Raw genomic sequence first — 56583 nt, forward strand, 5'->3', positions numbered from 1 at the left:
CGGCTGATGAGATCGGCAAATTCGTTCATGAATGCTTGTCCAGCTCGTTCTCGGGCTCGGCCGCCTCGTCCGGCCGCCGACGCGGACGGCTCGCCCAGACGATGACGAACAGCAACACCAGAGCGAGCGCGGCTTCGAGGAAGATCACCCACATGGCAGACTCCGGGCAGGGGATGGGCCGGTATACTGGCAGGCCGCGAATCCCGAGTCTAACCGATCTCCACCATGTCCCCGGACCTCCGCCGAAGCCTCCGACGCATCGTACCCGCGATCGCGCTCGCCCTGCTTGCCGCCTGCGCGCAAAAACCCGTTGCCCCACCCGCTGCCGAGCCCAGCCCGCCCCCCGCACCCAGCCCCGCAGCTGCTGCGCCCACGGCCTCGCCGGTGGGCTGGGCGGCGCTCGACGGCTGGCAGCGCGACGATCCCGCAGCGGCATGGCCGGCGCTGCGTGAGTCCTGCGAGCGCCTCGGTCGTCGTACGGAGTGGAAGCCGACATGCGACGCAGCTGGCGCACTGCCCGCGCGCCCCGACGCCGCCACCGCCCGCGCGTTTTTCGAGCAGAATTTCCAGCCCTGGCGCCTGGCGAACCCGGACGGCAGCGAGGAAGGCATGGTCACCGGCTACTACGAGCCGCTGATCCACGGCAGCCTCGAGCCCTCGGCACGCTATCGCTGGCCGATCCGCGGGGTGCCGAAGGACATGCTGACGATCGAGCTCGGCGAGGTCTATCCCGACCTGAAGTCGCTCCGCCTGCGCGGACGCGTCGTCGGCAACAAGGTCGTGCCCTACTGGTCGCGCGCCGAGATCGACCAGCTCGACGCGAAGCTGCCGGCCCCGACCCTGATGTGGGCGGCGGACCCGATCGATCTGTTCTTCCTGCAGGTGCAGGGTTCGGGCAGGGTGCAGCTGCCCGACGGCCAGCTGCTGCGCATCGGCTACGCCGACCAGAACGGCCACCCCTACCAGTCCATCGGACGCTGGCTGGTGGCGCAAGGCGAGCTCAGGCTCGATCAGGCCTCGATGCAGGGCATCCGCGCCTGGGCCGAACGGAATCCGAAGCGCCTGCGCGAACTGCTCAACGCCAATCCGAGCTACGTCTTCTTCCGCCAGCTGCCGAGCTCGGACGCCGGTCCGATCGGCGCGCTCGGCGTGCCGCTCAGCGCCGGCCGCAGCATCGCGGTCGACCCGCGCTACGTGCCGCTTGGCGCCCCGGTGTTCCTCGCCACCACCGAACCATTGAGCAGCCGGCCGCTCGAACGCCTGGTCCTCGCGCAGGACACCGGCGGCGCAATCAAGGGGGCGGTCCGGGCCGACTTCTTCTGGGGCTTCGGCCACGAGGCCGGGCAGCAGGCAGGGCGGATGAAGCAGAAGGGAAGGATGTGGGTGCTGCTGCCGAAAGGCATGTCGCCACCCACCGCGCGCCCCTGAAAACGAAGACGGGGGCGGGCCGATGATGGCCCGCCCCCGTCATTTCCTGCAGCGAGCGGCTTACTTGCCGACCGCGGAGAGCGCCTGCTCGAGCCGTGCAGCCGGGACGTAACCGCCGATCCGGGTTCCGTCAGCAAGAAACATCGTCGGCGTCCCGTTGATCCGGAGTTCGCGACCGAGCTCGACGTTGGCATCCACCGCAGAAGAGTCGCAGCTCGCCTTGGCCGGCGCCTTGCCCCCGACGATCCAGTCGTTCCACGACTGCGCACGATCCTTCGCGCACCAGATATCCGCCGACTTGGCCACCGAGTCCGGGCCGAGCAGCGGATAGAGGAAGGTGTAGATGGTGACGTCGTCCATCTTCTCGAACTCTTTCGCCAGGCGCTTGCAGAAGGCGCAATTCGGATCCTCGAAACTCGCGATCACACGCTTGCCGTTACCCTTCACCTGCTTGATCGCGCGCTCGAGCGGCAGCGCGGAGAAATCGATCGCCGACAACTTGTTCAGGCGGGCCTCGGTCACGTCGGTGCGCGTCTTGGTGTCAATGATCCGGCCGTCGATGATGAAGCTCGCCTTCGCGTCGGTGTAGACGAGTTCGCCGCTCTTCAGCACCACTTCATACAACTCTCCGTAGGTGGTGCGCTCGACGGATTCGACCGCAGGCGCGCCGATGAAAGCCTCGATGCCCTTTTTCACTGCCTCCTCACTGGCCTGCGCGGGCGTGGCACCGAGGGTCAGCGAGGCGAGGATCGCGGCCGAAATGGCACGCTTCGGGGAAAGAATCATTGGGTTCTCCAGAAAGTCAGAATCTGCCGTTGACGGCGTAGCGCACAAGCGCGTTGGTTACGACCGGCAAGCGATCGGTGAGGTTCAGCCCGAGATTGCGCACCGTCGAGGCAACGGGCAGCTGGCTGCCGAACAGGCGATTGAGCGCATGGGTCGCATACTGCAGGACGAAGGCCTCCTCGGTGCGCGCACGCGCATACGCACGCAGCACGGAGAACTCGCCCGGATCCTGCCATGCTGCGAGCGCGCCCAGTTTGTCCGCAAGCACCATCGCATCCTGGAAACCGAGGTTGATGCCGTGGCCGGAGAGCGGATGGATCGCATGCGCGGCATCGCCGAGCAGGGCGACCCGCGGCCCCACCATGGTGCCGACCCGCAGCAACTTGAGCGGGAAGGCGGCGCGCTCCGTCGCCAGCGACAGGCTGCCGAGCGCATACGCACCCGCGGCTGCGACGCGCTCGGAAAATTCGGCCTCCTCGAGCTGGAGCAGTTCGTCGGCGAAGGCATCCGGTGCCGACCACACCATCGACATCATCCCCCCCGGCAGCGGCAGCCAGGCGAGGATCCCGTCGTCGCGGAACCACTGGAAGGCAGTGCCCTCGTGCGGCTTCTCACATTGGAAATTCGCCACCACCCCCTTTTCCTCGTAGGGGGTCACCTTGGTCGCGATCCCGGCGAGCCTCCGCACCCAGGAATCACGTCCGTCCGCGCCTACCACGAGTCGCGAGTGCAGCACCCGGCCGTCCTCCAAATCGAGGCGCACCTCGTCCTCCGACAGATCGAGGCTCGCGGGCGTGGCGGGGCACAGCAGCGTGACGTTGTGCTGCCGCTTCAGGCTCTCCCAAAGCTCGCGATGCACCAGGTTCGCCTCGCCGATCCAGGCCAGCTCCGACAGTCCTGAATCGTAGGCCGAGAAGCGCAAAGCGCCGGTGCGATCGCCGAACACCTTCATCTCGTGCACCGGACAGAGCCGCGAATGGTCGAGATGCTCCCACACCCCGAGCCGCTCCAGGAAACGCACGTTCGCCGGACTGTAGGCGTAGATGCGCCGGTCCCAGCCGGACGGACGAACCGGCGGCGCCTGGTCGATGACCGCGATGCGCAGCCGGCTCGTTCGCAATGCAACCGCGAGCGCAGCGCCAGCCAGCCCGCCACCTACGACAATCAGATCGAAATTCATGGGAGGACCCGCAATCCGGAAGAGATCGCATTCTGCCCGAGCGAGCCGTCCGCGTCATCGCAGTCTGCTGTCCGAGCGGTGAACGTACCGACGCCCGATCCATTGATGAGATGGATCGGGCGCGGGAGGGATGGGGTTAGTCTGACGATGACCTACTTTCGCGAGGGCAATCCTGACTATCATCGGCGCGCACCTGTTTCACGGTCCTGTTCGGGATGGGAAGGCGTGGTACCGGGTGGCTATGGTCGTCAGACTTTGACTTGTCCGCCAGGGGGGGGGTTTTCCCCGTGGCGCAAATTGGGAAGGAGGTGTTGTTGCGTTGTTGTGTGATTGTTCAGGCGAGTGTTGCCTGTATAAGGTTATAGGATCAAGCCTCACGGGCAATTAGTATGGGTTAGCTTAACGTGTTGCCACGCTTCCACACCCCACCTATCAACGTGGTGGTCTTCCACGACCCTTCAGGGGGCTCGAGGCCCCGGGGAAGTCTCATCTTGAGGCGAGTTTCCCGCTTAGATGCTTTCAGCGGTTATCTCTTCCGCACATAGCTACCCGGCGATGCGACTGGCGTCACAACCGGTACACCAGCGGTGCGTCCACTCCGGTCCTCTCGTACTAGGAGCAGGCCCTCTCAAACTTCCAGCGCCCACGGCAGATAGGGACCAAACTGTCTCACGACGTTTTAAACCCAGCTCACGTACCACTTTAAATGGCGAACAGCCATACCCTTGGGACCGGCTACAGCCCCAGGATGTGATGAGCCGACATCGAGGTGCCAAACTCCGCCGTCGATGTGAACTCTTGGGCGGAATCAGCCTGTTATCCCCAGAGTACCTTTTATCCGTTGAGCGATGGCCCTTCCATACAGAACCACCGGATCACTATGACCTGCTTTCGCACCTGCTCGACGTGTGGGTCTCGCAGTCAAGCCACCTTTTGCCATTGCACTATCAGTACGATGTCCGACCGTACCTAGGTGACCTTCGTACTCCTCCGTTACCTTTTGGGAGGAGACCGCCCCAGTCAAACTGCCCACCATGCACTGTTCCCGACCCGGATTCACGGGCCTGGGTTAGAACCTCGACGACACCAGGGTGGTATTTCAAGGTTGGCTCCACCGGAACTGGCGTCCCGGTTTCAAAGCCTCCCACCTATCCTACACAAGTCCCGTCAAAGTCCAATGCAAAGCTACAGTAAAGGTTCATGGGGTCTTTCCGTCTAGCCGCGGGGAGATTGCATCTTCACAACCATGTCAACTTCGCTGAGTCTCAGGAGGAGACAGTGTGGCCATCGTTACGCCATTCGTGCAGGTCGGAACTTACCCGACAAGGAATTTCGCTACCTTAGGACCGTTATAGTTACGGCCGCCGTTTACCGGGGCTTCGATCAAGAGCTTGCACCCCATCACTTAACCTTCCGGCACCGGGCAGGCGTCACACCCTATACGTCCACTTTCGTGTTTGCAGAGTGCTGTGTTTTTAATAAACAGTCGCAGCCACCGATTCTCTGCGGCCCCTTCGCCCTTCGGCTGTTCGCCTACAAGCTAACGGGGCATACCTTCTCCCGAAGTTACGGTATCAATTTGCCGAGTTCCTTCTCCTGAGTTCTCTCAAGCGCCTTGGTATACTCTACCAGCCCACCTGTGTCGGTTTGCGGTACGGTCACGCCATGACTGAAGCTTAGAGGCTTTTCTTGGAAGCAGGGTATCAGCTACTTCGGATCCGAGGATCCTCGTCATCACGCCTTGGCTCAGCCCGACGGATTTGCCTATCGGGCACGCCTACACGCTTAAACCGGGACGTCCAACACCCGGCCAGCCTAACCTTCTCCGTCCCCCCATCGCATCATGGCCTGGTACAGGAATATTGACCTGTTTCCCATCGACTACGCATTTCTGCCTCGCCTTAGGGGCCGACTCACCCTGCGCCGATGAACGTTGCGCAGGAAACCTTGGGCTTACGGCGAGGGTGCTTTTCACACCCTTTATCGCTACTCATGTCAGCATTCGCACTTCCGATACCTCCAGCATCCCTTACGAGACACCTTCGCAGGCCTACGGAACGCTCCCCTACCACGTGTCAAAGACACATCCGCAGCTTCGGTTCATGGCTTGAGCCCCGTTACATCTTCCGCGCAGGACGACTCGACTAGTGAGCTATTACGCTTTCTTTAAAGGATGGCTGCTTCTAAGCCAACCTCCTAGCTGTCTGTGCCTTCCCACCTCGTTTACCACTTAGCCATGTATTTGGGACCTTAGCTGGCGGTCTGGGTTGTTTCCCTCTTGACAACGGACGTTAGCACCCGCTGTCTGTCTGCCGTATATCACTTTGCGGTATTCGGAGTTTGCTATCGCGGGGTAGATCGCAATGACCCCCCCAACGATTACAGTGCTCTACCCCCGCAAGTGTCCGTACGACGCACTACCTAAATAGTTTTCGGGGAGAACCAGCTATTTCCGGATTTGTTTAGCCTTTCACCCCTATCCACAGCTCATCCCCTAATTTTTCAACATTAGTGGGTTCGGACCTCCAGTGCGTGTTACCGCACCTTCATCCTGGCCATGGATAGATCATCCGGTTTCGGGTCTACGCCCAGCAACTGAAGCGCCCTTATCAGACTCGCTTTCGCTACGCCTCCCCTATTCGGTTAAGCTCGCTACTGAACGTAAGTCGCTGACCCATTATACAAAAGGTACGCAGTCACCCCTCAAGGAGGCTCCTACTGTTTGTATGCATGCGGTTTCAGGATCTATTTCACTCCCCTCCCGGGGTTCTTTTCGCCTTTCCCTCACGGTACTGGTTCACTATCGGTCGATCACGAGTATTTAGCCTTGGAGGATGGTCCCCCCATCTTCAGACAGGATTTCTCGTGCCCCGCCCTACTTGTCGCACGCTCAGACCCGCCACCTGGTTTTCGCATACGGGGCTATCACCCATATCGCCGGACTTTCCAGACCGTTTTGCTAACCTGATGGTTTAGTCGTGCAGGCTCTTCCGCGTTCGCTCGCCACTACTTGCGGAATCTCGGTTGATTTCTTTTCCTCGAGCTACTTAGATGTTTCAGTTCGCTCGGTTCGCCTCCACTGGCCTATGTATTCAGCCAGGGATGACCCTTAACGGGCCGGGTTTCCCCATTCGGACATCGTGGGATCAAAGCTCTATTGCCAGCTCCCCCACGCTTTTCGCAGGCTTACACGTCCTTCATCGCCTGTGATCGCCAAGGCATCCACCACATGCACTTAGTCGCTTGATCCTATAACCTTAGACCCTCTCATCGAAGGCCCAGCCTATAGGCTAACTCGCTTGTGTGGTGACCTTCGTCGCTGACAAGCACGAAAGCCACCGATGCAATCACACAACATGCAGCGCACACCGGCTCGATGCACGCTACACACCTTCTTCCAATTTGTTAAAGAGCCTACTGCCGAAACACCGCTTCACGCAGCGTCCCAAGAAGTAAGCCATGCCGACCCAACGATCGGCAGGGCTTACTTCTCGCACCTCGAGCACCCCACACGCGCCGCCACACACACGACACGCACTGGTGGAGCTGGTCGGGATCGAACCGACGACCTACGGCTTGCAAAGCCGCCGCTCTCCCAGCTGAGCTACAGCCCCCCGTGTCTTGCGTCGAACAACCAATCCCTTGGTGGGTCTGGTTGGGTTCGAACCAACGACCCCCGCCTTATCAAGACGGTGCTCTAACCAGCTGAGCTACAGACCCGCTACACCTCGAGGCCTATGGGCCTGAACAACCGATAAGTTGTGGATACTTGATCACCGCGGCTTCTTCTCTTGAAAGGAGGTGATCCAGCCGCACCTTCCGATACGGCTACCTTGTTACGACTTCACCCCAGTCATGAATCTCACCGTGGTAAGCGCCCTCCCGAAGGTTAAGCTACCTACTTCTGGTGAAACCCACTCCCATGGTGTGACGGGCGGTGTGTACAAGACCCGGGAACGTATTCACCGCAGCATGCTGATCTGCGATTACTAGCGATTCCGACTTCACGTAGTCGAGTTGCAGACTACGATCCGGACTACGATCGGCTTTGTGGGATTGGCTCCACCTCGCGGCTTGGCAACCCTCTGTACCGACCATTGTATGACGTGTGAAGCCCTACCCATAAGGGCCATGAGGACTTGACGTCATCCCCACCTTCCTCCGGTTTGTCACCGGCAGTCTCACTAGAGTGCCCAACCAAATGATGGCAACTAGTGACAAGGGTTGCGCTCGTTGCGGGACTTAACCCAACATCTCACGACACGAGCTGACGACAGCCATGCAGCACCTGTGTTCTGGCTCCCGAAGGCACCCTCGGCTCTCACCAAGGTTCCAGACATGTCAAGGGTAGGTAAGGTTTTTCGCGTTGCATCGAATTAATCCACATCATCCACCGCTTGTGCGGGTCCCCGTCAATTCCTTTGAGTTTTAACCTTGCGGCCGTACTCCCCAGGCGGTCGACTTCACGCGTTAGCTGCGTCACTCAGTGCATTGCTGCTCCGAACGACTAGTCGACATCGTTTAGGGCGTGGACTACCAGGGTATCTAATCCTGTTTGCTCCCCACGCTTTCGTGCATGAGCGTCAGTACAGGCCCAGGGGGCTGCCTTCGCCATCGGTGTTCCTCCTGATATCTACGCATTTCACTGCTACACCAGGAATTCCACCCCCCTCTACCGTACTCTAGCCTGCCAGTCACAAGCGCAGTTCCCAGGTTAAGCCCGGGGATTTCACACCTGTCTTAGCAAACCGCCTGCGCACGCTTTACGCCCAGTAATTCCGATTAACGCTCGCACCCTACGTATTACCGCGGCTGCTGGCACGTAGTTAGCCGGTGCTTCTTAGTCCGGTACCGTCATCCACATCCTATATTAGAGAATGCGATTTCTTCCCGGCCGAAAGAGCTTTACAACCCGAAGGCCTTCTTCACTCACGCGGCATGGCTGGATCAGGCTTGCGCCCATTGTCCAAAATTCCCCACTGCTGCCTCCCGTAGGAGTCTGGGCCGTGTCTCAGTCCCAGTGTGGCTGATCATCCTCTCAGACCAGCTACGGATCGTCGCCTTGGTGAGCCTTTACCCCACCAACTAGCTAATCCGACATCGGCCGCTCCAATCGCGCGAGGTCCCGAAAGATCCCCCGCTTTCCCCCTCAGGGCGTATGCGGTATTAGCCACGCTTTCGCGTAGTTATCCCCCACGACATGGGCACGTTCCGATGCATTACTCACCCGTTCGCCACTCGCCGGCAGGCCGAAGCCCCCGCTGCCGTTCGACTTGCATGTGTAAAGCATGCCGCCAGCGTTCAATCTGAGCCAGGATCAAACTCTTAAGTTCAATCCAGCAAAGTACTCAAAATACTGACTTACAGTATGAGCACTCGATCCTTGCGAAACAAAACTGCACAAACGCAGCTTCACCGCAGCAACCAAGCACCCACACTTATCGGTTGTTCATCTTTTTAAAGAACCGCCGCAACCCGTGCAGCGAAGAAGCGAGATTATGAGCAGATCAAACCACCCCGTCAAGCCCCAACCGGTAAATTCTTCAGCGCAACCGCCAAAGCCCCACCGACAGAACCAACCCCCTTCCACCCCCCCCGCACCGCAGATAAATCACCGCAGCGACGAAAGAAGCTGCGCATTATAGAGATCAAAAAATCGCCGTCAACGCCCAAAAGAAAAATTCCCGGAAATCGCTCGAACACAATTCATCCGACATACGGGGCTCAATAACCCGGACTGGCCGCGTAATTCTCGAAGCGCGTGTTCTCGCCAATGAAGGTCATTCGCACCATGCCGGTCGGACCATTCCGGTGTTTGCCGATGATCAGTTCCGCCGTACCCTTGTCGGGCGAATCCGGGTTGTAAACCTCGTCCCGATAAATGAACATGATGATGTCGGCGTCCTGCTCGATGGCGCCGGATTCGCGCAGGTCGGACATCACCGGCCGCTTGTTCGGGCGCTGCTCGAGGCTTCGATTCAGCTGCGACAGGGCGATGATCGGCACGTGCAGCTCCTTCGCGAGCGACTTCACCGAGCGCGAGATCTCCGAAAGCTCCGAGGCGCGGTTGTCGCTCTCCCGCGTGCCGCTCATCAACTGCAGGTAGTCGATGACGATCAGACCGAGCTTGCCGCACTGACGCGCCAGGCGACGCGCTCTCGCACGCAAGTCGATCGGATTGAGCCCCGGGGTTTCGTCGATGAACAGGGGCGCGTCATAGAGCTTGCCCATTGCCACCGTGAGCCGCTGCCAGTCGTCATCGGTGAGCCGCCCGCTGCGGATCTTCTGCATGTCGATGCGACCGACCGAAGCGATGAAGCGCGTGGCGAGCTGGGTGCCCGGCATCTCCATCGAGAAGATGGCGACCGGCAGACGCTGCTCGACCGCGATGTGCTCGGCGAGGTTCATCGCAAAGGTGGTCTTGCCCATCGCCGGACGTCCGGCGACGATGATCATGTCCGACGGCTGCAGACCGGAGGTCTTTTCGTCCAGATCGACGAAGCCGGTCGGGACGCCGGTCACCTCGGACGGATTGTCGCGATCGTAGAGTTCCTGCACCCGATCCACCACCTGCTTCAGGATCGGCTGGATCGAGACGAAGCCGCTCGCGTGGCGGGCGCCCGCCTCGGCGATCTCGAAGACCTTGGCCTCGGCCTCGTCGAGCAGCGTCTTCGCTTCCTTGCCCGACGGACTCAGCGCGCTCGCCGCGATCTCGTCGCCGACCGCCACCAGCTTGCGCAGGATCGCGCGCTCGCGAACGATTTCCGCGTAACGACGGATATTCGCCGCCGACGGCGTGTTGGCGGCGATTTCCGCCAAATAGGCGAGACCGCCGGCCTGCTCCGCCTCGCCGTTCTTCTCCAGCGCCTCGAACACGGTGACGACATCGGCCGGCTTGCCGAGATCGATCAGCCTGGCGATCTGCCGATAGATGCGGCGATGGTCGTCGCGGTAGAAATCGACGTCGGCGACCAGATCGGCGACACGCTCCCAGGCCTGGTTGTCGAGCAGGATGCCCCCGATCAGCGACTGCTCGGCTTCGAGCGAATGGGGTGGCAGCTTGAGGGCGGCCATCTGGGGGTCGGCGACGGAGTCGGGGAAGCGACGGGTCTGGGCGTTCATCGATGCATGCACCAAGGCGGCGTGATGGCGAATTCTAGCGAGCGCAGCCGCCCGACACGCGCGTAAAAGACAAAGGGCTGCCGAAGCAGCCCTTGGGTTCCGGCAAACGCGGAAAGCTTACTGCTGATCGCCCAGCACCGAAACGGTGATGGTGGCGACCACGTCGGAGTGCAGACCGATGTCGATCTGCGCCTCGCCGACCTGCTTCAGCGGACCTTCCGGCATACGGATTGCAGCGCGGTCGATCTCGAAGCCCTGGGCGGTCAGGCCGTCGGCGATATCGGCGTTGCTCACCGAGCCGAACAGGCGACCGTCCATGCCGGCCTTGCGGGTGACTTCCACCACGACGCCTTCGAGCTTCGCGGCCAGTTCCTGGGCGCCAGCCAGGCGCTCGGCCTGAATACGCTCGAGCTCGGCGCGACGCGCCTCGAACTCGGCCAGGTTGGCTTCGGTGGCACGCTTGGCCTTGCCGTGGGGGATCAGGTAGTTGCGGGCGTAGCCCTCCTTGACCTTGACCACGTCGCCCAGCTCACCCAGCTTCGCGACCTTTTCGAGAAGAATGATTTGCATGACTTCGATCCTCTCTTACAGGTGCAGGTCGGTGTAGGGCAGCAGCGCCAGGAAGCGCGCACGCTTGACGGCGACCGACAGCTGACGCTGGTAGCCGGCCTTGGTACCGGTGATGCGGGCCGGCATGATCTTCGAGTTCTCGGTGACGAAGTCCTTCAGGATGTCAACATCCTTGTAGTCGACTTCCTCGATCTTCTCGGCGGTGAAGCGGCAGAACTTACGACGCTTGAACAGGCCACGACCGCCGCGGTCGGTCTTCTTCTTGCCAAACTTGGACTTGGGCTTGAAAGCCATTTCAGTTTCCTTCCAGAAATTCGATCTTGTTCAGGTGCAGCACCGGCGCCCGGCTGCGCATGCTTTTCGCAGCCATGAAGCCCGATACCCGCAAAGCCATCCCGGGAGACGCCGCTGCGAGGACGGCGGCGAGTTCGCCCACCGCCACCGCCTGCAGTTCGACCGAAACATCGCGGAGCAGACCCGCTTCTTCCTGTTTCGATTCGTGTGCCAGTACGCATGTCGCGATCGGCACTCCTGCTGGCGTCCGACGCAGCGGCAGCGATTCGGCCACGCGCGCGTCAAGGCACAGTGCGTTCAGTCCGGGCTCAGGCACCTCAGGCCGCAGCGGCCTCGGCCGGCTTGCCTTCGTCGGACGAGGGCGCGGTCAGCGAGCGCGACTTCTCTTCCTTCATCATCGGCGACGGCGTGGTGACGGCCTTCTTCATCTTGATGGTGAGGTGCCGCAGGACGGCGTCGTTGAACTTGAAGGCGTGCTCGAGTTCGGCCAGCGTCTCGCCGCCGCACTCGATGTTCATCAGCACGTAGTGGGCCTTGTGCACCTTCTGGATCGGGTAGGCCATCTGGCGGCGGCCCCAGTCTTCCAGGCGGTGGATCTGGCCATCGCGGCTGGTCACGATCGACTTGTAGCGATCGACCATCGCCGGCACCTGCTCGGACTGATCAGGATGGACGATGAATACGATTTCATAATGTCGCATGCAGACTCCTTGCGGTTGTGTTCAGCCCCCCGGCATGCGAATCCGGTGGAGCAAGGGAAAGCCGTGAAGTTTAACAAGAAAGTCCGAAAAATCAAAGGCTGGCGGAAAGATGCCGCGCCACGCCGAGCGCACGCTTACAAAATCGTACTTACACACCGCACCGGCACGGCGGCGGCGAGTCACCTAGCATGGAGTCGAAGCCACGCAACCCGACACCAACCCCGAAGAAAGAGGTGGACCATGAACATCACGAAGACACGGAAGATCATCGCGGCCCTGCTGTGCGGCGGCCTGATGGCGGCCGGCGGCGGCGCCCATGCGCACGGCGGCGACCGCTGGGACGACCGCGGCGGTCGCTGGGAAGAACGGGGCGGCCGCGGCCACCAGAAGCATTACAAGCAGCACAAGCATCACAAGCACGCGCACGGCGGCCCCAAGGTGATCCGCGAGCGCGTCGTGGTGCGCGAGCGCCCGCGCTACTACCGCGAACGCGAGGTGCGCTACTACGAGCGTCCGGTGCGCTACAGCCGCTCGCCGGCGATCGTGGTCGGGGTCGACATTCCGCCGCTGGTGTTCCCGCTGCGCTGATCGCCCCGCCCGGCCAGGTCCGCGCGCCGCAGATCAGCGCGGCCTGGCCTCCCAGATCTTCTGCAGGCGCTTGACCGATACCGGCATCGGCGTCTTCAGTTCCTGCGCCAACACCCCCACCCGCAGCTCCTCGAGCAGCCAGCGGAATTCCTCGAGCTTCGGATCCACCACCCCCGCCCGCCGCTTCGCCGCCCACTCCCGCTCCAGGGTCTGGGCCAGCCCGCGGCACTCACGCATCATCTGGGCGTCGCGCGCGGGATTGTTACGAAGCTTGTCGAGCCGGATCGACACCGCCTTCAGGTAGCGCGGGAAGTGCGCCAGCCGCTCCCAGTCGAAATCGACCAGGAAGCGCTTCGGCAGCAGCGCCGCGAGCTGACCCTGGATGTCGGCCACCACCTCGGGGAAGGTCTTCAACCCGGCCAGCCGCTTCTGCAGCGCAGCGTGTTCGGTGACGATCTGCTGCGCGAGGCGGATGAACTCCTGCGCCACCAGCATCACCCGCTGGCGCGCCTCGCCGCAGCGCCGCTCGAAGGCCACGGCGTCGGCCGGCAGCGGTTCGAGCAGGCAGCAGCGCGTCAGCGTCGCCTCCTCGAGCTGGGCCCTCAGCTCCGCCTCGGTACCGAAATTCATGTAGTGCAAGGCCAGTTCGCGCAGGCTCGGCAGCCTGCCGATCGCCTTTACCTGCTCCTTCAGGGCGAGCGCGAACAGCCGCGCCAGCCCGCGGCGGTGCACTCGCGCCGCCTCCTCGGGGGTATCGAAGGGCCGGATCGACACGCTGTCCCCGTCGTCGTGGAGCGCTGGAAAGCCGATCACCTCGCGCCCGCCGACCTCGATCTCGAGCAGCTCGGGCAGCGTGGCGAAGGTCCACCCGGTAAAACCGGTGAGCGTAGCGGGGGGCCCGGAGGCGCCCGTCGCCGTCTTCGCGTCGCGCCGCGCGCCGGCCTCGGCCACCTCGCCCTGCCCTGCCTTTCCCCGCGCCGCGCGGCTCGTGCGCGCCACATCCGGCACTTCGACGCCCGCCGCCGCGAGCGCGGCGCCGATCCGGGCCGCGCCGAAGCGCGCCGCGACCTGCTCGCGGAAGCGCGTGCGCAGCTCGGCGAGGTTGCGCGACTGGCCGAGCATGCGTCCATGCTCGTCGATGACGCGGAAATTCATGAAGCAGTGCGGCTTCAGGTTCTCGACGCGGAAGCTCTCGAGCGGCAGCTTCAGGTGCACCCGCTCCTCGACGAAGCGCTGCAGCATCTTCAGCAGCGGTTCGTGGGTGTCGAACTCACTCGCCTCGAAGGCCGCCATGAAGGCGGCCGCGCTGTCGGCGATCGGCTGCAGGCGGTGGCGATGCTTCTGCGGCACGGTCTTCATCAGCGCCGTGACCTTCTCCTCGAGCAGGCCGGGCACCAGCCATTCGCAGCGGCTGACGGGGATCTGGTTGAGCATCGCCAGCGGCACCGTCAGGGTGACGCCGTCATCGGCCTCGCCCGGCTGGTGCAAGTAGGCGAGCTTGAGCTTCTGGCCGAGCACCTCGAGCGCCGCCGGGAAGCGGTCGGTGGTCACCCCTTCCGCCTCGTGGCGCATCAGCTGATCGCGCGACAGGTGCAGCAGCTTCGGCTCGGCCTTCTCGACCGTCTTGCGCCAGGCCTCGAAACCGGCGAGGTCGCACACCTCCGCGGGAATCCTGTTGTCGTAGAAGGCCTCGATCAGCGTCTCGTCCACCAGCACGTCGGGACGGCGCGACTTGTGCTCGAGGCGCTCGATCTCCGCCACCAGGCGCTGGTTGTGGGCGAGGAAAGCCATCGCGCGCGCAGGCGCCTCGGCGATCTCGCCCTGCACCAGCCCCTCGCGGATGAAGAGCTCGCGGCACAGCGCGGGGTCGATGTCGCGGTAGGCCACACCGCGGCGCGGGTAGATCACCAAGCCGTAGAGCGTGCCGCGCTCCCAGGCGCGCACTGCGCCCGACGACTTCGACCAGTGGGGTTCGAACACCTGCCGTTTGATCAGGTGGCCGCCGACCTCCTCCACCCATTCCGGCTCGATGCGCGCGATGCAGCGCCCGAACAGGCGGCTGGTCTCGACCTGCTCGGCGGCCATGATCCACTTGCCCGCCTTTCTCGCCAGCGCCGAGCCGGGATGCGGCCAGAACTTGATGCCGCGCGCGCCGAGGTAGGAACCGGCCTGGGCGCCGGAAGTGTCCTCGACCTTGCAGCCGATGTTGCCGAGCAGGCCGGCGAGCAGCGCCTTGTGGATGGCCTCGTAGTTCGCCGGCTGGGCGTTCTCCTTCCAGCCGTGCTCGGCGCACAGCGTGTGCAACTGGGTGAACACATCGCGCCACTCGCGCATCCGCATGTAGTTGAGAAAGTGCTTCTTACACCAGGCCTTCTGCTTGCTCGAGGACTCGTGGCGCTGCACCTCGTCCCACGCCTTCCACAGATGCCAGTACCACAGGAACTCCGACTTCTGGTCCTGCTCGCCGCCGCGGAACTTCGCATGCGCCTGGTCGGCCGCGCCGGGGCTGTCCTGCGGCCGTTCGCGCGGATCCTGTACCGACAGCGCGGCGGCGATCACCAGCACCTCGGCGAGCGCGCCGCGGTCGCGCGCGGCGAGGATCATGCGGCCGATGCGCGGGTCGAGCGGCAATTTCGCCAGCTCGATGCCGGTCGGCGTCAGCCTGCGCTCATCGTCCTCGGTCACCGCGCCGAGCTCGGCAAGCAGCGCGTAGCCATCGCCGATCAGGCGCGAGCCGGGCGCGTCGATGAAGGGAAAGTCCTCCACTGCGCCGAGCTTGAGCGACTTCATGCGCAGGATCACGCCGGCGAGCGAGGAGCGCAGGATCTCGGGGTCGGTGTGCGCCGGACGGCGACTGAAGTCGTCCTCGTCATACAGACGGATGCAGATCCCGTCCATCACGCGGCCGCAGCGGCCGGCGCGCTGCTGGGCCGCCGACTGAGCGACCTTCTCGATCTGCAGCTGCTCGACCTTGTTGCGTGGGGAGTAGCGCTTGACGCGCGCGAGCCCCGTATCGACCACGTAGCGGATGCCGGGCACGGTGAGCGAGGTCTCGGCGACATTGGTCGACAGCACCACCCGGCGGCCGTTGGACGGCGAGAACACCCGCGCCTGCTCCTGCGCCGACTGCCGCGCGAAAAGCGGCAGGATCTCGGTGCCGGGCAGGTGATGCGCCTTCCGTAGCGCCTCCGCGGCCTCGCGGATCTCGCGCTCACCGGGCAGGAAGACGAGCACGTCGCCCGGCCCGCAACGCTGGGCCTCGTCGACCGCGTCGACCAGCGCATCCAGCAGGTCGCGGCCCTTGTCTCTTCCGCGGCCGTCTCTCGCCTTCTCGCCCGCTCGCTTGTCGGTCTTCGGCGCCCCCGTGCGCGCGGCCGCAGCCGGCTCGAGTCCCTCGCCCTCCACCGGCCGGTAGCGCATCTCGATCGGATACAGCCGCCCTGAGACCTCGATCACCGGCGCCGGCCTGCCTGCCGCGTCGGCAAAGTGCTTCGCGAAGCGCTCGGCGTCGAGCGTCGCCGAGGTGACCACCACCTTGAGGTCGGGCCGGCGCGGCAGCAGGGTCTTCAGGTAGCCGAGCAGGAAGTCGATGTTGAGGCTGCGCTCGTGCGCCTCGTCGATGATCAAGGTGTCATAGGCGGCGAGCAGCGGATCGGTCTGGGTCTCGGCGAGCAGGATGCCGTCGGTCATCAGCTTGATGTGACTGCGCTCGCCGGTCTTGTCGGTGAAGCGGATCTTGAAACCCACCGCCTGGCCGAGGGGGCTGTTCAGCTCCTGCGCGATGCGGGTCGCGGTGGCGCGCGCCGCGAGCCGGCGCGGCTGAGTGTGGCCGATGAGGCCGGCGACGCCGCGACCGAGCGTCATCGCGATCTTGGGCAGCTGGGTGGTCTTGCCCGAGCCGGTCTCGCCGCAGACGATGATCACCTGGTGCGCCTGCAGCGCCGCGGCGATCTCCTCGCGGCGGGCCGACACCGGCAGTTCGGCGGGGAACTCCGGGACGGGCAGCGCCGCACGCCGCGCCGCCAGCGCCGCGCGCGAACGCTCGATCAGCGCGTCAAGGTCGGCCTGCACGCGCGCCGCTCTCGCCTGCTGCCGCCCGTCGGCGGCCTCGCCACCCTCGCGCGCGCCGCCGCGCCGCCCGCTCGTCCGGCTGCCGCCGCGCAGTTCGCGCGCCATACGCCTCAGACGCGGACGGTCCACGCTCAGACAATCCTCGAAATTCATTGACGCCGGCGCAGCGCCGGCCCTGCTTCGATCGGAACTCATGCTGTCCTGCCGGTGATCCGCTCCGCCACCGGGCTTTCCGGTGCGTTGGCGAAGGTGAAAAGCGGCACATTATCCCCGCCCAGCCGACCTGGCGGAAAGCACCGCGGTTTGCGCGCCTTTCCTTCCTGCCCGGCCATGGTCGGTGCGACAATCGGAGCGCAACCCTCTCTCGCCCAGCAAGGCCATGTCCCCCCTCCCGATCGCCGCCATCGTCTATACGCCCACCGACAACATCGAAGCCCTGCTGATGCAGGCGGCGCGTGCGCTCGCCGCGCGCGGCGTGCGGCTCGGTGGCGTGATCCAGCACGACATCGCCACCGTCATCGACGATCCCTGCGCGATGGAGCTGGAGAACCTCGAGACCGGCGAGTGCTTCGCGCTGTCGCAGGCGCTCGGCAGCGGCTCGATCGCCTGCCGCCTCGACCCGGCCGCGCTCGCCGAGGGCGGGGTGGCGGTACGCGGTGCGCTCGAGCGCGGCGCCGAGCTCATCGTCGTCAATAAGTTCGGCGCACAGGAAGCCGCCGGCGGCGGCCTGCGCGACGAGATGGGCTTCACCGCCGGCGCCGGCGTGCCGCTGCTGACCGCCGTCGGCGAGCGCTTCCTCGATGAGTGGGGTGCTTTCACCGGCGGCGCAGGCAGCCTGCTCGAGCCGCGCCTGGAGTGCGTGCTCGCGTGGTGGGAGGGACTGCAGGCGAAGGGCTGAACGCCTCTGGGGCGCGCCGCCGCAAAGCGTCGCCGTCGCTGCAGCGCAACAGGCGGGCGCTATAATGGCTGGCTTTTCCCGCCGCCGGACCTTATCGCATGGACCTCCCCCTCCTGCTCACCGCCCTCGTGCTCGGCATCGTCGAGGGTCTCACCGAGTTCCTGCCGATCTCATCCACCGGCCACCTGATCGTCCTCGGCGACCTGCTCGGCTACAACGACGACGCCAGCAAGGTGTTCAAGATCGTCATCCAGCTCGGAGCGATCCTCGCCGTATGCTGGGACTACCGCGAGCGCCTGCTGCACATCGCCGGCACACTCACCACCGAACGCGCCTCGCAGCGCTTCGTCGGCTTGCTCTTCGTCGGCTTCCTGCCCGCCGCGGTGCTCGGCCTGATGTTCCACGCCACGATCAAGAGCCTGCTGTTCAACCCGATCACGGTCGCCACCGCGCTGGTGATCGGCGGCGTGGTCATCCTCTACGTGGAAAAGCGCGCCTACCACCCGCGCATCCACGCGGTCGATGCGATGCGCTGGAGCGACGCGCTCAAGGTCGGCTTCGCCCAGGCGCTGGCGATGATCCCCGGCACCTCGCGCTCGGGCGCGACGATCATGGGCGGCCTGATCTTCGGCCTGTCGCGCAAGAGCGCCGCCGAGTTTTCCTTCTTCCTCGCCATCCCGACGATGTTCGCGGCGACGGTCTACGACCTGTACAAGAACTGGGCCCTGCTGCGACTGGAAGACCTGCCGGTGTTCGCGGTCGGCTTCGTCGCCTCCTTCGTGGCCGCGATGTGGGCGGTGCGCGGCTTCATCAAGTTCATCTCCAACCACACCTTCGTCGGCTTCGCCTGGTACCGCATCGTGTTCGGCCTCGTCGTGCTGGCCACCTGGTACTTCGGCTGGGTCGAATGGAGCGAGCCATGATCATCTACCTGCACGGTTTCCGCTCGTCGCCCGCCTCGATCAAGGCGAGCGCGCTCGGCGCCCGCATGCGCGCGCTCGGCCTCGGCGCGGCATGGTGGTGCGAGCAGCTGCCGGTGGCGCCGCGGGCCGCGATCGAACTCGCCGAGGCGCAGATCGCACGTTGCCGCGACGCCGGCGTCGCGCCGACCGTGGTCGGCAGCTCGCTCGGCGGCTACTACGCAACCTGGCTCGCCGAACGCCACGCCCTGCGCGCGGTGCTGGTCAATCCGGCGGTGGTCGCGCCACTCGAGCTCGAGGCCTACGTCGGCCGCCAGGAAAACATGTATACCGGCGAGAGCTTCGACTTCACCCGCGACCACATCGAGCAGCTGCGCGCGCTCGAGGTGGCCGAAATCACCCACCCCGAGCGCTACTGGCTGATGGTGGAGACCGGCGACGAGGTGCTCGACTACCGCCACGCAGTAGAGAAGTACGACGGTGCGAGACAGACCGTACTCGACGGCGGTGACCACAGCTTTACGCGCTGGAACCACTACCTCGACGAGATCATCCGCTTCGCGGGACTGCAATCATGACGACCGGCTTCGACCCCCGCCGCTTCAAGGCCATGGAACGCGCAGGCTTCAACCGCATCGCCGGCCGCTATGCCGACAGCGCCCACCTGCGTGTCGAACTCGCCGAGGCCCTGCTCGCGGCCGCCGCGGTGGCGCCCGGCGAACGCGTGCTCGACCTCGCCAGCGGCCCCTGCCTGCTCGCTGCCGACGCCGCGCACCGCACCCAGCCGGGCGGCCTGGTGCTCGCCACCGACATCGCCGAGAGCATGCTCGCAGAGGGTGCCCGCCGATGCGGCCCTCGGAACGGCCTGCTGTTCGCTGCCGCCGACGCCGAGCACCTGTGCCTCGCCGACGGCTGCATGGACGCGGTGCTCGCCGGCCTCGCGCTGTTCATGTTCCCCCATCCTGAGCGCGCGCTCGTCGAGATGCACCGCGTGCTCGTGCCCGGCGGTCGCCTGGTGTTGTCGGTATGGAGCGAACGCGAACGGGTGCCGCTGATCGCGCGCGCACAGGACTGCATCGCGCGCCTGTTGCCGTCGCCCAAGGTGGCCCGCCCCTCGGTATTCCGCTTCGGCACGCCGGCCGTGCTGGAGGAGTCGCTGCGCAGCGCCGGCTTCGACGAAATCACCCTCGCGCCCTGCCGCTTCAGCTGTCGCTTCGCCGACGCCGAAGCCTACTGGCAGGCTTTCCTCGATCTCGCCGGCGGCGCTGCCGAGGCGCTCGGCCGCCTGCCCGAGGCCACCGGCGCAGCGCTGCGCGCCGCGGTGGAGCACGACCTCGAAGTCCATCGCGACCCAGAGGGCGGCTTCACGGTTCCCGCCGAGGCCCTGGTCGCCGTCGCCCGCCGCCGCTGACACCGCCCGAGCGGATCCTGGACCCCGCCGCCTCCCTCGCCTACCGGCGAGGCATCGCCGCCACGTTGTCGGCCTTCACCGTGTGGGGGCTGATGCCGCTCTACTTCCGCGCGGTGGGCAGCGTGCCGCCGTTCGAGATCGTCGCCCACCGCATGCTGTGGTCGGTGCTCTTCCTCGCCGCCCTGCTCGCCTTCGTGCCGGCCACCGGCGGCCTGCGCGGCCTCGGCGCGGTCTGGCGCCAGCCCCGGCTGCTCGCCACGCTTGCGCTCACTGCGCTGCTGACCGGCAGCAACTGGCTGGTGTTCGTGTGGTCGGTCGACGCCGGGCGCGTGGTCGAGGCGGCGCTCGGCTACTTCATCAACCCCCTCGTCAGCGTGCTGCTCGGCCGCCTCTTCCTCGGCGAGCGCCTGCGTCCGCTGCAGCAGCTGGCGGTCGCGGTGGCCGCCGCCGGCGTGGCCTGGCGGGTATGGGAACTCGGCAGCCTGCCGTGGATCCCGCTCTTCCTCGCCGGCACTTTCGGCCTCTACGGCCTGCTCCGGAAGCGCGCGCCGGTCGATGCCGTGCGCGGTCTCTTCGTCGAGACCCTCATCGTCGCCCCGCTCGCCGCCGCCTGGCTGCTGTGGCAGGCCGGGCGCGGCGGGCTCGGCTTCGGCGCCGACCCGCTGGTCGACGCACTGCTGCCGCTGGCCGGCGTGCTCACCGCGATCCCACTGATGCTGTTCGCCTTCGGCGCGCGCCGCCTGCCGCTCGCCACGGTCGGCTTCCTGCAGTACATCGCGCCCTCGATCAACCTGCTGGTGGCGGTCTTCGTGTTCGGGGAGCCCTTCGACCACGCCCAGCTGCTGAGCTTCGGTCTGATCTGGACGGCGCTCGCGATCTACACGGCCGACCTGCTGCGCCTCGCCACGCGCCGCGGCCGAATCCAGTAAACTACCGCGCTTGCTCACTTTTCTGGCGGATGCCAATGTTCGTGCTGTTCGAAGAGGACGGGGCCTTCCGGGCCGGTACCGTGCTCGCTGATAACGATGCCACGCTGCAGGTGGAGACCACCCACGGCAAGCGCGTCAAGCTCAAGCGCGCCAACCTGCTGCTCGAGTTCCGCGAGCCCGCGCCGGCGGCGCTGCTGGCGCGCGCCGAGGCCGACGCCGAGCAGCTCGACACCGAGTTCCTGTGGGAGGTTTGCGGCGAAGCCGAGTTCGGCTTCACCGAGTTCGCCGCCGAGTACCACGGCCGTCCCGCCACGCCGGTCGAGGCCGCGTCGGTGCTGCTGCGCCTGCACTCGGCGCCGATCTGGTTTCACCGCAAGGGCAGGGGGCGGTTCCGCAAGGCACCGCCCGAAATCCTGCAGGCGGCGCTCGCCGGCCTCGAGAAGAAGCGCCAGCAGGCGATCGCGATCGAGCAGATGCGTGCCCAGCTGGTCGAGGGCAGGATGCCGCCCGAGCTCGCCAGCCTGATGCCGCAAGCGCTCTACCGGCCCGACCGCAACCGGCTCGAGATCAAGGCGCTCGAGGCGGCCTGCGTGGATGCCGGCCTGTCCGCACCGCGCCTGCTGCTCAAGTGCGGGGCGCTGAAGTCGAGCTACGAATTCCACTACAACCGCTTCCTGTTCGAGCACTTCCCGGAAGGCACCCACTTCCCGCCCTTCGAGATCGAGCGCACCGCCGACGCCCTGCCGCGCGCCGAGGTCGCCGCGTTCTCGATCGACGATGCCAGCACCACCGAGATCGACGACGCGTTCTCGGTCACCCCCCGCGAGGGAGGCGGCTGGCGCATCGGCATCCACATCGCCGCGCCGGCGCTCGGCATGTCGCGCGGCTCGGTCCTCGATGCGATCGCGCGCCGGCGGCTGTCGACCGTGTACATGCCGGGGAGCAAGATCACCATGCTGCCCGACGAGGTGGTGGAAACCTTCACCCTCGCCGAAGGCCGCGACTGCCCCGCGGTGTCGCTCTACCTCGACCTCACCCCCGGGCTGGCGATCGTGGGCGAGGAAAGCCGGGTCGAACTGGTGCCGATCGTGGCCAACCTGCGCCATCACGACATCGAGCCGATCTTCAACGACGACACGGTGATGCAGGGCATCCCCGACTTCCGCTGGAAGACGGAGCTGATGCTGCTGTGGGACCTGGCGAACATCCTCGAGGCCGGCCGCGGCAAGGCCGGCGACAACGAGGACCGCATCGACTACGGCTTCAGCGTCGACTGGGCGCAGGAGAACGGCGACGGCCCCGGCCACGTGACGATCTCGCAGCGCAAGCGCGGCTCGCCGATGGACAAGCTGGTGTCCGAGCTGATGATTTACGCCAACATGACCTGGGGCAAGCTGCTCGACCAGGCCGGCGTGCCCGGCATCTACCGGGTGCAGGGCGGCGGCAAGGTGCGCATGAGCACCGCTGCGGCGCCGCATGAAGGCCTCGGGGTGGACTGCTACGCGTGGTCGAGTTCTCCGCTGCGCCGCTATGTCGACATGGCCAACCAGTGGCAGATCGTCTCGGTGCTGCAGGAGCGCGACCCCGCCTTCGCGCCGCGCTCGCCCGATCTGATGGCTGCGATCCGCGACTTCGAACTCACCTACGCCGCATACGCCGAGTTCCAGCGCCACATGGAGCGTTACTGGTGCCTGCGCTGGCTGCGCCAGCGCGGCGGCGGCGAGATCGAGGCGTTGGTGCTGCGCGAGAACGTCGTGCGGCTGGCACCGATCCCGCTGGTGTTCAAGGTGCCGTCGATGCCGCTGCAGGTGCCGGGCGCGCGCGTGCGGCTGGAGATCGGCCACACCGACCTGCTCGATGTCGAGGTCGAGGCGCGCTATGTCGCCACCCTCTCCGAACCCGACCCGTCGGCCTGGCGCGAGGGCGGTTTCGCCGCGGCCTGAGGCAGCGATGGCAAGCACGACCGCGGCCGCCGCGCCGCGCCCCGCCCGCATCCCGCCGATCGCGTTCGCCTTCGCGCTCTCGATCGCACTCCATGCGCTCCTGCTGCTGGTGCACTTCCAGCTGCCAGAATACCGGCCGGCCGCCGACCGCGGACTCGAGGTCGTGCTGGTCAACGCCCGCCACGCGAAGGCGCCGGAGGAGGCCGAGGTGCTGGCGCAGACCAACATCGACGCCGGCGGCAGCAACGCCGTCGAGGCCACGCCGAGCACGCCGCTGCCGCCGCGCGAGGTGCAGCGCGAGGGCGACGCGCTGGCCGAGACCCGCCGCCGGGCGCCGCCGCGCGAGGCACCGCAGAAGCCGGTGCTCACCGCCCCCAGGGCGCCGGTTGCCGTCGCCCGCCGCGAGCGCGCGGAAGAGGCGCCGACGCCGCAGCCGCAGCCGGTGGCGAGCGGCCTCGACCTGCTCGACAGTGCGGCGGCGATCGCCCGCGTCGAGGCGCGCATCGACCGCAACCTCCAGCCGGAAGCCGCACGCCCGCGCAAGAAGTTCATCGGCGCACGCGCGAAGGAGTACCGCTTCGCCCAGTACGTCGAGGACTGGCGCCTGAAGGTCGAGCGCGTCGGCATGGTGAACTACCCCGAGGCCGCGCGCGGCCGGCTTTACGGCAGCCTGCTGCTGTCGGTGACGATCCGCGCCGATGGCAAGGTGCAGGACGTCGCGGTGCATCGCAGTTCGGGCCACAAGGTGCTCGACGACGCTGCGGTGCGCATCGTCCGCCTGGCGGCGCCCTACGCCCCCTTCCCGCCCGACATCGCGCGCGATACCGACCTGATCGAGATCACCCGCACCTGGAGCTTCACCAGCACCGACCGGGTGCGTACCAACTGAGAGCCTGCCCATGGACCGCTACGCCGTCGTCGGCAACCCGATCGCCCACAGCAAGTCGCCGCAGATCCACGCCGCCTTCGCCCGCCAGAGCGGCGAGGCGATCGCCTACGAAGCCCTGCTCGCCCCGCTCGACGGCTTCGCCGCCACGGTGCAGGCCTTCCGCGCCGGCGGCGGGCGGGGCATGAACGTGACGGTGCCCTTCAAGCTCGAGGCCTTCGCGCTCGCCGACCGCCTGACGCCGCGGGCGGCGGCCGCGGGCGCGGTCAACACCCTCTCGTTCGATGCCGACGGCATTGTCGGCGACAACACCGACGGCGCCGGCCTGGTGCGCGACCTCTTGCACAACCTCGGCTGCGCGCTCGCCGGCCGCCGCGTTCTGCTGCTCGGCGCCGGCGGCGCCGCGCGCGGCGCCCTGTTGCCGCTGCTCGAGGCCGGCCCGGCCGCGCTCACGGTCGCCAACCGCACCGCCGCGAAGGCGCGCGCGCTGGCCGGCGAGTTCGGCCCGCGCGCGGCCGGCGCCGCGCTCGACGGCTGCGGCCTCGACGCCCTCGACGGGCGCCACTTCGACATCCTCATCAACGCCACCGCCGCCAGCCTCGCCGACAAGGCGCCTGCGCTGCCGCCCGGACTGTACGCCTCGGCCTACCTCGCCTACGACATGATGTACGGCCGCGGCGACACCCCCTTCCTCACCGCGGCGCGCGCCGGCGGCGCGATGCGCTGCGCCGACGGCCTGGGCATGCTGGTCGAGCAGGCGGCGGAGAGCTTCTTCGTCTGGCGCGGCGTACGTCCGGACGGCGCGCCGGTACTCGCCGCGCTGCGCCTTCAGCTCGGCGCGGGCTGAGCACGGACATGAGGAAGGCGCCGACCTGGCTGTCCTGGCTCGGCCGCGGCGTGCTCGTCGCGCTGCTGCTGTTGCTGTTCTGGCAGCTCGTACTGCTGACCCAGGTGATCTGGTGGAGCCGCTTCGATCCGGGCAGCACCAGCTTCATGCGCATGCGCCTCGCCGAAATGCGCGAGACCGACCCCGACGCCGAGCTGCGACACCGCTGGGTACCCTACGAGCAGATCTCGGAACATCTGAAGCGCGCGGTGGTCGCCGCCGAGGACGACCGCTTCCTCGAGCACGGTGGCTTCGACTGGCTGGGCATCGAGCGCGCGCTCGAACGCAACGAAGCGCGCGGCCGACTGGTGGCGGGTGGCTCGACGATCAGCCAGCAGCTGGCGAAGAACCTGTTCCTGTCGCCTTCGCGCAGCTGGCTGCGCAAGGGCCAGGAGGCGGTGTTGACGGTGATGATCGAAACCTTCTGGGACAAGCGTCGCATCCTCGAGACCTACCTGAACGTGGTCGAATGGGGCAATGGCGTGTTCGGCGCCGAAGCCGCCGCCCAGCGCTACTACGGCACCACCGCCGCCCGCCTCGGCCCCGCCCAGGCCGCCCGCCTCGCGGTGATGCTGCCAAATCCGCGCCGCTACGAGCGCCAGTTCGGCCCGCGGCTGGCAGCCCATGCCGAACGGGTGCGCCGCCGCATGGCGTACTCGCAAGTGCCCTGAGCTCGCGCGGGAGGGGTCGCGGTCGCGGCCTTGCGGGCGCGGCGCGTGGGGTTGGTGTAGGCGGCCAGGACACGGCATTCGCAGCTCCTGCCGGGGGAGGGACCGACCGGGGCGGCTACCGTCGGCCGCCGCCGACCCGGGGTCGCGTGCGGCGCAGCAAGCCCGTAGAATTCCCGCTTGCAGTCCCCCTCCACCCCCAGCCCAGGGCGCGCGCACGATGAACCAGGAAGAGGAACTCCACCCGGACGACATCCAGCAGCACCTGCGCGAAGTGCTCGAGCTGCTGGCGCGCCAGAAGGTGGTGGAGGAGCTGGTGCACCGCCAGAACATGCCGCGCCACGAGCTGGTCGAGAGCCTGGTGCACAAGCAGCACGTGGCCGAGCTGCAGCACAAGCTGGATTCGCTCCACCCCGCCGACATCGCCTACATCCTCGAGGCGCTGCCGCTCGAGGAGCGCCTGTTCGTATGGGACCTCGTGAAGGCCGAGCGCGACGGCGAGATCCTGCTCGAAGTCTCCGATGCGGTGCGCGAATCCCTGATCGAGACGATGGACTCGCAGGAGCTGAAGGCGGCGGCCGAGTCGCTCGACGCCGACGAGCTCGCCGACCTCGCGCCCGACCTGCCGCCCGAGGTCATCCAGGACGTCTTCCAGTCGCTCGACAGCGAGGGCCGCGAACAGCTGCGCGCGGCGATGTCCTACCCGGAGGACTCGGTCGGCGCGCTGATGGACTTCGACATGGTGACGGTGCGCGAGGACGTCAGCCTCGAGGTCGTGCTGCGCTACCTGCGCCGCTTCGACGAGCTGCCCGACCACACCGACAAGCTCTTCGTGGTCGACCGGGAGGACCACCTGAAGGGCATCCTGACCCTCGAGACCCTGCTCATCAGCGATCCCGAGCTCAGCGTCGCCGAAGTGATGCGCTCGGAAACGGTGATCAGCTTCACCCCCGAGGACGAGGCCGACGACGCGGCCCAGGCCTTCCAGCGCTACGACCTCATCTCGGCGCCGGTCATCGACGGCGAGAAGCGCGTCATCGGCCGCCTCACGGTGGCCGACGTGGTCGATTACATCCGTGAGGAATCCGAGGCCGAGATCCTCGGCAACGCCGGCCTGCGCGAGGAGGAGGACATCTTCGCCTCGGTGTGGGATTCGGTTAAGAACCGCTGGGCGTGGCTGGCGATCAACCTGGTCACCGCCTTCGTCGCCTCGCGCGTCATCGGACTGTTCGAGGAGTCGATCGAGAAGCTGGTCGCGCTCGCCGCGCTGATGCCGATCGTGGCCGGCATCGGCGGCAACTCGGGCAACCAGACGGTGACCATGATCGTGCGCGCGATCGCGATGGGCCAGGTCGAGCAGAGCGCGATGTACCGCCTGCTGCGCAAGGAGCTCGGCGTCGCGCTGGTCAACGGCCTGGTGTGGGGCGGCCTGCTCGGCGTGCTGTCGTGGTGGCTCTACGGCAGCGCCCCGCTCGGCGCGGTGATGACCGGCGCAATGACACTGAACCTGCTGCTCGCCGCCAGCGCCGGGGTGCTGGTGCCGATGCTGCGCGAGCGCCTCGGCGCCGACCCCGCGATCGGCGGGTCGGTGATGATCACCGCGCTCACCGACTCCGGCGGCTTCTTCATCTTCCTCGGTCTGGCGACGATCTTCCTGCTGTGAGCGCGCCCACCGGCGGCAGGCTTCAGCGCTCGCAGACCGGCGGCCGGTGGGCGTGCCAGCGCCCGGCCTCGCCTTCGTGGAGCGCCACCACCGACCACCAGTCCCAGGCGTAACCGATGTCCTGCCGGTCCGCACCGGCGAGCGCGCGGCTGAAGAACCAGCCGCCGGCGCGTGCGCGCCCGGCGCCGAGATGCGCGAGGGGCGAGGCGCGCACGCTCACGCAGCGCAGCGCCGGCGCGGCCGGATCGACCACCTCCACCAGCCGCTGCGCGCGCACCTCCCTGCCGCCGGCATCCACCGCCCGGTAGTCGCAGACATGACTGCCGGCACGCGCGGTGTCGAGCGCACCGCAGTCCGCGCTCACCGCCACGGGCTCGCCCGCCGCGTCCCAGGCGCGCGCCCCGGGATCGGCGAAGGTCGTACCCTGCGGCAGGCGCAGCGGGTTGTCGCCCGCGATCGCCAGGCGCGGCCGACCGGCGGCTTCCGCATCGGTGCGCGGGTGGCGGACGAAGAAATCCCACACGATCTCCGGATGCACCGGCCCCTCGCGCAGCGCATAGGCACCGTCGGCGCCGTGCTCGCCGCCGATCCAGTAATGGCCGTGGTCCTCGTCGCGTGCGCTCGGCGTCGCCAGCGGCCCGTCATAGAACACCGCCTCCACCAGCGAGCGCCCGCCGGCCGCGGCCTCGGCGGCATGCCGCGCATGCCGGCAGCGGTAGTCGTCGCCGCCGAAGACCGGCGTGCAGGGGGCGAGCGAAACCGGCCCGGCAAGCGGGTCGGCGCCGTGAGCGGCGAGGTGGGCGTCGCGCAGGATGCGTCCCGCCGGCTGCACCACGGTGCAGTCGCGTTCGTTCTGGATCACCAGCAGCGGGATCGGATAGCCGTCGTTCAGTTCGGCACGCATGTCCGCCACCACCCGTTCGACCGGATGCAGGCGGGCGCTGCCAGGGCAGTTCCCGGACAGCGACACTGCGGCGGCGTCCTCCCCATAGCCGAGGCCGGCAACGCTGGCGGCCGCCGCCCAGTACTCGTTGTGGGTGACCGCGGCGACCACGCTCATCGCCCCGCCCGAGCTCAGGCCGACGATGTAGCGCCGCGCGGGATCGATCGCGTGGCGCGACTCGACCTCGCGGGCGATGCGGTAGAGGTCCTCCGGCTCGCCGCGCCCCTGGTGGCGATGATCCTCCATCCAGAAGCCCCAGCAGTTGGGGTTGCGCCAACCATCGTAGCTGGTGATGAAGGGGGCGACGAGGATGAAGCGATGCCGGTCGGCGGCGGCGCGCAGGCCCCAGTCGGCGAGCACGTCGTCATGGGTCTGGCGACAGCCGTGCAGCGCCATCACCAGTGGCGCGGGACCGGAAAGCCCGTCGGGCCGATAGACCTTGTACTCGCGCTCGCGTCCGCCCGGGTAGTCCTGCGCCGGCAGGCGCAGGGTCTCGACCGTGCCCGCCTGAACTGCTCCGGCGAGCAGCGCCAGCAGCAGGCCGGCCGCTGCCCGTCGCAGGATTCCCCGCAGCGTCCTCGCGGCTTCGCTCACGGGCGACGGCAGCGCTTCGCGCATCAGAGGTCGGCGAAGACCTTGCGCGCGGCCTCCACCGTCGCCGCGATCTCCGCCTCGCCGTGGGCTGCGGAGACGAAGCCGGCCTCGAAGGCCGAGGGCGCGAAATAGTGGCCGGCGTCGAGCATCTCGTGGAAGAAGCGGTTGAACACATCGCGCTCCGAAGCCATCACGTCGGCGAAGGAAGCGGGCACGTCAGCGCTGAAATAGAGCCCGAACATGCCGCCCACCGCGTCGGCACGGAAGCGCACACCCGCCTCGCGCGCGGCCGCCTCGAGCCCCGACACCAGCGTCTGCGTGCGCGCGCCGAGGCCCTCGTAGAAGCCGGGTTTGCGCACCAGCTTCAGCGAGGCCAGGCCGGCGGCGACGGCCACCGGGCTGCCCGACAGCGTGCCCGCCTGATACACCGGACCGAGCGGCGCGATTTTCTCCATGATGTCGCGCCGGCCGCCGAAGGCGCCCACCGGCATGCCGCCGCCGATCACCTTGCCCAGCGTGGTGAGGTCGGGGGTGATGCCGTACAGGCCCTGCACGCCCTGCGGACCGACGCGGAAGCCGGTCATCACCTCGTCGAAGATGAGCACCGCGCCGTGTTCGGTGCACAGCCGGCGCAGGCCCTCGAGGAAGCCGGGCCGCGGCTTCACCAGGTTCATGTTGCCGGCCACCGGCTCGACGATGATCGCAGCGATCTCGTCGCCACGCGCCTTGAACACCGCCTCGACCTGGTCGAGATCGTTGTAGTCGAGCACGATCGTGTGCTTCGCGAAATCGGCCGGCACCCCGCCCGAGGACGGGTTGCCGAAGGTCAGCAGGCCGGAGCCCGCCTTCACCAGCAGGCTGTCGGCGTGGCCGTGGTAGCAGCCCTCGAACTTGACGATCGCGTCGCGCCCGGTGAAGCCGCGTGCGAGCCGGATGGCGCTCATCGTCGCCTCGGTGCCGGAACTGACCAGGCGCACCATCTCGATCGAGGGCAGCAGCGCGCAGATCAGCTCGGCCATCTCGACCTCGGCCTCGGTCGGCGCGCCGAAGGACAGGCCCTTGAGCGCCGCCTCGCGCACCGCCTCGACGATCGCCGGGTGGGCGTGGCCGGTGATCGCGGGGCCCCAGGAGCCGACGTAGTCGATGTACGCCTTGCCGTCGGCGTCCCATACCCGCGCCCCTTCGGCACGCTCGATGAAGCGCGGCGCACCGCCGACCGAGCGGAAGGCGCGTACGGGCGAATTGACGCCACCGGGGATGGTGCGCTGGGCGCGCTCAAAAAGGGCTTCGTTGCGGCTGCTCATCTCGGGTCCTGTCCTGCAAAAGACGAAAGCCGGCATTCTCCCCCGCGCCGCCGGAGCGGTCCACCACGCCGGCAAGCCTGCGCCTGCCGCCGCTCAGAACAGCGCGCGATAGGCCGCGGCGCGCGCGCCCGGATCATCGGCGCCGAACACGTCGCTGACCACCGCCACCAGGTCGGCGCCGGCGCCGACCAGGCCGGGCGCGTTCTCCAGCGTGATGCCGCCGATCGCCGCCACCGGCAGGCCGAGCTCGCGGCGCGCGCGGCCGAGCAGCTCGACCGCCGCGGGCTCCGCCTCGGGCTTGGTACGCGAGGCGAACATCGCGCCGAAGGCGACATAGTCGGCGCCCGCCTCGGCGCCGCGCTCCGCGCGCGCCCATTCCGAATAGCAGCTGAGGCCCAGGATGCGCCCGGCGCCGAGCGCCCGCCGCGCCGCCGAAGGATCGCCGTCGTCGCGTCCGAGATGAGCGCCGTCGGCGCCGATCTCGAGCGCGAGTGCGAGGTCGTCGTTGATCAGCAGCGGCACCTCCGCCGTGCGGCACAGCGCCTGCAGCGCGAGCGCCTGCTCGCGGCGCAGCGCGGGCGCGGCGAGCTTGTTGCGGTACTGCAGCAAAGCCGGCCGGCCCTCGAGCACGCGGGCGACGAGGGCGGTCAGGCGCGCGGTGTCGGCCTCGTCCGGCGTCACCGCGTAAAGGCCGCGCCAGCGCGGTGCGGAACAGGATGCGGTCATAAAAGGGCTCCCTGAAACCGGCACCGAGAACTACGACACGCCCGCGGCGTCGTCGCCTCTGGAAGCGCCGGAAAAGTCGGATAACATCGATTGCATTCTACATGCCAGCCTTGTGGGAGCGCTCCGACCGATGGCCGACGAAACCCCGTACAAGACCTACATGTGCCTGATCTGCGGCTTCATCTACGACGAGGCCGCGGGCCTGCCCGAAGACGGCATCGCGCCCGGTACGCGCTGGACCGACCTGCCGCCGGACTGGACCTGCCCCGACTGCGACGCGCGCAAGGAAGATTTCGAAGTCGTCGAAATTTGACCCCCATGCCGGCATGGTCCAGGCCGGTGACATGCCGCCGCAAACCGAACCTCGATGGTGCGAGAAACATGGAACAAACCGCGACCAAGGTCCTGGTCATCGACGACAGCAACACGATCCGTCGCAGCGCCGAGATTTTCCTCGGCCAGGCGGGTTACGAGGTCATCCTCGCCGAGGACGGCTTCGACGCGCTGTCGAAGATCAGCGACCACGCGCCGGACGTGGTGTTCGTCGACATCATGATGCCGCGCCTGGATGGCTACCAGACCTGCGCCCTGATCAAGAGGAACCCGCGACTGTCCTCCACCCCGGTGATCATGCTGTCGTCGAAGGACGGCCTCTTCGACCGCGCCCGCGGACGCATGGCCGGCTCCGACGAATACCTCACCAAGCCCTTCACCAAGGACAGCCTGCTGAAGATGGTGGCGTCCCACTCGGGACGCGCCGCCCGCTGATTTCAACACCCCGACCAGCCAAGCGAACATGCCGATACAAACGATCCTCGTGGTGGACGACTCGCCCACCGAACGCCTTGCCCTCACCGAAGTCCTGACCGCGCAGGGCTACCAGGTGGTGACCGCCGAGAACGGCGAGGACGCGATTGCGAAGAGCATCGACGCCCGCCCCGACCTCATCCTCATGGACGTCGTCATGCCCGGCATGAACGGCTACCAGGCCACGCGCAAGATCTCGCGCAACGACGCCACCAGCGACATCCCGGTCATCATCTGCACCACCAAGGGGCAGGAGACGGACCGCATCTGGGGCATGCGCCAGGGCGCGACCGACTACATGGTCAAGCCGGTGAACCACGCCGAGCTGCTTGACCGCATCCGCGCGCTCGGCTGATCCCATGGCGAGACGAACCAGCCTGCGCGAATTCCAGGAGAACCTGGCGCGCCGCCTCAGCGAGGCGAGGACCGGCGACCATCGCGGCCTGCTCGGCTTTCAGGCGGGCGACGAGAACTGGCTGATCGATCTCGCCGATTCGGGCGAGATCCTGCCGCCTCCCGCCTTCGTGCCGGTGCCGCTGACCCGCCCCTGGTTCCGCGGCCTGGCCAACGTGCGCGGCACCCTGCACGGGGTGATCGACTTTGCCGGGCTGCACGGCCAACCGCCCATCCATCCCGCCGGCCAGGCCCGCCTGCTGCTCGTCGGCACGCGCCAGGGCGTCAACTCGGCGCTGCTCGTGTCGCGCGCCAGCGGCCTTCGCAGCGCGGACGACTTCCGCCCGGCGACGCCGATCGAGGACGCACGCCCCTGGGCCGGCGCCCATCTGCGCGACAGCCAGGGCCACCTGTGGCACAAGCTCGACGTGGCACGGCTGCTCGCCCATCCGCAATTCCTCGACGCCGGCGCCGACTGAGCCCGACGTCCCCCCGACACCACCTATCCGACATCCACCCATTTTTCGGCGGGGCATGAAGCATGGCATTTAACCTCTCCCTCGGTAAGAACGACCGGTTCGCGGACGACAGCGTCGCGGCCGACTCCACCCTCGCCGGCAAGCCGCCCGGCCTCACCCAGCCGAAAGCCGCGCTGCGTCCGATCGCCCACCGCCTGCGCACCCTCGGCATCATGTTCGGCGCGCTCGCGCTGACGACCGCCGGCCTGGTGTTCTACCAGGCGCGCGAATCGGCGAACGCCACCGTCCACGTCGCCGCCGTGGGCGAGATGCAGATGCTGTCGCAGCAGATCGCCAAGTCCGCCCAGCTCGCGCTACGAGGCGAGTCGGCCGCCTTCGACGAACTCGAGCGCGGTAACACTCGCTTCATCGGCCTGCTCGGCGCGCTCGAACAGGGCGGCCAGATCGATGGCGCGCGCGTGCCGCCGGCACCGGCCCGGGCGCACGCGCAGCTCGCGGCAGTGTCCGAGATCTGGCGCATGACCGCGGAAGACACCGCCCAGCTGCTCGCCCAGCGCGACAACCTCGAGACGCTCAACCAGGCGGTCGACCTGATCAACGCCGGCAATTCCGAGCTGCTCGCCAGCGCCGAGCGGATCGCCCAGCAGGTGCTGCAGGGACGCGGCAGCGTCGAAGACATCGCCGCCGCCCATCGCGCCGCGCTGCTGACCCAGCGCATCGCCAAGAACGCCAACGCCCTGCGCGGCACCGACGCGATCGACCCCGAGACCGCCTTCGTGTTCGGCGCCGACACCAGCGCCCTGCGCAACCTGATCGCCCAGCTGCGCGCGATGCCCGCCGGCGTCGAACTGCGCGAAGAGATCGACGCCTTCGGCCGCGACGCCGAAGACACGCTGAACGCGGTCGAGGACGTGCTCGCCAACCTGCAGCTGCTGGTGCAGGCCAAGCGCGCGGGCAGCCAGATCTTCCGCGACTCGGTGCCGCTGCTGGACCGCAGCGCCGAGCTGAGCGACGGCATCAACACCGGCACCCGCGGCCTTCAGCCGATCCACGCCGCGATCGCGCTGAGCGCACTGCTCGCCTTGCTTGCGCTGATGCGCATGATCCGCGCCTACAACCACGACCTCGCCGCCCGCGGCCTCGAAGCCGAGCAGCAGCGCCGCCTCGCCGAGGACGAGCGCAACCAGACCCAGCAGGCGATCCTTCGCCTGATGAACGAGATGGGCGACCTCGCCGACGGCGACCTCACCGTGCGCGCCACCGTCACCGAGGACATCACCGGCGCGATCGCCGACTCGGTCAACTATACGGTCGAGGAGCTTTCGGTGCTGGTGAGCCGGATCAACGACGCCGCCGGCCGGGTCACCGCCGCCACCGAGTCCGCGCAGCTGACCTCCGCCGAGCTGCTCGAGGCCACCGAGCGACAATCGCGCGAGATCGAGGAAGCCGGCACCAGCGTCGAGCACATGGCGCAGACGATGACCGAATCGTCCGAGCGCGCCCTGCAGTCCGCCCAGGTCGCCCGCCGCTCGCTCGATTCGGCGCGCAAGGGCGCGGATGCGGTGGAGAACACGATCCGCGGCATGAACGACATCCGCTACAAGATCCAGGAGACCTCGAAGCGCATCAAGCGCCTCGGCGAGTCCTCGCAGGAGATCGGCGAGATCGTCGAGCTGATCTCGGACATCACCGAACAGACCAACGTGCTTGCGCTCAACGCCGCGATCCAGGCGGCGTCGGCCGGCGAGGCGGGTCGCGGCTTCACCGTGGTCGCCGAGGAGGTGCAGCGCCTGGCCGAACGTTCGGCCGAGGCGACCAAGCAGATCGCGGCGATCGTCAAGACCATCCAGACCGACACCCAGGACGCGGTGGGCGCGATGGAGTTCGCCACCCGCGACGTGGTCGAGGGCGCCCAGCTGTCCGACGCCGCCGGCCAGGCCCTGGCAGAGATCGGCGAGGTGTCCACCGAGACCGCCCGCCTCATCGAGCGCATCTCGGCCGACACCCAGGAGCAGGCCGCTACCGCCGGCCGCGTCGCCGCCACGATGCGCGACATCCTCGCGATCACCGAGCAGACCACCCGCGGCACCAAGCAGACCGCGGTGTCGATCGGTCAGCTCTCCGACCTCGCCGACGAACTCAAGGGTTCGGTATCCGGCTTCAGGGTCTGAGTCCTGTCAGCCGGGGAGCATCCATGACGCAAAAAATCGAAGTCGATTCCGGGCCCCTCGCCTGGGTCAGCGGCGAGATCGACGCCGCCCTCGCGCGCGCGCTCGACGTCCTCGGCAGCGAGGCCGCGCCGGCCGCAGGCGCCCGCCCCGCTGCCGCCGAGCTGCAGCAGATCCGCGGCGCACTGCGGGTGGTCGGCCTCGAGGGCCCGGCGCGTTTCGCCGAATGCCTCGCCCACCTGCTCGACGCGCTCGCCACCGGCGAGCCTGCCGCCACGGCGGACGGCGTCGCGCTCGCCCGCCGCGCCATTGCCGCACTCGGCAACTACATCGACGAGATCGCCCACGGTGCGCCGGATCAGCCGCTGCGCCTCGCGCCGCTGTACGAGCAGATCGCCGCCGCGCGCGGCAAGCCGCTGCCTTGCGCCGCCGAGCTGTTCTTCCCCGATCTGTCGCCGCGGGCGCCCGCCCGCGACACCGCGCTCGCCGCCCCCGACGAGGCGACGCGGCTGGTCGGCCTGCGCGCCGCACGCGCGCAGTTCGAGCGCAGCATGCTCGACTGGCTGCGCAAGCCGGGCGAGACCTCCGCCGCCGGCATGCGTGACGCGGTCGCGCGCAGCGAGGCGCTCGAGGCCGCCGCGACCGCGCGCACGCCGTGGTGGATCGCGCTCGGCGTGATGGACGCGCTGGTCGCCGGCAGCCTGCCCACGGCCGCGGCGAAGCACCTGTGCACCCAGCTCGGTGCCCACTTCCGGCGTGCAACCGCCGGCGCGGCGCAGCCGCTGCCCGAGCGCCTGCTGCGCGAGATGCTCTACCCGCTCGCCACCCTGCCCGCGAGCACCGCCCACCAGCGCGCGATCCGCGACACCTGGCGGCTCGACGCGGCGCTCGCCGGTGCCGGCGTCGCGCTCAGCGAAACCCCGCTCGCGCCGCTGCTCGCCGGCCTGCGTGCCCGCCTCGTCAGCCTGCGTGCACGCTGGGACGCAGTCGGCCAGGGTTCCGCCGAGGCGCTGCCGTTGGTTCACGAGGAGCTGCAGGCGCTCGCCAGCGCCGCCGCCGAGCTCGAGCGTCCGGCGCTCGAGCGCCTGCTCGACGGCCTCGTTCGCTTCGTCGCCTGGCTGCGCCAGGAGCCGCAGCAGTTCTCCGAAGCCGCCGGTCTCGAGCTGGCCGCACTCCTGCTGCTGGTCGAGACCGCGCTCGAGCGCCGCCGCCCCGACGCCGGCTTCGCCGCGCGCACCGAACTCGCACTCGAGCGCCTGACCGCGCTGCAGCGCGGCGAGCGCATCGCCGGCACCCTCGCCGAGGAGACCCGCGCCGCGGTACAGGACGCCCAGGAACGCGACGCCCTCGCCCAGCTGACACGCGAGATCCTCGCCAGCCTGGGCCAGGTCGAGCAGACCCTGGACGACCACTTCCGCCACCCCGAGACCTCGACCGGCCTCGCCGCCGTGCGCGGTCCGCTGCGCCAGATCGAAGGCGCCCTCCACCTGCTCGGCGACGGGGATGCGCTCGCCGCCCTGCACGAGGCCGATGCGGTGCTCGAAGGCATGGCTGCGGCGAATCCGCCCCTCGAGGCGGACTACGAGCGCCTCGCTGCCGTGCTCGCGGCGCTCGGTTTCCACCTCGAAGCCCTGCAGCGCGGCCGCCGCGAGCGCTCGATCCTGCACGCGGTGCTGCCGCAGCTGGCCGCGGCGGAAACGGTCGCTGAATCCGCCGAGGTGCCAGCAGCGGTCGACGCGGACGCGTGGTCGGAGGACACGGCGGACGAGCGCGCCGAAGCATCGGTCGGAGCGGGTGCGGAAGCACCCGTCGAAAACCCCGTCAGCGACGCCGCGCAAGCGCCGATCGAAACGCCCGCGCCAGCCACCGTGGAAGAAGCCGGCCCGGGCATCGACGCCGAACTGCTGGAGATCTTCACCGAGGAAGCCGACCAGGTCCTCGCCGCGATGGCGGACGAACTCGCCCAGCTGCAGGCCACCCCCGCCGACAGCGAGGCCTTCACCACCATTCGCCGCGGCTTCCACACCCTGAAGGGCAGCGGCCGCATGGTTGGCCTCGACGCCTTCGGCGAGGCCGCGTGGGCCCTCGAGCAGACCCTCAACCACTGGCTGCAGCGCGCATGCGCGCCGACGCCGGCCCTCTGCGCGCTGATCGATGAGGCGCGGCATACCTTCGTCGACTGGGTTGCGCGCCTGCGCGCTGGCGCCGCCGAGCCGGCGACCCCGACCGCCCTGATCGATACCGCCACCCGTTTGCGTGAGAGCGCGGGCACGACCGCCGAGGCCCCGCAGCACGCCGAAGCGGCATCGCCGGCAGAGGCAGGGGATGGGACGATCGCACCGCTCGAGGCGATCGAGCCGGCCATCGGGGACGAAGCCACGGTGCTCGACCTCGAGGCTGCCCTCGACGGCGTGCCGGAGCTGGCGCTCCCCGAACTCGAGCGCGGATCCGCAGACGCAGCGGCAGATGCGCCGACCGAGGCCTTCGACACGCTCGAATTCCGCCTCGGCGACGAAACCCCGCTCGACGCCCCTGGCGAGGCGCTGATCATCGACCTGGAAGCATCCGGGTTCACATCCATGCACCGCTCCGACGAGGACGCCGCGCAGGCGGTGGCCGCGGTCGATGCCGACACGGGCGAATCGACGGCAGCGGCCGAGGCCGAAAGCGCAGCGGCATCGCTCGCCGGCCCTGAGGCAGGCGAAGCGGCTGCGCCGGCACGTCCAGCGAGCGTGCAGATCGGCGATTCGGTGATCTCGGCCGCCCTGCACGCGTTGTACACCGACGAGAGCGGGCGCCATCTCGCCACCCTCGAACAGGCGCTGGCGAGCGAGGGCACCGTCCCCGCGCCGGCGACGGTGCGCGCCGCCCACACCCTGGCCGGCATCTCAGGCACCGCCGGCCTGCCGCCGCTGCACCAGCTCGGTCGCGCCCTGGAACAGGCGCTCGAGCGCCTGCAGGCGCTCGGTCGCGCCCCCGACGCCGACGAAAACGCCCTCCTCACCGACGCCACCACGCGACTGCAGGCGATGCTCGTCGAGGTGGTCGGCCTGCGCATGCCGCCGGCGGCCGATGGGCTCGTCGGCGATCTCGAGCGCTGCGGCCTCGCTCCCGCCGCAGCGCCGGCTGCCGCCATCGAGCCCGCGCCCGCCACGCCGGCCGCGACGCCGCGGCCGGGCGTCGCCCCTGGGCCGTCCGCCACCGCCCAGGCGGTACGCGACGACATCGACGAACAGCTGCTGCCGATCTTCCGCGAGGAAGCGGCCGAACTCCTCGCCGGCCTGCATGCGAGCCTGCGCGCCTGGCAGGCCACGCCGGCCGAGCGCCAGCACGCGCCGGCGATCGCCCGCCTGCTCCACACCTTCAAGGGCAGCGCCCGCATGGCCGGCGCGATGACGCTCGGCGAACAGCTGCACCAGCTCGAATCCCGCCTCGGCGCCGGCGAACCCGGCGGCGAGGCGCAGCTGGTGGAGGAACTGATCGCCGGACTCGACGCCGCGGAACAGACCTTCGAGACGCTCGGCCGCATCGACGACGGGCCCGCGACGCCGGCCGTCCCGGCACGCGCGGGTGCGGATATCGCCGACGAGTCCGACGCCGTCGGCTCGCCCACCCTCAGGCTGCGCGCCGACCTCATCGACCGCTTCGTCAACCAGGCAGGCGAGATCGGCATCTCGCGCACCCGCATCGAGGGCGAACTGCGCACCCTGCGCCATTCGCTGCTCGATCTCACCGAGAACGTCATCCGCCTGCGCAACCAGCTGCGCGAGGTCGAGCTGCAGGCCGACGTGCAGATGCAGTCGCGCATCGCCCACGCCGAATCGAGCGACGCGGGCTTCGACCCGCTCGAGATGGACCGCTACACGCGCTTGCAGGAACTGACGCGGATGATGGCCGAGAGCGTCAACGACGTGTCGACCGTGCAGCAGACCCTGCTGCACAACCTCGACACCGCCGACATCACCCTCAACGCCCAGGCGCGCATGGCGCGCGAGCTGCAGCAGTCGCTGATGCAGGTGCGCATGCTGCCCTTCGACAGCCTCGCCGACCGCCTCTACCGGGTGGTGCGGCGCAGCGCCAAGGAGCTCGGCAAGCGCGCCAACCTCGACCTGCGCGGGGGCCACATCGAGGTCGACCGCAGCGTACTCGAGCAGATGGCGGCGCCGCTCGAGCACCTGCTGCGCAACGCGCTCGCCCACGGCATCGAGACGCCGGCCGAACGGCTTGCCGCAGGCAAGCCGGAGACCGGCCAGATCGCCCTCACGGTGCGCCAGCAGGGCAACGAAATCGCGATCGAACTCGCAGACGACGGCGCCGGCCTCGACCTCGAGCGCATCGCTTCGCGTGCCCGCGAGAAGGGGCTGCTCGCCGCCGGCGAGGCGGCCGATGCGCGCCGCCTGAGCAGCATGATCTTCCTGCCCGGCTTCAGCACCGCGAGCACGGTGTCGGCGGTGTCGGGACGCGGCGTCGGCATGGACGTGGTCAAGGCGCAGACTGCGGCCGCCGGCGGCCGCATCGAGCTCGACAGCGTGCGCGGCCGCGGCCTCAAGGTAGGCATCCATCTGCCGCTGACGCTCGCCGTGACCCAGGCGCTGCTGGTGCGCGCGGGCGGTCGCAGCTACGCGATTCCCGCGAGCATGGTGGCCCAGGTGCTCGAGCTCAAGCCCGCCGGCCTGCGCGAGCTGCGCGACGAGGGCGGCACCGACTGGCAGGCCGAGCACTACGCCTACCGCTACCTGCCGCGCCTGCTCGGCGACGCCGACAGCCAGCCCGAAATCGAACGCCACAACTGGGTGCTGCTGTTGCGCGCCGGCTCGCAGACCCTGGCGCTGCATGTCGACGGCCTGCGCGGCATTCAGGAAATCGTCGTCAAGGGCGCCGGGCCGCAGCTGTCGCGCATCGTCGGCATGTCGGGCGCGACCGTGCTCGGCGACGGCGAGGTCGTGCTGATCCTGAACCCGGTCGCGCTCGCGGGCCGGCTGTCGATCGCCGCAGCCGACGCCGCCCACGCCTCGCCGTCGCGCGCCGCCGCACCGGTTCAGGTGCCGACCGTGATGGTGGTGGACGATTCGCTCACCGTGCGCAAGATCACCACCCGCCTGCTGGAGCGCGAGGGCTACCGCGTGGTGACCGCGAAGGACGGCGTCGATGCGCTCGAGAAACTGGTCGACCTGACGCCCGACGTGCTGCTGTCGGACATCGAGATGCCGCGCATGGACGGCTTCGATCTCGTGCGCAATGTGCGCGCCGACGCCCGCACCCGCGCGCTCCCGGTGATCATGATCACCTCGCGGCTGGCCGACAAGCATCGCCGCCACGCCGACGAAATCGGCGTCGATCACTACCTCGGCAAGCCTTACCAGGAAGAGGCGCTGCTCGCCCTGGTCGCGCGCTACGCGCGGCCGGAAGAGGAGATCGTGCTGGTCGCCTGAGCGCCCGGGCAGGGAGCGGTCGCACAGTCGGCTCCGCGGTCGGTCCCGCGCTCAGCCCCCGCGTTCAGCCCCCGCGTTCAGCCCCTGACCACGCCGTAGCGCACCAGCGTCTGCTCGCGCGCTACGGCGTGGTCGACGATCGGGCCAGGATAGTCGATGCCGATCCGCACCCCGGCGGCGCGCTGGTCCATCGCGTCCATCTTCCACGGCGCGTGGATGAAGCGATCGGGCACCTTCGCCAGCTCGGGCAGATAGCGACGGATGAAGCGCCCCTCGGGATCGAACTTTTCCGACTGCGTCACCGGATTGAAGATGCGGAACCAGGGCTGGGCATCGCAACCTGTCGAGGCCGCCCACTGCCAGCCGCCGTTGTTGGCGGCGAGGTCGTAGTCGTTGAGCAGGGCGGCGAAGTGGCGCTCGCCGCGCCGCCAGTCGATGCCGAGATCCTTCGTGAGGAAGGACGCGGTGACCATGCGCAGGCGGTTGTGCATGTAGCCCGTCTGCGCGAGCTGGCGCATCCCCGCATCGACCAGCGGATAACCGGTGCGGCCCGCGCACCAGGCGGCGAAGCCGGGCTCGTCGTCCGCCCAGCGGATGCGCTCGTATTCCGGCCGGAAGGCGCTCTCCACCACCCGCGGGTGGTGCCACAGGATCATCTGGTAGAACTCGCGCCACACCAACTCGGACAGCCAGGTGTCGGCGCCCGCCCCTCCGGCCTGGCCAGCGAGGTCGACCAGCTCGCGGATCGACACCGTGCCGAAGCGCAGGTGGGGCGACAGGTAGGACGGCCCCTTGAGCGCAGGAAAATCGCGTGTCGCCTGGTAGCGCGCGATGCGGCCGCGGAAGTCCTCGAGCAGCGCGCGCCCGCCGCTGGTGCCGAGCGGCAGCTTCAGCTCGGCGAGGTTGCCGGCGTCGAAGCCGATCGAGGCGAGCGTGGGGACCGTCTCGCCCGCCGACTTCTGCGCCAGCGCCCCGGCATGGGGCGCCACCGCCCAGTCGACCAGGCCCTCCGCCGCCAGCCGCTTCAGCCAGGCCTTGCGATAGGGGGTGAACACGCTGAAGGGCGTGCCGCCCTGGGTCAGCACCTCGTCGCGCTCGAAGACCACCTGGTCCTTGTAGTCGCGGAAGCCGATCCCGCGCCCGGCGAGCGCGGTCGCCACCCGCGAGTCGCGCTCGATCGCCGCCGGCTCGTAGTCGCGGCCGGCATACACCGCATCGACGCCGAGCTCGGCGGCGAGTGCCGGAAGCACCGCGTCGGCGCGGCCGTGACGCACGATCAGGCCGGCGCCCTGCCCGCCCGCCGTGCGCGAGGCGGCGTCGAGCGCGGCGTCGAGCTCGATGAGCGCGGCATGAATGAAGCCGAGGCGGCGGTCGCTGCGCGAGGGCAGCGCGTCGAGGATGCCGGTGTCGAAGACGAAGGCACAATGCACGCGCTCCGCATGGGTGAGCGCATGGTGCAGGGCGGCATGATCGTGGGCGCGCAGGTCGCGTCGGAACCAGACGAGGGCGGAGTTCATGGACAGATCGCTCGATGGGGGGGTGCGCCCGGCAGACGACGCGCACGAGCCCGGATGATGCCCGATCGCGAACGCCTGCGCGCGCGGAGAAGCCCCGCTTTCGCCGCCAAAGTTTCCGGTCGTGGGCGTAAAATGCCGAGTATGTATAGCCCCACGGTCAACCTTACCCATCACTTCCTGATCGCCATGCCCGGCATGGTCGATCCGAACTTCGCGCGCACCCTGACCTATCTCGCCGAGCACAACGAGCAGGGCGCGCTGGGCGTGATCGTGAACCGGCCGATCGACATGGACCTGGCGAGCCTGTTCGAACGCATCGAACTGCCGATGGAAACCGAGGAGTTCGCCAGGCAACCGGTGTATTTCGGCGGACCGGTGCAGACCGACCGCGGTTTCGTCCTGCACCGCCCGGCGGGCGACTGGCACTCCACGTTGAAGGTGAACGACGAGGTCGCGCTCACCAGCAGTCGCGACGTGCTGCAGTCGATCGGCACCTCCGGCGAGCCGCGCGAGGCCCTCGTCACCCTAGGCTACGCCGGCTGGGACGCCGGCCAGCTCGAGCAGGAACTCGCGGACAACGCCTGGCTTACCGTGCCCGCCGACATGGCGATCGTGTTCGGGCTGCCGCCGGAGGAACGGCTGGCGGCCGCGATGCAGACGCTCGGCATCGACTTCGCGCGGCTGAGCGACTCGGCGGGGCATGCCTGACCCGGCCGTGGGCGCTTCCGATCTGCCCGCACGCGGCACCCTGCTCGGCTTCGATTTCGGCCTCGCCCGCATTGGCGTCGCCAGCGGAGAACTCGAGACCGGTCGCGCCAGCGCGCTGACCACCGTGCACGAGGAGAGCAACGAGCGCCGCTTCGCCGCGATCGCCCGCCTGATCGCGGAGTGGCGGCCGGTGGCGCTGGTGGTGGGTGTCCCGCTTCACCTCGACGGCAGCGAGCACGAGCTCACCGCGCGCTGTCGCCGCTTCGCCAACCAGCTCCACGGCCGCTTCGGCCTGCCGGTACACCACGCCGACGAACGCCTGTCCTCGGCCGCCGCCGAGGCCTCGCTCGCCGAAGCCGGCATGAAGCGCTGGCGCGAGCGCAAGGCGGTGCTCGACGCCGCCGCCGCCAGCCTGATCCTGCAGCATTTTCTCGACCGCCACCGCCATGCAAATACCTGACGCCGAAGCGCTGTGCCGCGAACTCGCGGACCAGATCCGACCCCATGTCACGCCCGACACCGCCCTCGTCGGCATCCGCACCGGCGGCCTGTGGCTCGCCGAGCGGCTGCACGCCGAACTCGGCCTGAGCACGCCGCTGGGCGCGATCGACGTGTCCTTCTACCGCGACGACTACGCCGCCAAGGGCCTGCACGCCAACCCGCAGCGCACCGACATCCCGTGCAAGGTGGAAGGCGCACCGATCGTGCTGGTCGACGACGTCCTGTACACCGGCCGCACCACCCGCGCCGCACTCAACGAGCTGTTCGACTACGGCCGCCCCTCGCGGGTCGAGCTCGCGGTGCTGGTCGACCGCGGCGGGCGCGAACTGCCGGTCGCGGCGCGCTTCTGCGCCCTCACCCTTTCCGCCCCCCTCGCCGCCTCGCAGGTGCTCGAGCTCGAGCGCACCGCGGACGGCACGCTCAGCCTGAGGTTGACCGATGCGTAACCCGCAACTGAACAAGCACGGCGAGCTGCAGCACCTGCTGACGCTCGACGGCCTGCCGCGCGAGATCCTGATCAAGATTCTCGACATCGCCGCGCCCTTCACCGAGGTCGCCGAGCGCGAGGTGAAGAAGCTGCCGCTGCTGCGCGGCAAGAGCATCTTCAACCTGTTCTTCGAGAACTCGACGCGTACGCGCACCACCTTCGAGATCGCCGCGAAGCGGCTGTCGGCCGATGTCGTCAATCTCAACGTATCGACCAGCTCCACCGCCAAGGGCGAGAGCCTGCTCGACACGGTCGACAACCTGTGCGCGATGCAGGCCGACATGTTCGTCGTGCGCCATGCCAGCAGCGGCGCGCCGGTGTTGATCGCGCAACACCTGCAGGCCTGTGGCCATGACGACATCCACGTGGTCAACGCCGGCGACGGCCGCCATGCGCACCCGACCCAGGGCCTGCTCGACATGTACACCATCCGCCATTGCAAGGGCGACTTCACCCGCCTCAGCGTGGCGATCGTCGGCGACGTGCTGCACTCGCGGGTGGCGCGCTCGCAGATCGCCGCGCTGAAGACGCTGGGCGTGCCCGACCTGCGCGTGATCGGCCCCAAGACCCTGCTGCCGACCGCGGTCGAGCACATGGGCGTGCGCGTGTTCCACGACATGCGCGAGGGCCTCAGGGACGTCGATGTGGTGATGATGCTGCGCCTCCAGAACGAGCGCATGAACGGCGCCCTGCTGCCCACCGCGCAGGAGTACTACAAGATGTGGGGCCTCACCGCGGAAAAGCTCGCGCTCGCCCGCCCCGACGCGATCGTCATGCACCCTGGGCCGATGAACCGAGGCGTCGAGATCGACTCGTCGGTTGCCGACGGCGCGCAGGCGGTGATCCTGAAGCAGGTCACCTACGGCATCGCGGTGCGCATGGCGGTGATGAGCATGCTGGCGGGCAACTGAGGATTTGCGGATGAACATTCTGATTGCGAACGGCCGCGTCATCGACCCGGCCAACGATGTGGACCGCCAGCTCGACGTCTACGTGGTCGACGGCAAGATCGCCGCGCTCGGCAGCGCGCCGGCCGGCTTCGTCGCCGGGCGCACGATCGACGCCGCCGGCCTGGTGGTGAGCCCCGGCCTGATCGATCTCGCCGCCCGCCTGCGCGAGCCCGGCTTCGAATACCGCGCCACGCTGGAGACCGAGATGGAGGCCGCGATGGCGGGCGGGATCACCAGCCTGGCGATCCCGCCCGACACCGACCCCACGCTCGACGAGCCCGGCCTCGTCGAGATGCTGACCTACCGCGCGAAGAAGCTCAATCGCGCCCACATCTACCCGGTCGGCGCGCTCACCCTCGGCCTCAAGGGCGAGCGGCTGTCGGAAATGGCCGAGCTGGTCGAGGCCGGCTGCGTCGCCTTCTCCCAGGCCAACGTGCCGATCCTCGACAACATGGTGCTGATGCGTGCGCTGCAATACGCGGCAACCTTCGGCTTCCGTGTCTGGCTGCAGCCGATCGCGCCCTTCCTCGCGCGCGGCGGCCACGCCCATGACGGCGACGTCGCCACTCGCCTCGGCCTCGCCGGCACGCCGGTCGCCGCGGAGACGGTCGCGCTCTACACCTATCTGGAGCTCGCCAAGATCACCGGCGCGCGGCTGCACATCACCCGCCTGTCGAGTGCCGCCGGCCTCGCCCTGGTCGAGCAGGCGCGCGCCGAGGGCATGGACGTCACTTGCGACGTATCGATCAACCACCTGCACCTGTGCGACGAGGACATCGGCTACTTCGACGCCAACTGCCACCTGGTGCCGCCGCTGCGCAGCCGCGCCGACCGCGACGCGCTCGCCCGCGGCCTCGCCACAGGCAGCATCGACGCGCTGTGCTCGGACCACACCCCGGTCGACGATGACGGCAAGCAGATGCCCTTCTCCGAATCCGAGACCGGCGCCACCGGGATGGAACTGCTGCTGCCGCTGACGCTGAAATGGGGCCGGGAGGCGGGGCTGACGCTGTCGCAGGCGCTCGCCAGGGTCACCTCGGAAGCGGCGCGCATCGTCGGCATCGTCAAGGCCGGCCATCTCGCGGTGGGCGCGCGCGCCGACGTCTGCGTGTTCGACCCCGAGGCGGTGGTGAAGATCGGCCGCGAGCAGCTGCTCAGCCAGGGCAAGAACACGCCCTTCCTCGGCTATGAGCTCTCCGGCCGGGTGCGCTACACCCTGGTCGAGGGCCAGGTGATGTTCGGCGCCTGAGCGCGAACGGACATCAGCCTTCCAACGCCCGCAAACGCCCGACGGCGGCGGGCGTCGCCTTTTCCACCCTGACCCGCTTGGCGCGCGAGGCTTCGCCGCTGAGCAGGCTCACCGCGGACTTCGGCACCCCGCAGAATTCCGCGAGGAAGGCGCACAGCGCGGCGTTGGCCTTGCCGTCGACCGGCGGCGCCGCCAGCCGCAGCTTCATCGCCTCGCCGTGCAGGCCGGCGAAGCCGGTGCGTTTGGCGCCGGGCTGGATGTGCAGGCTCAGCACCAGGCTGCCGTCGGCGGCTTCGCGCAGCCAGTCGGCCATGCCTCCCGCCTCAGGCGCCGAACAGCAGCGGCGCGAAACCGTTGCGCAGGCCGCCCAGCACCATCAGCACGATCTGCAGCACCAGCAGCAGCACCAGCGGCGACAGGTCGATGTTGGCGATGGTCGGGATCACGCGGCGGAAGGGCCGCAGGAAGGGCGCCGCCAGCCCGTGCAGCACCGGCGCCAGCGGCGCGTGGGGGCTGACCCAGGACAGCACCGCCGACCCGAGCACGACCGCGAACACCAGATACACCATCATCCGCAGCAGCTCGATCAGGCCGACGCCGAGCAGGCCGACCGCCACCGCCCCGGCGCTGCCGCTGAACACTGCGCCGCGCAGGCTGAGTTCGAAGGCCACCAGCAGCACCTGGATGATCCAGGCCGGCAGCAGGCTCGCCATGTCGAGGCCGAACAGGCCGGGCACGAAGCGGCGCAGCGGGCGCACCAGCCAGTCGGTGGTGGTGACGACGAAGTGGCCGACCTGGTTGCGGAAGGACACCCGCTGCCACTGCATGAAGAAGCGTGCCAGCAGCATCAGGCTGAGGAAGCTGCCGGCGGCATTGACGACGAGCAGGAGGATTTCGGTCAGCATGGTCTTCAGTCCTTGCCGAGCTCGTCGCCGAGTGCGCGGCCGCGCGACTCGGCCGCCTTCACCGCGGCGACCAGGGCGTCGTGCCAGCCCGAGGCCGTCAGGCTGGCGAGCGCGGCGGCAGTGGTGCCGCCCTTCGAGGTGACGCGCTCGCGCAGCACCGCGGGGGCGTCCTCCGATCCGGCGGCCAGCCGCGCCGCGCCGAGGGTGGTGTCGATTGCCAGCCGTCGCGCGTCGGCCTCGTCGAAGCCGAGTGCGCGTCCGGCAGCCTCGAGCGACTCGATGAAATGAAACACGTAGGCCGGGCCGCTGCCCGAGATCGCGGTGACCGCATCGATGCGCGCCTCGCTGTCGACCCACAGCGTGCTGCCGACCGCGCCGAGGATGGCCTCGGCCGCCTCGCGCCCGGCGGCGTCGACGCTCGGGTCGGCGTAGAGGCCGGTGACCCCGGCGCCGATCAGCGCCGGGGTGTTGGGCATGCAGCGCACGATGCGCGCGAAGGGCGTGCCCGGCGCCCCCAGCCAGCGGCCGAGGTCGGCGATGCGCAGACCGGCGGCGATGCTGACCACGAGCTGGCCGCGAAGGCCGCCGGCGATCGGTGCGAGCGCGGCCTTCATCTGTTGAGGCTTGACCGCGAGCACCAGCACCTCGCAGTCGAGTGCGTCGTCGTCGGGACCGGCCGCGACCCGCACACCGAAGCGGTCGGCGAGGCGCGCGCGCGCTTCGGCACCGATTTCGACGATCTGCAGGCCGGCGCGCTCGAATCCGCGTTCGAGCATGCCGCCGACGAGAGCCGCGGCCATGTTGCCGCCGCCGAGAAAGCTGATCTTCATCTGGGGTCCGTTTTCCGTTGGGGGTCGAAACGTCGCGATCGCCTCGGCGGCGTCGCGCTCGAAAATGGGGTCAGGCAGCGCCACGCGCACCGAAGACCGCCGTGCCCACGCGCACGATCGTCGCGCCCTCGGCGATCGCCGCCTCGAGGTCGTGCGACATGCCCATCGACAAGGTATCGAGCCCGAGGCCGCCGGCGACGAGCGCGTCCTTCAGCGCACGCAGGGCGGCGAAGCGCGCGCGCTGCAGCGCCACGTCCTCGGTGGCCTCGGGGATGCACATCAGTCCACGCAGCCGCAGCCGCGGCAGCGCCGCGACCGCGCGCGCGAGCCCGGCGACCGCCTCCGGTGCCACGCCGCTCTTGCTGTGTTCGCCGCTGACGTTGACCTGGATGCAGACGTCGAGCGGACGCAGGTGCGCGTCGCGCTGCGCCGACAGGCGCTCGGCGATCCGCAGGCGGTCGATGCTGTGCACCCAGTCGAAGGCGTTCGCGACCGCGCGCGTCTTGTTGCTCTGCAGGGGGCCGATGAAGTGCCATTCGAGGCCGAGTCCCGCGAGCGCCTCCGTCTTGGCGACACCTTCCTGCACGTAGTTCTCGCCGAAGGCACGCTGGCCGGCGGCGGCGGCCTCGCGCACCGCCTCGGCCGGCCAGGTCTTGCTCACCGCGAGCAGGTCCACCGTCCCGGGGTCGCGGCCGGCGGCGCTGGCGGCCGCGTCGATGCGCGCCCGCACGGCTTCGAGCCGCGCCGAAATTGAAGTCATATCCGTGCCCTTTTTCCTTCGGGACAATGCATGGGGAGTATAACATCGGCCTCCCAGCCATCCCTGCGCCCAGCCGCCGCCCCCTAATGGACATCACCGAACTGCTCGCCTTCGCCGTCAAGAACAAGGCCTCGGACCTGCACCTCTCGGCCGGTCTGCCGCCGATGATCCGGGTGCACGGCGACGTGCGCCGCATCAACCTGCCGCCGATGGAGCACAAGGACGTGCACGCGATGGTGTACGACATCATGAACGACAGTCAGCGCAAGCAGTACGAAGAGACGCTCGAGTGCGACTTCTCCTTCGCCGTGCCCAACCTCGCCCGCTTCCGGGTCAACGCCTTCAATCACAACCGCGGTGCGGGAGCGGTATTCCGCACGATTCCGTCGAAGGTGCTGAGCCTCGACGAGCTCAACTGCCCCAAGATCTTCCGCGAGATCTCCGACCAGCCGCGGGGCATCGTGCTCGTGACCGGGCCGACCGGCTCTGGCAAGTCGACCACGCTGGCGGCGATGATCGACTTCGTCAACGAGAACCACTACGGCCACATCCTCACCGTCGAGGACCCAATCGAATTCGTGCACGAGTCGAAGCGCTGCCTGATCAACCAGCGCGAGGTGCACCGCGACACGCTGTCGTTCAACAACGCGCTGCGCGCCGCGCTGCGCGAAGACCCGGACGTGATCCTGGTGGGCGAGATGCGCGACCTCGAGACCATCCGGCTGGCGCTCACCGCGGCCGAAACCGGCCACCTGGTGTTCGGCACCCTGCACACCTCGTCGGCGGCCAAGACGATCGACCGTATCGTCGACGTCTTCCCCGCCGCCGAGAAGGACATGGTGCGCTCGATGCTGTCGGAGTCGCTGCGCGCGGTGATCTCGCAGACCCTGCTCAAGACCAAGGACGGCGCGGGCCGGGTCGCGGCGCACGAGATCATGATCGGCACGCCGGCGATCCGCAACCTGATCCGCGAAAACAAGATCGCCCAGATGTATTCCTCGATCCAGACCGGCCAGAACGTCGGCATGCAGACGCTCGACCAGTGCCTCGCCGACCTGGTGCGGCGCAACGTGGTGTCGCCCGCCGAGGCGCGGGTGCGCGCCATGAACAAGGACCAGTTCGCCGCCTGAGGCGGCCGGCAGTCCCCCCAACACGCTCAGACACAGGACGGCAAGCGGATATGGAACGCGACCAGGCACTCAGATTCATGCACGACCTGCTGCGGCTGATGCTGCAGAAGAACGGCTCCGACCTCTTCATCAACGCCGGCTTTCCGCCGGCGATCAAGATCGACGACAAGATCGTGCCGCAGTCGAACCAGCCGCTGCAGCCGGGGCACACCGCCGAGCTCGCGCGCGCGGTGATGAACGACCGCCAGGCGGCCGAGTTCGAGGCGAGCAAGGAGTGCAACTTCGCGATCTCGCCGCCCGGCATCGGCCGCTTTCGCGCCAACGCCTACCTGCAGCAGGGCCGCGTCGGCCTCGTGCTGCGCACGATCCCGCAGAAGATCCCCACCTTCGACGAGCTCGGCCTGCCCCCGGTGCTGCGCGACATCGCCCTCACCAAGCGCGGCCTGGTGATCTTCGTCGGCGGCACCGGCACCGGCAAGACCACCTCGCTGGCGGCGATGGTCGATTACCGCAACGAGAACACCTACGGCCACATCATCACCGTCGAGGACCCGATCGAGTTCGTGCATCCGCACAAGAACTGCATCGTCTCGCAGCGCGAGATCGGCATCGACACCGATTGCTGGGAGAACGCGCTCAAGAACACCCTGCGCCAGGCGCCGGATGTGATCCTGATGGGCGAGATCCGCGACCGCGAGACCATGGACTACGCGATCGCCTTCGCCGAGACCGGTCACATGTGTCTCGCCACCCTGCACGCCAACAGCGCCAACCAGGCGATCGACCGCATCATCAACTTCTTCCCCGAGGAGCGCCGGGCGCAGCTGCTGATGGACCTGTCGCTGAACCTGCGCGCGATGATCTCGCAGCGCCTGCTGCCGTTGAAGGAGCGCAAGGGGCGGGTGCCGGCGGTGGAGATCATGCTCAACTCGCCGCTGATCTCGGACCTCATCTTCAAGGGCGAGGTGCCGGCGATCAAGGAGGTCATGAAGCGATCGCGCGAGCTCGGCATGCAGACCTTCGACCAGGCCCTGTTCGAGCTCTACGAAGCCGAGCAGATCAGCTACGAGGATGCGCTGCGCAACGCCGACTCCGTCAACGACCTGCGCCTGCAGATCAAGCTGCACAGCAAGCACACCGACCGCGACGTCAGCGCCGGTATCCAGCATCTCGACATCGTCTGAGCGGGCTCTCCCCCGCCGCTCGGCTCAGGCGGCGGGCGGCGCCCCGCCGTCCTGCGCCTCGCGGCGCGGCCGGTTGCTGCCCGCCACCATGCGGTATTCGAGCAGCCGGCACTCGAGCGCGCCGTTGAACAGCGGCGTGCGCCGGCTCGCCTTGAGGCCGATCAGCTTGGGCAGGGCGGGATCGCCGCTGAAGAAATAGCAGCGCCAGCCGCCCCAACGGCGCTTCAGCGCGTCGCCCAGCCTGGGGTAGAAGGCGGCAAGCTCCTCCTCCTCGCCGAGACGTACCCCATAGGGCGGATTCGCCACCATCACCCCTTCGGCCGCTGGCGGCTCGCGCTCGAGCAGGTCGGCGCGCTCGAGCGTCACGCAGCGCGCCAGGCCCGCCGATTCGAGGTTGAGGCGCGCGCGCCGAAGCCACTCGCCGACGATGTCCGAGCCGTGGATCGGCAGCGGGCGCGGCGGCTGCCGGCGCCCCTCGGCGGCGCGCTTGACCGCCGCCCAGCTTGCGTGCTCGAAGTGGCGGAATTGCTCGAAACCGAACCTGCGGCCGAGGCCGGGCGCGATGTCGAGCGCGATCTGCGCCGCCTCGATGAGGAAGGTGCCGCTGCCGCACATCGGGTCTACCAGGGTCTCGCCGGGCTGCCAGCCGGTGAGGCGGAGGATGCCGGCGGCGAGATTCTCCTTCAGCGGCGCCTCCACCGCCTGGGGCTTGAAGCCGCGCTTGTAGAGCGGCTCGCCGGAGGTGTCGAGATAGAGGGTGACGGTGTCGGCGGAGAGGAAGGCGTGAATGCGGATCGCGGGGTTGGCGGTATCCACGCTCGGGCGCCGCCCGGCGACGGTGCGGAAGTGGTCGCACACCGCGTCCTTGACGCGCAGGGTGATGAACTCCAGGCTCTTCAGCGGCGACCTTCGCGCGGTGACGTAGATGCGGATCGTGTCCTCGGGGGTGAACCACTTCGCCCACGTCGGCGCATAGGCGATGCGGTAGATGTCCTCCTCGCTGCGGTAGCGGCCGCCGGCGATGCGCCACATCACGCGGGTGGCGATGCGGCTCTCGAGGTTGGCGCGATAGCAGGCCGCCCAGTCGCCCTGCCAGCTCACCCCGCCGGGCACGACATCGGCCGCACGCGCACCGAGCGCGCGCAGCTCGTCGGCAAGCACGGTCTCGAGGCCGCGCGGACAGGGGGAGAAGAAGGATTCGGCCATCGGGCGCTCCGGCAGGTCAGAAGAGAAAGGCGGGCCCGCGGCCCGCGCCGGCGCCATTGTAGCGCCGCGCCCCCGTTCGCGCCCCGGCGGGCAGGAAAAGCGCGCGGCGCTCAGCCGCGGCCCGACTTGCCCGCCTTGACCTCCTCGTACCACAGCGCGTGGTGCTCCTTCGCCCAGGTCTCGTCCACCTCGCCGGTGCTCATCGCCTCGAAGGCGCCTTCCGCACCGAGCGTGCCCATGTAGATGTGACCGAAGGCGAGCGCCAGCAACAGCGTGGCCCCGACCGCGTGCACGATGTTGGCGATCTGCATGTCGGCACGGCCCTGTCCGAAGTTGGGGAAGTCCATCACCAGACCGGAGATCGACACCGCCAGGCCGAGCAGGGTGACGCCGAACCAGAACCAGCTCTTCTCGCCGAAGTTGAAGCGGCCCGAGGGCACGTGGTCGCCGCCGAGCAGGCCGCCGCCGCGGCGGATCCAGGTCGCGTCCGACGGGTGCCACAGGTTATCGCGCACGAAGGTGAAGAACATCATCAGCAGGAACACGCCGAACAGAGGCCCGATGTAGTTGTGCACCAGCTTGCCAGCGCTCAGCAGCAGCGCGAGGAGGTCGCCGCCGAACAGCGGCGCCAGCACGTGCTTGCCGAACAGGATCGCGAAGCCGGTGAGGGCGAGCAGCACGAAGCTGATCGCCGTACCCCAGTGTACGAAGCGCTCGAAGCCGGAGAAACGGGTGATCTTGCGTCCCGTGCGTGCCGCGTGCAGCCTGATCGTGCCCTTCACCAGCCAGAACAACAGGATCGCCGCCGGCACCAGGATCAGCAGCCAGCCGCCCCACACCGTCACCGGTCCGTTGCGCAGCTGCCGCCAGGTGTTGCCTTCACTCTGGATCAGCACGCCGGTCTCGGGCCCGCGCACCGTGGTGAAGTGGGCCTCCCCGGAGCGCACCGCCCGCCACACCGGCGCGTTGTTGCCCGGACGTTCGGCCTGCCGTTCGGCCTGCGCTTCCGCGCTCGACTCGGTGTGCGCGGCCCGCTGCGCGTGCACCGGCGTCGCCGCCACGAGCAGGGCGAGAAGCCAGAACACGAGGACGAGCAGCAACGGCCACTTGTCGCGCCTGAAGATCGTCTTCATGGTCGCCTCCTCACTCGGTGCGGTTGTACTCGTTCTGACCCCGCGCACGGTTCTTCAGCGCGGCCTCCCACGCCGCCCGGTCGCCCTTGAAGGCAGGCCCATCCCAGGCCGCGGTGTCGGCCTTGCCCTGGTAGGTGCCCTGCTCGTAGACGGCGACCTGGGACTTTTCGCCGCAGGCACCCAGTCCACCGACGAGCGCGGCGGCGAAGGCCGCGGTCACGATCCGCTTCGATACAGGCATGCTCATTTCTGCCCCTCCCGGTCTTGCTTGCGTTCGCGCCGCTGCTCGCCACCGCCATAGGCAGTCTGCCAGCCCCAGGCTTCAGCGCCGCCGCCGCGACGCAGCACCCGCTCGCGGAAAATGTCGGCGACGACACTGGCGTCGCCGGCGAGCAGCGCCTTGGTCGAGCACATCTCGGCGCAAAGCGGCAGCTTGCCCTCGGCGAGGCGGTTGGAGCCGTACTTCTCGTATTCGGCCTCCGAGCCGGTTTCCTCGGGGCCGCCGGCGCAGAAGGTGCACTTGTCCATCTTGCCGCGCGCGCCGAACGCCGAGGGGCCGTTGGGGAACTGCGGCGCACCGAAGGGGCAGGCGAAGAAGCAGTAGCCGCAGCCGATGCACTGGTCCTTGTCGTGCAGGACCACGCCGTCCTCGGTCTTGTAGAAGCAGTCGGTCGGGCACACCGCCATGCAGGGTGCGTCCGAACAGTGCATGCACGCGACCGAGATCGAGCGCTCGCCCGGCACGCCGTCGTTCATCGTCACCACCCGGCGGCGGTTCACCCCCCAGGGCACCTCGTGCTCGTTCTTGCACGCAGTGACGCAGCCGTTGCACTCGATGCAGCGCTCCGCGTCACACAGGAATTTCATGCGTCCCATTTTTCTCTCCTCGCGCTCAGGCCTTGCTCACCCGGCACAGGGTGGTCTTGGTTTCCTGCATCATGGTCACCGCGTCGTAACCATAGGTGGTGGCGGTGTTGACCGCCTCGCCGCGCACGATCGGCGCCGCGCCCTCGGGGTAGAACTTCAGCATGTCCTCGCCCTGCCACCAGCCGGAGAAGTGGAAGGGCAGGAAGACCGTGCCCGGCGCCACGCGCTGGGTGACCTGGGCGCGAACCTTGAGCCTGGCCTTGGTCGGTGACTCCACCCAGATGTAGTCGCCGTTGCGGAAACCGGCGTCGTTGGCGTCCTTCGGGTTCACCTCGGCGAACATCTCCTGCTGCAGCTCGGCCAGCCACGGGTTGGAGCGGGTTTCCTCGCCGCCGCCCTCGTATTCGACCAGGCGCCCGGAGGTCATCACCAGCGGGTATTCCTTGGAGATGTCCTTCACCTTCTCCTGCAGCGACTTGTACAGCGTCGGCAGGCGCCAGAACTTCATCTTGTCGTCGTGGGTCGGGTACTTGGCTACCATGTCCGGGCGCGGCGAGTAGATCGGCTCGCGGTGCTGCGGGATGGCGTCGGGGAAATTCCACACCACCGCGCGTGCCTTCGCGTTGCCGAAGGGGTGGCAGCCATGGTTGACCATGGCGACGCGGATGATCCCACCCGAGGGGTCGGTCTTCCAGTTCTTGCCCTCGGCCGCGGCCTTCTCCGCGTCCGTCAGCTCGCCCCACCAGCCCAGCTTCTTCAGCAGCAGGTGATCGAACTCGGGATAGCCCATCTGCAGGTCGGCGCCCATGGAGGCGGAACCGTCGCCGGCGAGCAGCGACACGCCGTCGCGCTCGACGCCGAAGTTGGCGCGGAAGTTGCCGCCGCCGTCCATGACGTGCTTGGAGGTGTCGTACAGGTTGGGCGTGCCCGGATGCTTCATCTCGGGCGTGCCGAAGCACGGCCAGGGCAGGCCGAAATACTCGCCGTCGCAGGGACCGCCCTGCGCCTTCAGCGTCTTCACGTCGAAGGTGTGCATGTTCTTCATGTGCAGCTTGAGCCGCTCCGGCGACTGGCCCGAGTAACCGATCGTCCACGTGCCGCGGTTGATCTCGCGCAGGATGTCCTCGATGTTCGGTTCGTCCCAGCCGTGCCCGTCCTTCTCGAGCTTGATGTTCTTCACCAGCTCTTCGCCCCAGCCGAACTTCTTGGCGAAGGCGTACATGATGGTGTGGTCGGGCTTGGATTCGAACAGGGGCTCGATGACCTTCTCTCGCCATTGCAGCGAACGGTTCGACGCGGTGGCCGAGCCGACGGTCTCGAACTGGGTGGCGGCCGGCAGCAGGTAGACGCCGTCCTTGCGCACCATCGCCGCCATCGAGGCGGTCGCCGACGGGTAGGGGTCGATCACCACCAGGGTGTCGAGCGCCTTCATCGCCTCGACCATCTCGGCGCCGCGGGTCTGCGAGTTGGGCGCGTGCCCCCAGTACACCACCGCGCGGAGCTTGCCGCCGGGCTGGTCGATCAGCTCCTTGTCCTCGAGCACGCCGTCGATCCAGCGCGACACGGTGATGCCGGATTTCTCCATCAGTTCCTGCGAGGCGTAGCGGCCCTTGACCCACTCGTAGTCGACGCCCCACACGTTGCTCCAGTGCTTCCACGAGCCGGTCGCCAGGCCATAGTAGCCGGGCAGCGAATCGGGGTTGGGGCCGACGTCGGTCGCGCCCTGCACGTTGTCGTGACCGCGGAAGATGTTGGCGCCGCCGCCCGCCTTGCCGATGTTGCCCAGGGCGAGTTGCAGGATGCAAGAGGCGCGCACCATCGCGTTGCCGATCGTGTGCTGGGTCTGGCCCATGCACCAGACGATGGTCGAGGGACGGTTCTCCGCCATCGTGCGTGCGGCCAGCAGCATCTGGTCCTCGGGCACGCCGCAGGCCTCCTCCACCATGTCCGGCGTCCACTTCGCGAGCACCTCCTCGCGGATCGCCTCCATGCCGAACACGCGGTCCTCGACGTACTTCCGGTCTTCCCAGCCGTTCTGGAAGATGTGGTACAGCAGGCCGAAGAGGAAGGGCACGTCGGTGCCGGAGCGGATGCGGATGTACTGGTGGGCCTTGGCCGCGGTGCGGGTGAAGCGCGGGTCGACGACGATCATCTTGGCGCCGTTTTCCTTGGCGTGCAGGATGTGCAGCAGCGACACCGGATGCGCCTCGGCCGCGTTGGAGCCGATGAACAGCATCGCCTTCGCGTTCTGCATGTCGTTGTAGGAGTTCGTCATCGCACCGTAACCCCAGGTGTTCGCCACCCCCGCCACCGTGGTGGAGTGGCAGATGCGCGCCTGGTGATCGGTGTTGTTGGTACCCCAGAAGGAGACGAACTTGCGCAGCAGGTAGGCCTGCTCGTTGTTGTGCTTCGACGAGCCGATCCAGTACACCGCGTCCGGGCCGGACTCCTCGCGGATCTTCAGCAGGCGGTCGCCGACCTCCTCGATCGCCTCTTCCCAGGAGATCTTCTGGTACTTGCCGTCGACCAGCTTCATCGGGTACTTCAGGCGGTGCTCGCCATGGCCGTGCTCGCGTACCGAGGCGCCCTTGGCGCAGTGCGCACCGAGGTTGATCGGCGAGTCGAACACCGGCTCCTGGCGTACCCAGACCCCGTTCTTCACCACCGCGTCCACCGCACAGCCGACCGAGCAGTGAGTACACACCGTCCGCCGCACGACAGTGTCGCCGGCGCCGGCAGCGACGGGAGCGTCGGCGGCTTCGGCCGCACCGATGAAGTTGTAGGGCAGCTGGCTGGCGATCGCGCCGGCGCCGACACCCAAGCCGGAGCGCTTCAGAAAGCCGCGCCGATCCATGGTCTGGCCGACGAGGCGGGCTGCGGAGCTGCGCAGGCGGCGCCCGACGCCAGTGCCGACGGTGCTCTTCTTGGTCAACATCGTCGCGTCCTCCTCAGATCCGCGCAGTGCGGTAGTAGTTGCGCACGTGCTCGCTGGTGCCGCCGGCGGCCTCGCTGCGCGCCTGCTCGACGGCTTCCGCTGCGGGCGCGAGCGCGCGGCCGGTGGCGGTCGCTGCCACCGCCGCAGTCGCGGCGGCGCTGCCGGCGCCGATCGACAACAGGAAGTTGCGCCGCGAGAGCCTGGAATCGTTCTGTTTCATGCTCGATCTCCCCTGCAAGATGGCGGGCTGCATGCGCGGCCGGCCTACGAAATCATGTCGAACGCTTCGCGCTCGAGCTCGAGGAAGGCCCGCAGGAGGCTGCCGGCCACCGGGTAGAAATGCGCGTCCGGCGTCGTCGCGAGGGCGTCGGCCAGCGGTACGAACCAGGGCGCCAGGTAGCGCGCGAAGAATCGGCGCTGGCGCGCCAGCC

Annotated in this window: 49 protein-coding genes, 2 tRNA genes and 3 rRNA genes (1 of these 54 running past the window's edge); 25 read left to right on the forward strand and 29 right to left on the reverse strand. The window is 68.4% G+C overall.

From position 1 onward, the window contains the following. Positions 1-25: 25 nt before the first annotated feature. Entirely contained in the window at positions 26-154 is a 129-nt protein-coding gene (locus BB334_RS18825; protein WP_269799006.1) for a hypothetical protein, read from the reverse strand. 71 nt (positions 155-225) lie between these two features. Here BB334_RS18825 and mltA point away from each other — a divergent pair, with 71 nt between their 5' ends. Beyond that, the gene (mltA, locus tag BB334_RS12340; RefSeq protein WP_083200413.1) at positions 226-1428 is read left to right on the forward strand and encodes a murein transglycosylase A; all 1203 of its coding nucleotides are present in this window, start codon (positions 226-228) and stop codon (positions 1426-1428) included. A gap of 60 nt (positions 1429-1488) precedes the next feature. Here mltA and BB334_RS12345 read toward each other — a convergent pair whose 3' ends face one another. From BB334_RS12345 to rpsF, 12 genes are all read right to left on the reverse strand, one after another. Continuing rightward, positions 1489-2214, reverse strand: coding sequence for a DsbC family protein (locus tag BB334_RS12345; RefSeq protein WP_068808786.1), 726 nt, complete (start codon positions 2212-2214; stop codon positions 1489-1491). 16 nt (positions 2215-2230) lie between these two features. Next, the gene (locus tag BB334_RS12350; RefSeq protein ID WP_068808787.1) at positions 2231-3394 is read right to left on the reverse strand and encodes a UbiH/UbiF family hydroxylase; all 1164 of its coding nucleotides are present in this window, start codon (positions 3392-3394) and stop codon (positions 2231-2233) included. A gap of 139 nt (positions 3395-3533) precedes the next feature. Then, positions 3534-3647: ribosomal RNA gene (gene rrf / locus BB334_RS12355) — 5S ribosomal RNA — on the reverse strand. Positions 3648-3757: 110 nt separating this feature from the next. Continuing rightward, positions 3758-6643 (reverse strand): 23S ribosomal RNA (locus tag BB334_RS12360). 289 nt (positions 6644-6932) lie between these two features. Continuing rightward, a tRNA-Ala gene (locus BB334_RS12365) sits at positions 6933-7008 on the reverse strand. A 29-nt stretch (positions 7009-7037) separates the two neighbouring features. Next, a tRNA-Ile gene (locus tag BB334_RS12370) sits at positions 7038-7114 on the reverse strand. A gap of 74 nt (positions 7115-7188) precedes the next feature. Further along, a 16S ribosomal RNA gene (locus BB334_RS12375) occupies positions 7189-8727 on the reverse strand. Together the 16S, 23S and 5S rRNA genes with 2 tRNA genes alongside form the textbook arrangement of a ribosomal RNA operon. A gap of 391 nt (positions 8728-9118) precedes the next feature. Then, a complete protein-coding gene (dnaB, locus tag BB334_RS12380) occupies positions 9119-10516 on the reverse strand; it encodes a replicative DNA helicase (protein WP_068808788.1) in 1398 nt (465 codons plus the stop codon). Positions 10517-10633: 117 nt separating this feature from the next. Beyond that, on the reverse strand, positions 10634-11086 hold the full coding sequence (gene rplI / locus BB334_RS12385; RefSeq protein WP_068808789.1) for a 50S ribosomal protein L9: 453 nt from the start codon (positions 11084-11086) through the stop codon (positions 10634-10636). Between the two features lie 15 nt (positions 11087-11101). Continuing rightward, positions 11102-11380 (reverse strand): 30S ribosomal protein S18, encoded by a 279-nt coding sequence (gene rpsR / locus BB334_RS12390; RefSeq protein WP_068808790.1) that lies wholly within the window; start codon positions 11378-11380, stop codon positions 11102-11104. 1 nt (position 11381) lies between these two features. Further along, positions 11382-11696, reverse strand: coding sequence for a primosomal replication protein N (gene priB / locus BB334_RS12395; RefSeq protein WP_068808791.1), 315 nt, complete (start codon positions 11694-11696; stop codon positions 11382-11384). A 1-nt stretch (position 11697) separates the two neighbouring features. Further along, on the reverse strand, positions 11698-12081 hold the full coding sequence (rpsF, locus tag BB334_RS12400; RefSeq protein ID WP_068808792.1) for a 30S ribosomal protein S6: 384 nt from the start codon (positions 12079-12081) through the stop codon (positions 11698-11700). A gap of 240 nt (positions 12082-12321) precedes the next feature. On the opposite strand from rpsF, the gene BB334_RS12405 reads away from it, so the two are divergent. After that, positions 12322-12669 (forward strand): hypothetical protein, encoded by a 348-nt coding sequence (locus BB334_RS12405; protein ID WP_068808793.1) that lies wholly within the window; start codon positions 12322-12324, stop codon positions 12667-12669. 33 nt (positions 12670-12702) lie between these two features. Here BB334_RS12405 and hrpA read toward each other — a convergent pair whose 3' ends face one another. Then, positions 12703-16935 (reverse strand): ATP-dependent RNA helicase HrpA, encoded by a 4233-nt coding sequence (gene hrpA, locus BB334_RS12410; protein ID WP_232756730.1) that lies wholly within the window; start codon positions 16933-16935, stop codon positions 12703-12705. Positions 16936-17119: 184 nt separating this feature from the next. Between hrpA and BB334_RS12415 the strand changes: the two genes are divergently transcribed. The 10 genes from BB334_RS12415 (at position 17120) to mgtE (ending at position 26944) form a co-directional block, all read left to right on the forward strand. Next, positions 17120-17638: a DUF2478 domain-containing protein gene (locus tag BB334_RS12415; RefSeq protein WP_068808794.1), complete on the forward strand. Its 519-nt coding sequence runs from the start codon at positions 17120-17122 to the stop codon at positions 17636-17638. Between the two features lie 98 nt (positions 17639-17736). Next, positions 17737-18561, forward strand: coding sequence for an undecaprenyl-diphosphate phosphatase (locus BB334_RS12420; protein WP_068808795.1), 825 nt, complete (start codon positions 17737-17739; stop codon positions 18559-18561). Beyond that, positions 18558-19136, forward strand: coding sequence for a YqiA/YcfP family alpha/beta fold hydrolase (locus BB334_RS12425; protein ID WP_068808796.1), 579 nt, complete (start codon positions 18558-18560; stop codon positions 19134-19136). Before BB334_RS12420 ends, BB334_RS12425 begins: the two co-directional genes overlap by 4 nt. Continuing rightward, on the forward strand, positions 19133-19969 hold the full coding sequence (locus BB334_RS12430; protein WP_068808797.1) for a class I SAM-dependent methyltransferase: 837 nt from the start codon (positions 19133-19135) through the stop codon (positions 19967-19969). The genes BB334_RS12425 and BB334_RS12430 overlap by 4 nt, the downstream gene beginning before the upstream one ends. Before the next feature lie 53 nt (positions 19970-20022). Next, entirely contained in the window at positions 20023-20898 is an 876-nt protein-coding gene (rarD, locus tag BB334_RS12435; RefSeq protein ID WP_068808945.1) for an EamA family transporter RarD, read from the forward strand. Positions 20899-20933: 35 nt separating this feature from the next. Beyond that, entirely contained in the window at positions 20934-22841 is a 1908-nt protein-coding gene (locus tag BB334_RS12440; RefSeq protein ID WP_068808798.1) for a ribonuclease catalytic domain-containing protein, read from the forward strand. Positions 22842-22848: 7 nt separating this feature from the next. Beyond that, positions 22849-23730, forward strand: coding sequence for an energy transducer TonB (locus tag BB334_RS12445; RefSeq protein WP_068808799.1), 882 nt, complete (start codon positions 22849-22851; stop codon positions 23728-23730). 10 nt (positions 23731-23740) lie between these two features. Further along, positions 23741-24574 carry a shikimate dehydrogenase gene (aroE, locus tag BB334_RS12450; protein WP_068808800.1) on the forward strand — a complete coding sequence of 278 codons (834 nt, stop codon included), beginning with the start codon at positions 23741-23743 and terminating at the stop codon, positions 24572-24574. 8 nt (positions 24575-24582) lie between these two features. Continuing rightward, positions 24583-25284: a monofunctional biosynthetic peptidoglycan transglycosylase gene (gene mtgA, locus BB334_RS12455; protein WP_068808801.1), complete on the forward strand. Its 702-nt coding sequence runs from the start codon at positions 24583-24585 to the stop codon at positions 25282-25284. Between the two features lie 217 nt (positions 25285-25501). Beyond that, positions 25502-26944 carry a magnesium transporter gene (gene mgtE, locus BB334_RS12460; RefSeq protein WP_068808802.1) on the forward strand — a complete coding sequence of 481 codons (1443 nt, stop codon included), beginning with the start codon at positions 25502-25504 and terminating at the stop codon, positions 26942-26944. 22 nt (positions 26945-26966) lie between these two features. Here the strand turns inward: mgtE and BB334_RS12465 are convergent, their stop codons facing one another. The 3 genes from BB334_RS12465 to thiE all read right to left on the reverse strand — a co-directional run bounded on the left by BB334_RS12465 (position 26967) and on the right by thiE (position 30511). Beyond that, positions 26967-28505, reverse strand: a complete 1539-nt coding sequence (locus BB334_RS12465) for an extracellular catalytic domain type 1 short-chain-length polyhydroxyalkanoate depolymerase (protein ID WP_068808803.1) — start codon at positions 28503-28505, stop codon at positions 26967-26969. Continuing rightward, positions 28505-29785: a glutamate-1-semialdehyde 2,1-aminomutase gene (gene hemL / locus BB334_RS12470; RefSeq protein WP_068808804.1), complete on the reverse strand. Its 1281-nt coding sequence runs from the start codon at positions 29783-29785 to the stop codon at positions 28505-28507. Before hemL ends, BB334_RS12465 begins: the two co-directional genes overlap by 1 nt. A gap of 93 nt (positions 29786-29878) precedes the next feature. After that, positions 29879-30511 (reverse strand): thiamine phosphate synthase, encoded by a 633-nt coding sequence (gene thiE / locus BB334_RS12475; RefSeq protein WP_068808805.1) that lies wholly within the window; start codon positions 30509-30511, stop codon positions 29879-29881. A gap of 160 nt (positions 30512-30671) precedes the next feature. On the opposite strand from thiE, the gene BB334_RS12480 reads away from it, so the two are divergent. The 6 genes from BB334_RS12480 to BB334_RS12505 all read left to right on the forward strand — a co-directional run bounded on the left by BB334_RS12480 (position 30672) and on the right by BB334_RS12505 (position 39790). Beyond that, positions 30672-30824 carry a rubredoxin gene (locus tag BB334_RS12480; RefSeq protein ID WP_198531248.1) on the forward strand — a complete coding sequence of 51 codons (153 nt, stop codon included), beginning with the start codon at positions 30672-30674 and terminating at the stop codon, positions 30822-30824. A gap of 68 nt (positions 30825-30892) precedes the next feature. Continuing rightward, on the forward strand, positions 30893-31279 hold the full coding sequence (locus BB334_RS12485) for a response regulator (RefSeq protein WP_068808807.1): 387 nt from the start codon (positions 30893-30895) through the stop codon (positions 31277-31279). Positions 31280-31307: 28 nt separating this feature from the next. Further along, positions 31308-31673, forward strand: a complete 366-nt coding sequence (locus tag BB334_RS12490; protein WP_068808808.1) for a response regulator transcription factor — start codon at positions 31308-31310, stop codon at positions 31671-31673. 4 nt (positions 31674-31677) lie between these two features. After that, positions 31678-32190: a chemotaxis protein CheW gene (locus tag BB334_RS12495; RefSeq protein ID WP_068808809.1), complete on the forward strand. Its 513-nt coding sequence runs from the start codon at positions 31678-31680 to the stop codon at positions 32188-32190. A gap of 62 nt (positions 32191-32252) precedes the next feature. After that, the gene (locus BB334_RS12500; RefSeq protein WP_068808810.1) at positions 32253-34361 is read left to right on the forward strand and encodes a methyl-accepting chemotaxis protein; all 2109 of its coding nucleotides are present in this window, start codon (positions 32253-32255) and stop codon (positions 34359-34361) included. Between the two features lie 23 nt (positions 34362-34384). Further along, the gene (locus BB334_RS12505) at positions 34385-39790 is read left to right on the forward strand and encodes a hybrid sensor histidine kinase/response regulator (RefSeq protein WP_068808811.1); all 5406 of its coding nucleotides are present in this window, start codon (positions 34385-34387) and stop codon (positions 39788-39790) included. Between the two features lie 77 nt (positions 39791-39867). Here BB334_RS12505 and BB334_RS12510 read toward each other — a convergent pair whose 3' ends face one another. After that, positions 39868-41307, reverse strand: a complete 1440-nt coding sequence (locus BB334_RS12510; RefSeq protein WP_068808812.1) for a cryptochrome/photolyase family protein — start codon at positions 41305-41307, stop codon at positions 39868-39870. Between the two features lie 132 nt (positions 41308-41439). Between BB334_RS12510 and BB334_RS12515 the strand changes: the two genes are divergently transcribed. Genes BB334_RS12515 through BB334_RS12535 form a run of 5 tightly spaced genes read left to right on the forward strand, consistent with a single transcriptional unit; the run spans position 41440 to position 45202 of the window. Further along, positions 41440-42015: a YqgE/AlgH family protein gene (locus BB334_RS12515; protein ID WP_068808813.1), complete on the forward strand. Its 576-nt coding sequence runs from the start codon at positions 41440-41442 to the stop codon at positions 42013-42015. Beyond that, the gene (gene ruvX / locus BB334_RS12520; RefSeq protein WP_068808814.1) at positions 42008-42475 is read left to right on the forward strand and encodes a Holliday junction resolvase RuvX; all 468 of its coding nucleotides are present in this window, start codon (positions 42008-42010) and stop codon (positions 42473-42475) included. Before BB334_RS12515 ends, ruvX begins: the two co-directional genes overlap by 8 nt. Further along, positions 42462-42962, forward strand: coding sequence for a bifunctional pyr operon transcriptional regulator/uracil phosphoribosyltransferase PyrR (pyrR, locus tag BB334_RS12525; protein ID WP_068808815.1), 501 nt, complete (start codon positions 42462-42464; stop codon positions 42960-42962). Before ruvX ends, pyrR begins: the two co-directional genes overlap by 14 nt. Continuing rightward, entirely contained in the window at positions 42955-43914 is a 960-nt protein-coding gene (locus BB334_RS12530) for an aspartate carbamoyltransferase catalytic subunit (RefSeq protein WP_068808816.1), read from the forward strand. Before pyrR ends, BB334_RS12530 begins: the two co-directional genes overlap by 8 nt. Before the next feature lie 10 nt (positions 43915-43924). Continuing rightward, positions 43925-45202, forward strand: coding sequence for a dihydroorotase (locus tag BB334_RS12535; RefSeq protein ID WP_068808817.1), 1278 nt, complete (start codon positions 43925-43927; stop codon positions 45200-45202). 13 nt (positions 45203-45215) lie between these two features. Here the strand turns inward: BB334_RS12535 and BB334_RS12540 are convergent, their stop codons facing one another. The 4 genes from BB334_RS12540 to BB334_RS12555 all read right to left on the reverse strand — a co-directional run bounded on the left by BB334_RS12540 (position 45216) and on the right by BB334_RS12555 (position 47697). Then, a complete protein-coding gene (locus tag BB334_RS12540) occupies positions 45216-45515 on the reverse strand; it encodes a DUF167 domain-containing protein (protein WP_068808818.1) in 300 nt (99 codons plus the stop codon). A 10-nt stretch (positions 45516-45525) separates the two neighbouring features. Continuing rightward, positions 45526-46107, reverse strand: a complete 582-nt coding sequence (locus tag BB334_RS12545) for a YggT family protein (protein ID WP_068808819.1) — start codon at positions 46105-46107, stop codon at positions 45526-45528. A gap of 5 nt (positions 46108-46112) precedes the next feature. Beyond that, positions 46113-46937 (reverse strand): pyrroline-5-carboxylate reductase, encoded by an 825-nt coding sequence (gene proC / locus BB334_RS12550; protein ID WP_068808820.1) that lies wholly within the window; start codon positions 46935-46937, stop codon positions 46113-46115. 70 nt (positions 46938-47007) lie between these two features. Then, positions 47008-47697, reverse strand: coding sequence for a YggS family pyridoxal phosphate-dependent enzyme (locus BB334_RS12555; protein WP_068808821.1), 690 nt, complete (start codon positions 47695-47697; stop codon positions 47008-47010). Positions 47698-47783: 86 nt separating this feature from the next. Here BB334_RS12555 and BB334_RS12560 point away from each other — a divergent pair, with 86 nt between their 5' ends. Both BB334_RS12560 and BB334_RS12565 read left to right on the forward strand, forming a co-directional pair. Next, a complete protein-coding gene (locus tag BB334_RS12560) occupies positions 47784-48827 on the forward strand; it encodes a type IV pilus twitching motility protein PilT (protein ID WP_068808822.1) in 1044 nt (347 codons plus the stop codon). 50 nt (positions 48828-48877) lie between these two features. Beyond that, positions 48878-50011 carry a PilT/PilU family type 4a pilus ATPase gene (locus tag BB334_RS12565; protein WP_068808823.1) on the forward strand — a complete coding sequence of 378 codons (1134 nt, stop codon included), beginning with the start codon at positions 48878-48880 and terminating at the stop codon, positions 50009-50011. Between the two features lie 24 nt (positions 50012-50035). Here BB334_RS12565 and BB334_RS12570 read toward each other — a convergent pair whose 3' ends face one another. The 7 genes from BB334_RS12570 to BB334_RS12600 form a co-directional block, all read right to left on the reverse strand. Next, a complete protein-coding gene (locus BB334_RS12570; protein WP_068808824.1) occupies positions 50036-51217 on the reverse strand; it encodes a THUMP domain-containing class I SAM-dependent RNA methyltransferase in 1182 nt (393 codons plus the stop codon). A gap of 110 nt (positions 51218-51327) precedes the next feature. Next, on the reverse strand, positions 51328-52350 hold the full coding sequence (locus tag BB334_RS12575) for a formate dehydrogenase subunit gamma (protein WP_068808825.1): 1023 nt from the start codon (positions 52348-52350) through the stop codon (positions 51328-51330). Between the two features lie 10 nt (positions 52351-52360). Further along, positions 52361-52597, reverse strand: a complete 237-nt coding sequence (locus BB334_RS12580) for a hypothetical protein (protein ID WP_068808826.1) — start codon at positions 52595-52597, stop codon at positions 52361-52363. Then, entirely contained in the window at positions 52594-53226 is a 633-nt protein-coding gene (gene fdh3B / locus BB334_RS12585) for a formate dehydrogenase FDH3 subunit beta (protein WP_068808827.1), read from the reverse strand. The genes BB334_RS12580 and fdh3B overlap by 4 nt, the downstream gene beginning before the upstream one ends. A gap of 16 nt (positions 53227-53242) precedes the next feature. After that, entirely contained in the window at positions 53243-56152 is a 2910-nt protein-coding gene (locus tag BB334_RS12590) for a formate dehydrogenase subunit alpha (RefSeq protein ID WP_068808828.1), read from the reverse strand. A gap of 13 nt (positions 56153-56165) precedes the next feature. Next, positions 56166-56372, reverse strand: a complete 207-nt coding sequence (locus tag BB334_RS12595) for a hypothetical protein (RefSeq protein WP_068808829.1) — start codon at positions 56370-56372, stop codon at positions 56166-56168. A gap of 44 nt (positions 56373-56416) precedes the next feature. Further along, positions 56417-56583, reverse strand: the 3' end of a protein-coding gene (locus BB334_RS12600) for a TorD/DmsD family molecular chaperone (RefSeq protein ID WP_068808830.1). The gene runs 460 nt beyond the window's last position; only the last 167 of its 627 coding nucleotides appear in the window; its start codon lies off the right edge, out of view; the stop codon is at positions 56417-56419.

It is taken from the genome of Thauera phenolivorans (assembly GCF_001696715.1).
GTDB lineage: Bacteria > Pseudomonadota > Gammaproteobacteria > Burkholderiales > Rhodocyclaceae > Thauera > Thauera phenolivorans.

Excerpts from the sequence above, each read along its gene's own strand:
- BB334_RS18825 (WP_269799006.1), bottom strand. The coding sequence starts at position 154 with ATGTGGGTGATCTTCCTCGAAGCCGCGCTCGCTCTGGTGTTGCTGTTC.
- mltA (WP_083200413.1), top strand. The coding sequence starts at position 226 with ATGTCCCCGGACCTCCGCCGAAGCCTCCGACGCATCGTACCCGCGATC.
- BB334_RS12345 (WP_068808786.1), bottom strand. The coding sequence starts at position 2,214 with ATGATTCTTTCCCCGAAGCGTGCCATTTCGGCCGCGATCCTCGCCTCG.
- BB334_RS12350 (WP_068808787.1), bottom strand. The coding sequence starts at position 3,394 with ATGAATTTCGATCTGATTGTCGTAGGTGGCGGGCTGGCTGGCGCTGCG.
- dnaB (WP_068808788.1), bottom strand. The coding sequence starts at position 10,516 with ATGAACGCCCAGACCCGTCGCTTCCCCGACTCCGTCGCCGACCCCCAG.
- rplI (WP_068808789.1), bottom strand. The coding sequence starts at position 11,086 with ATGCAAATCATTCTTCTCGAAAAGGTCGCGAAGCTGGGTGAGCTGGGC.
- rpsR (WP_068808790.1), bottom strand. The coding sequence starts at position 11,380 with ATGGCTTTCAAGCCCAAGTCCAAGTTTGGCAAGAAGAAGACCGACCGC.
- rpsF (WP_068808792.1), bottom strand. The coding sequence starts at position 12,081 with ATGCGACATTATGAAATCGTATTCATCGTCCATCCTGATCAGTCCGAG.
- BB334_RS12405 (WP_068808793.1), top strand. The coding sequence starts at position 12,322 with ATGAACATCACGAAGACACGGAAGATCATCGCGGCCCTGCTGTGCGGC.
- hrpA (WP_232756730.1), bottom strand. The coding sequence starts at position 16,935 with ATGAGTTCCGATCGAAGCAGGGCCGGCGCTGCGCCGGCGTCAATGAAT.
- BB334_RS12415 (WP_068808794.1), top strand. The coding sequence starts at position 17,120 with ATGTCCCCCCTCCCGATCGCCGCCATCGTCTATACGCCCACCGACAAC.
- BB334_RS12420 (WP_068808795.1), top strand. The coding sequence starts at position 17,737 with ATGGACCTCCCCCTCCTGCTCACCGCCCTCGTGCTCGGCATCGTCGAG.
- BB334_RS12425 (WP_068808796.1), top strand. The coding sequence starts at position 18,558 with ATGATCATCTACCTGCACGGTTTCCGCTCGTCGCCCGCCTCGATCAAG.
- BB334_RS12430 (WP_068808797.1), top strand. The coding sequence starts at position 19,133 with ATGACGACCGGCTTCGACCCCCGCCGCTTCAAGGCCATGGAACGCGCA.
- BB334_RS12440 (WP_068808798.1), top strand. The coding sequence starts at position 20,934 with ATGTTCGTGCTGTTCGAAGAGGACGGGGCCTTCCGGGCCGGTACCGTG.
- BB334_RS12445 (WP_068808799.1), top strand. The coding sequence starts at position 22,849 with ATGGCAAGCACGACCGCGGCCGCCGCGCCGCGCCCCGCCCGCATCCCG.
- aroE (WP_068808800.1), top strand. The coding sequence starts at position 23,741 with ATGGACCGCTACGCCGTCGTCGGCAACCCGATCGCCCACAGCAAGTCG.
- mtgA (WP_068808801.1), top strand. The coding sequence starts at position 24,583 with ATGAGGAAGGCGCCGACCTGGCTGTCCTGGCTCGGCCGCGGCGTGCTC.
- mgtE (WP_068808802.1), top strand. The coding sequence starts at position 25,502 with ATGAACCAGGAAGAGGAACTCCACCCGGACGACATCCAGCAGCACCTG.
- BB334_RS12465 (WP_068808803.1), bottom strand. The coding sequence starts at position 28,505 with ATGCGCGAAGCGCTGCCGTCGCCCGTGAGCGAAGCCGCGAGGACGCTG.
- hemL (WP_068808804.1), bottom strand. The coding sequence starts at position 29,785 with ATGAGCAGCCGCAACGAAGCCCTTTTTGAGCGCGCCCAGCGCACCATC.
- thiE (WP_068808805.1), bottom strand. The coding sequence starts at position 30,511 with ATGACCGCATCCTGTTCCGCACCGCGCTGGCGCGGCCTTTACGCGGTG.
- BB334_RS12480 (WP_198531248.1), top strand. The coding sequence starts at position 30,672 with ATGTGCCTGATCTGCGGCTTCATCTACGACGAGGCCGCGGGCCTGCCC.
- BB334_RS12485 (WP_068808807.1), top strand. The coding sequence starts at position 30,893 with ATGGAACAAACCGCGACCAAGGTCCTGGTCATCGACGACAGCAACACG.
- BB334_RS12490 (WP_068808808.1), top strand. The coding sequence starts at position 31,308 with ATGCCGATACAAACGATCCTCGTGGTGGACGACTCGCCCACCGAACGC.
- BB334_RS12495 (WP_068808809.1), top strand. The coding sequence starts at position 31,678 with ATGGCGAGACGAACCAGCCTGCGCGAATTCCAGGAGAACCTGGCGCGC.
- BB334_RS12500 (WP_068808810.1), top strand. The coding sequence starts at position 32,253 with ATGGCATTTAACCTCTCCCTCGGTAAGAACGACCGGTTCGCGGACGAC.
- BB334_RS12505 (WP_068808811.1), top strand. The coding sequence starts at position 34,385 with ATGACGCAAAAAATCGAAGTCGATTCCGGGCCCCTCGCCTGGGTCAGC.
- BB334_RS12510 (WP_068808812.1), bottom strand. The coding sequence starts at position 41,307 with ATGAACTCCGCCCTCGTCTGGTTCCGACGCGACCTGCGCGCCCACGAT.
- BB334_RS12515 (WP_068808813.1), top strand. The coding sequence starts at position 41,440 with ATGCCGAGTATGTATAGCCCCACGGTCAACCTTACCCATCACTTCCTG.
- ruvX (WP_068808814.1), top strand. The coding sequence starts at position 42,008 with ATGCCTGACCCGGCCGTGGGCGCTTCCGATCTGCCCGCACGCGGCACC.
- pyrR (WP_068808815.1), top strand. The coding sequence starts at position 42,462 with ATGCAAATACCTGACGCCGAAGCGCTGTGCCGCGAACTCGCGGACCAG.
- BB334_RS12530 (WP_068808816.1), top strand. The coding sequence starts at position 42,955 with ATGCGTAACCCGCAACTGAACAAGCACGGCGAGCTGCAGCACCTGCTG.
- BB334_RS12535 (WP_068808817.1), top strand. The coding sequence starts at position 43,925 with ATGAACATTCTGATTGCGAACGGCCGCGTCATCGACCCGGCCAACGAT.
- BB334_RS12540 (WP_068808818.1), bottom strand. The coding sequence starts at position 45,515 with ATGGCCGACTGGCTGCGCGAAGCCGCCGACGGCAGCCTGGTGCTGAGC.
- BB334_RS12545 (WP_068808819.1), bottom strand. The coding sequence starts at position 46,107 with ATGCTGACCGAAATCCTCCTGCTCGTCGTCAATGCCGCCGGCAGCTTC.
- proC (WP_068808820.1), bottom strand. The coding sequence starts at position 46,937 with ATGAAGATCAGCTTTCTCGGCGGCGGCAACATGGCCGCGGCTCTCGTC.
- BB334_RS12555 (WP_068808821.1), bottom strand. The coding sequence starts at position 47,697 with ATGACTTCAATTTCGGCGCGGCTCGAAGCCGTGCGGGCGCGCATCGAC.
- BB334_RS12560 (WP_068808822.1), top strand. The coding sequence starts at position 47,784 with ATGGACATCACCGAACTGCTCGCCTTCGCCGTCAAGAACAAGGCCTCG.
- BB334_RS12565 (WP_068808823.1), top strand. The coding sequence starts at position 48,878 with ATGGAACGCGACCAGGCACTCAGATTCATGCACGACCTGCTGCGGCTG.
- BB334_RS12570 (WP_068808824.1), bottom strand. The coding sequence starts at position 51,217 with ATGGCCGAATCCTTCTTCTCCCCCTGTCCGCGCGGCCTCGAGACCGTG.
- BB334_RS12575 (WP_068808825.1), bottom strand. The coding sequence starts at position 52,350 with ATGAAGACGATCTTCAGGCGCGACAAGTGGCCGTTGCTGCTCGTCCTC.
- BB334_RS12580 (WP_068808826.1), bottom strand. The coding sequence starts at position 52,597 with ATGAGCATGCCTGTATCGAAGCGGATCGTGACCGCGGCCTTCGCCGCC.
- fdh3B (WP_068808827.1), bottom strand. The coding sequence starts at position 53,226 with ATGGGACGCATGAAATTCCTGTGTGACGCGGAGCGCTGCATCGAGTGC.
- BB334_RS12590 (WP_068808828.1), bottom strand. The coding sequence starts at position 56,152 with ATGTTGACCAAGAAGAGCACCGTCGGCACTGGCGTCGGGCGCCGCCTG.
- BB334_RS12595 (WP_068808829.1), bottom strand. The coding sequence starts at position 56,372 with ATGAAACAGAACGATTCCAGGCTCTCGCGGCGCAACTTCCTGTTGTCG.